Here is a 57,671-nt window from a genome sequence, read left to right on the forward strand (position 1 = left end):
ATCAGCTGCGGCCTTAGCCTGGTCAGCGGCAGCCTGAGCCTCTTCCGCGGTGGGCTGGCCCGTGGTCGTGCCACCTTCGGTAGCGCATGCGTTCGTAGCGGCGAGGGCGGAAGTGCCAACAACGCCGGAGGTGCCGAGGACGGCGCCGACGGCGAGGGCTGCAGCACCACGGCGCCACATGGGGGTAACTGAGGAATCCGCGCGGTGGCTGTTCCGCTTGCGGAAAGCATCGAAGACCATGAGTTCTCCAACTTTCGTCGTTTGGGGAGTAAACAGATTCGCCACACAACACCGTTGCGGACGTCCAAAGATGACGCTAGCCGGTTTTGAAACGTTTGTGAAGTGCGTAATTTTCCGCAGGTGAGGGACTGCCCTTCCGGGCGAGTTGGTCAGCGTGGCTGGTTCGCGTGACGCCGTGATGCTCGGAGGGCTGTTCGGGATGCGATGGTAGCTGCCTCCACCAGAAACGGCGCTATAGCAAATGTTACGACATTGTTACGGGTTAGCGGGCGGCGGCGTAGGGCTCGGCCATGACGCTGTCATGCAAAGGTGCAGATCGCAGTGTTGTAGAACGCCCATCATTAGTGTAACGAGAGGTCGGCAAAAATGGTGTGCGGGCTATTGAGTGCGAGAATAGAAAAGCCGAAAACTCATAAAAGAAAGATGGGCATTTACTGTATGTTAACCATTCTAAAAGTTACTTTGGCGTACAGTTGGACTAGCCGGCGCACCGCGGCATTGCCGCCGGCCAGCTTTGGTAACAAAATCGTTACTGTGACGATGCGCGAAAACGGGACCTTGGTCTGGTCCCGTCAGTCGAGCCACGCCTCGGCGAGCAGTCGCTGGCTTTCATACCTATCGGCGGGGTTATGGAAGTAGTTGGAGACGATGAACTCGTCGGCATGTGTCTCGTCAGCGATGCGCGTGAGGGTGCTCGCAACGGTGCTCGGGGAGCCCACCGCTCGCACCGCGAGAGCCCCATTCACGCGCTCGAGCACGGGTGCCGGCAGCAGCGCCGAAATCTCGGCGGGTGGCTGAATAAGCTGGCGCTTACCTCTCCCAAGCGCCGCAAAAGCCTGTTGGAGCGTCGAGAACTGTCGCTCGGCTTCCTGGTCGGTGGCCGCAACGTACACGTTCACACCCACCATCACCCGCGGCTGCGTCACTTGCGCCGTGGGCGCCTCGGCGTTGAATTCGCGGCGATACAGCGCGATTGCCTCTTTGTACTGGAACGGGGCGAAGTGACTCGCGACTGCGAACGGCAATCCGAGCCGTGCCGCGAGGCCAGCGCCGGCAAGCGAACTGCCAAGCACCCACATTGGTACATTCGTCCCCTGCGCAACGTAAGCTCCGATCCGGTAGCGCGAAAGTGTGTCATCGCTCGCCCACGCCTGCATGTCAGCAACAGCCCGCGCAAAATCCTCTGGTTCGGCGCTCGTGCGGCCAAGGAGCTGCGCCGTGAGCGGGTCGGTGCCCGGTGCGCGGCCGAGGCCCAGGTCGATGCGATCTCCGTGGAATTGGGTGAGGGTGCCAAACTGCTCGATGACCTGAAGGGGCGCGTGGTTCGGCAGCATAATCCCGCCGGAGCCCACCCGAATCCGTGACGTGCGGGACGCCGCGCGGTCAATGAGGAGTGACGTCGCGTTCGAGGCGAGATTCAGGGTGTTGTGGTGCTCGGCGAACCAATACCGTTTATACCCCTGCTCGTCGGCGAGCTCGACTGCCCTCATCGACGCTTCGATCGCTTCCGCAAAGGACTGCCCCTCGCTCACGCCCACAAGGTCAAGAATTGCCAGGTCGGGACGCTTAGACATAAGAAATCTCCTCATACGTGCGCACGATGGGTGCGCGGATCCGTCGGACACTCACAAAACGTCACGCACACGCGTCTCTATTCCGCGCGCACCCTGCCGCCGGTGTCTGTGAAAAAATATGGCCATGACGATCACCGCAGCAGCAGACGGCTCCGCACTCGGCAATCCGGGCCCCACCGGCTGGGCCTGGTACGTGAGCGAAGACTGCTGGAGCGCCGGCGGAAGCGCCCACGGCACGAACAATATTGGCGAGCTCACCGCCGTGCGTGAGCTGCTCAGCCAGAGCCGCGAGGCCGGCCTCGCGGGCGAAGACCTCGTGGTGCTGTGTGACTCGCAGTACGTCATCAACTCCGTCACGACATGGATGCCCGGGTGGAAGAAGAAGGGCTGGAAGAAAAAAGACGGTAAGCCCGTGCTGAACGTCGAGCTGATGCAGGCGATCGACCGCGAGATGCAGGGGCGCAGCGTCCGTTTTGAATGGGTCAAGGGTCACGCGGGCAACGAGATGAACGAGGCCGCCGACGAGCGCGCCCGATCCGCCGCGACCGCCTACCAAAAGGGTACGGCGCCGAACGAGGGGCCTGGCTTCACGGGCGCCACTAGCGGGGCAGGTGCGGGGCAGGGGGCTGCCCGGCCCGGTGCAGGGGAGGAGGTTCCGACGCCTGCCAGCCTCGAGCGTTCCCTGTGGCTCGACAGTGCCTCACCGCGTGCGAGCCTCGGCGAGGATCCCCATCTCATCGATACACGCGCGCGCACAATGAACGCCGAGGAGTGGGCGAAGGGCGTCGAGGCGCTGCGCGGCCGCGGCGTGAGCGTGAGCGGCGATGTCACCGCGCGTGAGATAGGCCCCCACCTCCACCTCGTTGACACCGTCCTCGAGGCCGCCGGTAGGAAGTTCCGCATCGTGACGGTGCGGGGCGGGAACGAGCTGCGCATCCTCCATCAGCAGTGGAGCGCACTCAGCTGAGCGTCGCTCCCGGCAGCTCCACGCGGAACGTCGCCCCGCCACCATCGGTCTGATGAATCGAGATCGTGCCGTTGTGATGCTGCATGATCGTCGCCGCGATCGAGAGGCCAAGGCCCGCGCCGCCGCCCTGCGTCTGCTGGCGTTGGCGCGACTCGTCGGTGCGGAAGAACCGTTCAAAAACCCTTTCGCGAATATCGGCGGGGATACCCTCTCCGTGATCGCGCACCTCAATAATGGCCTTCCCCTGGCGGTCCGTGCCGAGCGCCACCTCGACCGGTGACCCCTTCGGCGTGTGCCTGTTCGCGTTACCCACGAGGTTCACGATGACCTGTCGAAGCGCGGCCTCGTCGCCGAGCACTCCGAGCGGCGGCACCTCCTCGGGCGCGAGCACAGCCCCCGCGAGATCCACGATCGCAACTTCGCGCGTGGGATCAAGGGCCCGCAAGTCCTGCACGACATCCTTCACGATCCCCGACGCGTCGAGCGGCACGAGGTCGAAGGAGCGCTGCTCGTCGAGCCGCGCGAGCCTCAAGAGTGATTCGACGAGGGAGCCCATTCGTTTGGCTTCGTCCTCGATGCGCCGCATCGCTTGTGCAACATCCTCTTCGTGCGGCATCGCCCCCATGCGATACAGCTCGCCGTTGCCGCGAATCGCGGCGAGTGGCGTGCGAAGTTCGTGTGAGGCATCCGCGACGAAACGGCGCATGCGCGACTGGCTCGCGAGCGCCTCAGCCTGCGACTCGGCCTGCGCCTGAAAACCCTTCTCGAGACGGATCAGCATCTCATTGAGGGCGACGCTCAGTGAATGCACCTCTTGCGAGGAGTAACTCACGGGAATGCGGGTGCCGAGCGTGCCGGCCGCGACGTTCTTCGCGGCTTTCTCGACATCGCGCAACGGCTCGAGCGCATAGTGGAGCACGTACCCGCCGAGCCCCACTCCAACGAGCACAACCATCGTGCCCACGAGCACGATGATGAGCGCCATCTCGTTCATCGTCTTGTCGACGCTGCGAAGTGGAAGCGCCACGAAAACCGAGGGGCCATCCGGATCATTCGACGCTACCGCGCGCACGCGCCACGACTCGCGGTCGCCCGCGACAAGGGTGAAGGGCTTGCCCTGCAAGGAAATAACTTCCTCGCGGGTGAGCGGAGGAAACTCGAGAGACAGGTCGCCGTCGGAATCCTGCACCACGCGCTGCAGGACCTCACCCGACTGATCCTGCCACTCAACTACGTAGTCCACGGGCGTGTACTGCGCATTCGGCGAGCCCATCGTGATGAGCGAAATGTTGCGCCGAGGATTCGCGATGACGCTCGGGCTCACCGCTGCCGAGAGGTCAGCATCCACTCCTTCGATGAGTGTGCGCTTGAGCAGAAACAGCGAAAGCGCGCCCGTCACGATCGTTCCCGAAACGAGAACGAGCGCGATGAGCGCGACAATTCGAGTCCACAGAGAGACTGGGCGCTGGGCCCGCGAAGCGCGGGCCTTCGGAGCTTGAGCCAATGTCAGCGCGGATCGGCCGGACGCAGCACGTAGCCGATGCCCCTCTTCGTGTGGATCATGGGCTCACCAACGACGTCAATCTTGCGGCGCAGATACGAAATGTAGCTCTCGACGATGCCTACCTCGCCAGACCAGTCGTAATCCCACACGTGATCGAGGATCTGCGTTTTCGACACCACGCGGCCCGCATTGAGCATGAGGTAGCGCAGCAGCTTGAATTCGGTCGGGGAGAGGTCGATCGGCGAATCGGCACGCGTAACCTCGTGGGAGTCCTCGTCGAGGCGAAGGTCGCCCACGACGAGCGCGCTTTCGCTCGGCTCGGCCACACCGACGTGGGTGCGGCGCAGCACCGCGCGAATGCGAGCCACGACCTCCTCGAGGCTGAATGGCTTCGTCACGTAGTCATCGCCGCCAACCGTGAGGCCGGCGACCTTGTCCTTCGTTTCGTCACGTGCTGTGAGGAAGAGGATCGGGTAGTGGTGGCCCTTGTCGCGCAGGCGGCGCGTCACCGTGAAACCGTCGATGTCCGGAAGCATGACGTCCAGAACGATTAGATCGGGTTCGTTCTCGGTCGCCAGCTTGATGGCTTCGGCACCGTTGGAGGCCGCAAATACCTCGAAGCCCGCGAAGCGAAGGCTCGTGGCAAGAAGGTCGCGAATGTTCGGTTCATCGTCGACTACGAGAAGGCGTGCCTCGTAGTCCTGCTCCTGCTCCGTGTTCATGGGTCAATGGTGTAACCCGAAGGTGAATTTTTGCTGAATATTCCCTGTGACTTTGGAGCGGGTGTGGCGAACCGCTACTTCTGGTTGCGGCGGAGCTTGTGAAGCTCCCAGCGCATCTGAATCATCCGCACCGAACCCGCGAGCGCCATGATGAGCGCCCCCGCGATGGCCGCGAGCAACATCGCCACGCCGAGCGGAAGGTTGAAGTGCCACGTGAAGTACTCGAACTCGGTTGAGACGTTGTTCTGAATCACGAAGACCAGGAGGAGGATCAGCAAAATCGCGCCGACGATGAGCGCGGCCCACACGACAGCCATGCGCGACTTCGGGGCGGGCTGGGTCCCGTGCGGCTCGGCCTGCTGTTCTTGGGTGGCGGTTGACATCGGCTGTTGGTGCGCCTGCTGGGTGGGGCGAGGGGCCGGTTCAGCCTTTGCGCTGCGGGTGCCCGCAGCGGTGCGAGGTTCTGACGCCTGCCCGGCTCCATCGAGGCTGGAAGTCTTGGGTGCTGCCTGCGACGAGGGTGCAGCGCCCGCGTTATTCACGCCCGCGCCAGCGGGGTTCGCGCGCGTGACGCCCTCGGCCGTGCTATCGCGAAAAGAGTCGGAGAAACCGTCGTATTCCTTGGAGTTCATACGTGAAGCCTACCCGCCTCGAGCAAATATTCGGTGACAGGCAACTGACGGAAGGGCGCCGGATCGTGGGCGTGCAAGCGTCGGACTCTTCCCGGGCCGAAAATGGGGCAACGCCTAGACGCTCCCGCCTCTGAGCTCTCGCGCGTCAAGGATCGTGTAACCGTAGCCCTGCTCCGCGAGGAACCTTTGCCGGTTCTGTGCAAAGTCCTGATCCTGCGTATCGCGCGTCACGACCGTGTAGAAATGCGCCGCGCGCCCATCGCGCTTCGGCCGCACGATCCGGCCGAGCCGCTGCGCCTCCTCTTGACGCGAGCCGAAAGCACCGCTCACCTGGATGAGCACGCTCGCCTCTGGAAGATCGAGCGAGAAGTTCGCGACCTTTGAGACGACGAGAAGGTCGATCTCGCCTTCGCGGAACTGCGTAAAAAGTGATTCGCGCTCCTTGAGAGGAGTGTCGCCCGTGACGACTGGAGTCGCGAGGCGTTCGGCAAGCTCGTCGAGCTGATCGAGATACTGACCGATCACGAGCGTGCCCTCACCTCGGTGTCGCGCAACGAGCTGCTCGACGACGGGGACTTTCTCGGGGCTCGTTGCCGCGAGTCTCTGCCGATCCCTCGGCTCCGCCGAGGCGTACACCTTGCGCTCGGAGCTCGACATCGTGACGCGCACCTCCGTCATCTCTGCCGGGGCGATCCAGCCCTGCGCCTCGATGAGCTTCCACGGCGCGTCGTAACGCTTGGGGCCGATGAGCGAGAAGACCTCGCCCTCGCGGCCGTCCTCGCGCACGAGGGTCGCCGTGAGGCCGAGCCGTCGCCGGGCCTGGAGGTCGGCGGTCATACGAAACACGGGGGCCGGAAGGAGATGAACCTCGTCGTAAATGATGAGGCCCCAGTCGCGGGCGCTCACGAGTTCGAGATGGGGATGAATACCGCGGCGCTTTGACGTGAGCACCTGGTACGTCGCGATCGTGACCGGTCGGATCTCCTTCTTCGCGCCGCTGTACTCGCCGATTTCGCCCTCCGTGAGCGACGTGCGCTCGAGGAGCTCGCGGCGCCACTGCCGGGCGGAAACCGTGTTCGTCACGAGCACGAGGCACGTGCGCTCGAGCGCCGCCATCGCGCCCGCCCCCACGGTCGTCTTGCCCGACCCGCACGGGAGCACGACCACGCCGCTGCCGCCCTTCGTGAAGTGCTCAACCGCCTCGCGCTGATACGGGCGAAGCTGCCATGTGCTCGGGGAATTCGTGAGCGCAATCGGATGGCTCTCGCCGTCCACAAAACCCGCGAGATCCTCGACGGGCCAGCCCAGTTTGAGGAGCTGCTGCTTGAGCGCGCCGCGCTCACTGGGGTGAGCGATCACCGTCGTGTCATCGATGCGTTCGCCCACGAGCGGCGCGATGCGTTTTGAGCGCAGAACTTCCGTCAGGATCGCCTGATCCTTCGCGAGGAGCACAAGGCCGTGCGCGGGGGAGTTGTGGAGGCTCAGAACGCCGTAGCGATCCATCGTGTCGGCGACGTCCACGAGCAGCGCGTTGGGAACGGCAAAACGCGAATGCGTGAGGAGGGCATCGACGACCCATTCCGCATCGAAACCCGCAGCCTTCGCATTCCACAGCCCCAGGTTCGTGAGCCGGTAGGTGTGGATATGCTCGGGCGACTTCTCGAGCTCCGCGAACGGCGCAATCGCGGCGCGCGCCTGCTCGGCCGAAGGGTGAGCGACCTCGAGGAGGATCGATTTATCCGACTGAACGATGAGAGCGCCCGAGCCTGGGCCTCCTGCGCTAGACAACGGGTGCCGGGCGTGTGCCCTCGATACGCGCCACCATCGACATGTAAAAGAGCGCCGTAAACGGCAGTGCCACGGGGAGTAGGAGCAGCCCGATGCCCGTGATCGCGAGCGCGAACATCACCGCGAAGGACACGATCGCGGCGAGGATCACGTGTGCGGGCTTCGCAAGCGCTTTATTCGCTGCATCCTTGAATGCAGTGATGGCCCCCGCGTCGCGCCCCGCGGAAAGATACGGCGCGAGCGAGAAGAAAAACATGCAGGCCAGCGGGCCTATGAGGGGAATGATGATCGCGACGGTTGAGAGGACCCCGTAGAGAATGTAGGTGAGGAACGTCCTCCAGTGGAACATTCCGCTGCCGACCGTAGGCTGCTCGCCCCTCGCGGTGAGGCCGGCTGCTCTGTACGACCCGCTCATCCACGCGGCCAGCGGGAGTTGAATCAGGAACATGACGATGAAGACGACGATCACGAAAACGAACACCGCGACAGCCGCCGCGCTATCGTTATTGCCAGTTTTAGCGCTATTGGCGAGTGCGATGATCGACGCGAAATAGCCCACAAAGAAAATGGCCAGCAAGCCCGCGTACACGACTGCCCAGATGATGCCTGGAACAACGAGCGCGACAAAGTTCTTGGAGAGCGCCTGCCACGCCCACGAGAACGATTTCGAGATGTCGTTGCCGACGTCGGTACCGGGTGCGGGGCCATCGTACGCGCCGCCCGGGGCATATCCCACATTCGGCTGCTGCCCCTGAGGTGAGTACTGGGGTTGTTGGTACTGCTGCTGGTTCGTTGATGGGTTACTGAACGTCCCAGGAGATGGGGTGTACGGATCCGTCATGCTCTTGTTCCTCTGGTCGGCTTATGGCACCCCGATGCTAAGACCGGGACCGTCGGCCCCCATTATTGCGTATCGGGGCTGTACACAGCACAGGCTTTTAGACTGTTCGTGAACGAGCGCCACCTTGCGCCACAGTCCCATAACACCGAAGGAGCCGCACGAGCATGGCCAACTTTGATCCCGCCCCCCATTCTGTCGCCGACATCGGCGTGACCGGCATGGCGGTCATGGGCTCGAACCTCGCCCGTAACCTTGCCCGCAACGGATTCAAAGTGGCGATTCACAACCGTTCCGTGGAAAAGACCGAGCGTGTGATTGCTGAGCACGGTCAGGACGGCGAGTTCGTGCCCGCGGAAACCATGGACGAATTCGTCGCCTCGCTTCAGAGGCCCCGCGTCGCGATCATCATGGTCAAGGCTGGCAAAGCTACCGATGCCGTGATCGAAGAACTCGCGACCCGCATGGACGAGGGCGACATCATCGTGGACTGCGGCAACGCGCTGTTCACCGACACTGTACGCCGCGAGCAGGAGCTTCGTGCGCGCGGCCTCCACTTCGTCGGCTCGGGTGTCTCCGGCGGTGAAGAGGGCGCCCTCAACGGCCCCTCGATCATGCCCGGCGGGTCGAAGGCAAGCTACGACCGCCTCGGCCCCATGTTCGAAAAGATCTCCGCCCATGTGGACGGAGTCCCGTGCTGCACCCACGTTGGTGAGAACGGCGCCGGCCACTTCGTGAAGATGGTCCACAACGGCATCGAATACGCCGACATGCAGGTCATCGCCGAAGCTTACGACCTCATGAGCAAGGCGCTCGGCATGAATGCCCCCGAGATCGGCAAGGTTTTCGAGAAGTGGAACGAGGGCAACCTCAACTCCTTCCTCATCGAGATCACTGCGGCCGTCCTCACCCACACCGACAACGTGACCGGCAAGCCGTTCGTCGACATCATTCTCGACCAGGCCGGCCAGAAGGGCACCGGCGCATGGACGTCGAAGACGGCCCTCGACCTCGGCATCCCCGTCACCGGCATTGCCGAAGCGACCTTCGCGCGCTCGACCTCGGGCGGCACGGAGCAGCGGGAGGCCGGACGTGCCGTCCTCAAGGGCGAGACGCAGACGATCAGGATCGACGACGCCGAGCAGTTCATCAGCGACCTCCAGCAGGCGCTGTATGCCGCGAAACTCGTGAGCTACTCCCAGGGCTTCGACGAGATCAAGGCCGGCGCCAAGGAGTACGAATGGGACATCAAGCTCGGTGACATGGCGCGCATCTGGCGCGGCGGCTGCATCATTCGCGCGGGCTTCCTCAACCGCATCACCGAGGCCTACGAGCGTAACCCCGAGCTTCCGCTGCTCCTTGCCGATGAGTACTTCACCGCCGAAATTACGAAGTGCATCCCCGCGTGGCGTCGCATCGTCGCGTTTGCGGCAGCCGTCGGAATTCCGGCGCCCGTTTTTTCCTCGACCCTTGCGTACTACGACGCGGTGCGGGCCGAGCGTCTCCCCGCGGCCCTCGTGCAGGCGCAGCGCGACTATTTCGGCGCGCACACCTACCGGCGCGTGGATGCGGAGGGCTCGTACCACGTGGAGTGGACGGGTGACCGCACGGAGACCCGTCAGGACTGACTCTTTCCCCTGAATTGCATAGGGGTTGCGGGGGTTTCGTTGCGGCGAATAACCCCCACAACCCCTATGCAATTCACGAAGTAGGGGAGGGTTAGGGCAGGAGCACCCGGTGGATCAGCACCGTGAACTCCTTGCCCGATTCCCCATCGCGCGCACGCAGCCTCCCGCCCTCGAGCGCGAGCGGCTCGACCCGCAGCACGCGCGTGCCGCCGCGGCCGTCAACAATGCCGATCTGCACCTCGCGCTCCTCGGCAATCGCCGCGAGTAAACGCTGAGGAACGCTCACCTCCTCCAGGCGCCCCGAATCGGCAGCGCGAATGCGCGCGACCGCCTCGGAAGGGTCGACATCGAGGACCTGCTCGCGACCGTCGGCCTCCAGCTCAAGCCCCACGGGCCCACCGCGCACCGAACCGAGTGTGCGCTCATCCACCGCCGCGCCACGACCGCCCGCGGCAAGAGGAGCGAGGCCAGCGGCGCGCGCCGCCCCCATCACGAAACCGGGATCCCCACTCGAGATCACGACGGTCGGGGCGAGCCGCTTGAGGCCGAGCCGGAGCGCCTCGCTCGAATCTATGAGTCGATCCAGGTGTTCCTCCTCGCCCGTGATGAACGAGGTCGCGGGGCCGACGGTGACCTGGCCACGCTTGCGTGCCTCATCCCGCACGAGGTAGGCGAGCACGTCCGGAACCCCCGTGAGCGAAAGTGCCGCGAGCTCTTCCATGAGGGCATCGGCGGAGCCGCCGGCGCTCAGTGCCCGCGCGATCGACTCGCTGGTCACGCGCGCCACAACCCCGGCGCCGCGCGACGTGACCTCGGCCCATTCGAGTACCGCCGCAACCCGCGCAGAGGGCAGGCCGGTCACGGTCACGGTGAGATCCGCGTCAAGCAAGATATGGTCGACGGGTTCGGGAAGCTTCTCGTCGAGCGCAGCTTCGAGAACGTCGAGTCCCGCCACTTCCTCGAGCGAGAGCGATTCGAGGGCCGCGGGAGCGAGCACGCTTGGAACACCGTCCACGATGAGCCCGAATGCCTCGGCCTCGCGCGTGAACGCATACGCCTCCTCGATCAGGGCTGCGCGCTGCACCGTGGGGAACGCCCACGCAAGCGACTCCGCGAGACTCGCCGCGCTCGCTTTCCGCTCGGGGTAGTCCGCGAGGTGGCGCAGCATGTGGCGCCGGCGCACTTTCACGCCTTTTCTTCCGACGCTTGCCGAGAGCGCAGCGCGCGGAGTTTCGCCGGCGCGAGGCTCCCCTTGGGTGAGGCCGTCGAGGCTGACTTCTCCGAAGCGCGTTCCGGCGAGTGCGCCGAGGTAGTTGGAGCGCACGTACGCCGAGCAGAGGTCGGCCCAGCGGCGTGCGGGGGAAGCGTCGGAAAACTCCCCGTACTCGCGCGTGACCTGCCACGTTTCGCCGTCGTTGCCGATGAGCCCGCCGACCCATGCGGCGTGGATGACGCTCGTCCACGTCTCGTGGCTCGTGCCTGCGGCAGCGGCGAGACGGCGCGCGTCGCGTAGGGGAATACCGCCGCGTTTGAGGACCGACGGTGGATCCGCGTGCCACGTGCTGATCGTGTGCGCGATGCGGCTCGCCTCGAGTGCCGCCTCGATGGCCTGGGCGTCGCGGGCGCTCACGAAGCGCTCGGGTGCGGCTTCGGGACCCGGGGTGGGGGCGTGGGCGAAAGTGCGATGGACGATGCCGTCGCGAAGGGCGAGATGGACGGTGCGTGGGATGAGCAGGCGAGGGCCGTCGGCTCCATTGACGTTCGTGATGAGGCGTGCCGATGAGAGCTGCTTCGCGAGTGACGAGGTCGGCGAGCCCGTGAGACGCGCCGGGGCGAAGGCGAGCGAGCGGGCGACTTCGCGAAGTGAATCAGGGAGATCCTCGACGATCGTGCGGGCTTCATCCGGCGACGGGTCGCTCGAGAGGCGAGGGGCGAGGCCAGCAGGGTGGGGGAGGGCCTCGGCGAGGGCGCGCACGGGAACAAGCGAGCGCCCGCTCTCATCCGTAAACACGAGGCCGAGCGTCGCGAGCCGGTACACGTGCGGCGCGATCTGCTCGGTCGACGTGCTGACGGCACGCGCGAGCTGTTCCGGGCTCACGGGCCCCGCGTAGGCGGCAAAGACCTCGGCGAGTTGTAGCTCGGGCAGAACGAGACTGCCCAGTGCCCTGTGGACGCTGCCGGGCTGTGTGGCGCGCGCGGCGAGCGGGGCGATGCCAAGCGGGATGGGAGAGGTGAGATCGCGGCGCGCGTTTAACAGCTCGATGAGTCGTGCGTCATCGAACTCTCTCAAGGCGTCGGCAAGAGTGCGGGCCATGCCTTCAGCCTATCCCCTAGGATGGAGGGGCCCTTCGGGCAATGCCCCCATAGCCCAACGGCAGAGGCAGAAGACTTAAAATCTTTTCAGTGTGGGTTCGAGTCCCACTGGGGGTGCGACGTATCCAGGTCCCGTCTTTCGCGCACGCCGCCGTGATATGACGGTTATATGAGGCCACCAGAGTCGATGGCCCGTGCATGGAGCGAAGGCGAAAGGGACGCGAAAAGACATGATGAGCGAAAAGATCGACGAACTTCTACCTCGGATTGAAGCGGCGCTTGCGCGCGGCGGGCGGTCGATGGATGACCTCCTGATTCTGCTCGCGACCAAGACGCGCACCGCTCAAGAGATTCGCGAGGCCGTGGAGCTCTTCGAGAAGCGAGGCGTCAAGGTGGACGTGGGCGAGAACCGCCAGCAGGAGTTCGCCAAGCATGCCGAGCTCGAGGATCTGCACGAGGCCGGCGTCATGCGCCACTACATCGGCACGATCCAGTCCAATAAGGCACGCGACATTTCGCGCTTTGCGGATCTCGTCCACTCGATCGATCGCGAAAGTGCGCTGACGAGCATTGAGAAGCGCGCGGCGAACGACGGGAAAGTACAGCGAGTCCTCATCCAGGTGAACACCTCGGGCGAGGAATCGAAGGGTGGCTACGAGCCGGATCTCGGTCTTCTCAGGGAGATCGCCGAGCGCTGCGCCGAAAGTGACTCGCTCGCCCTCGAGGGCCTCATGACAATCGGCACGAACACGGACGACGAGGTGGAGATTCGTCGCTCGCTTCGCCAGTTGAGGGAGCTTCGCGACGGTCTCGGCATCGAGGCTGTCAAGGAGCTGTCGATGGGCATGAGCAACGATCTTGAGATCGCGATCGAGGAAGGCGCCACTATTGTTCGCGTCGGCTCGGCAGTGTTCGGCCCGAGGGACTATTCTCACTAGTGCATCCGGGCCCGAGGGCGCGCAGCGGATCGGCCCACCCGTCATCTCCCGCGAAGGACTCTCGTGCGCCCCACTTCCTACGACACCCTGACGCCATTTCAGCGTGCATTCGCCCTGTTTGCGATCGCGATCGGCGGGTTCGGCATCGGCTCGAGCGAGTTTGTGTCGATGGGCATCCTGCCTGACATCGCTCATTCGCTGCTTCCCGAGCAAATGGCGGTGAATCCCGAGCATGCCATCGCACAGGCCGGATGGGCGGTGAGCGCGTACGCCTTCGGCGTTGTCGTGGGTGCCCCCACGGTGTCGCTCCTCGGCGTGAAGATCGCGCGGCCAAAACTCATCATGCTGCTCGCGCTCGGGCTGCTTGTGGGTTCGGTGCTGTCGGCGTCGATGCCCGTCTTCGGCCTGCTCATTCCGGCGCGGTTCCTTGCGGGCCTTCCGCACGGCGCCTTCTTTGGTGTAGCGGCGCTTCTCGCTGCCGACGTCATGGGACCGGGTAACCAGGGCAAGGGCATCGCGCTTGCCCTGATGGGGCTCACGGTTGCCAACCTGCTTGGGGTCCCGCTGCTCACGGCCTTCGGCCAGCAGCTCGGGTGGCGAACCGCGTACTGGAGTGTGGCGGGCGTATTTGCCCTGTCGATCCTCTTGCTGTTCCTCGCGATCCCGCCGCAGGAGGCTCCAAAGGGGCGCAGCGTCAAAGACGAACTCGGGGCGTTTAAGCAGCCGCGCATGTGGATGGTCATCGTGATCGAATGCGTGGGATTCACGAGCTTCTTCGCGATGTACGGATACATCGCCGACGTCACGGTGAGCGTTGCCGGCATCGACAAGCTGCTCATCCCCGTGATCCTCGCGCTCGCGGGCGCCGGTATGACGCTCGGCAATTGGATCGCGGGGCACCTCACGGACTGGTCCTACCGCGCGAGCCTGTTCATCGTGTTCCCGATTTTTATTCTGATGTTCATACTGCTCATAGCGCTGCGAGAAAACCCGGTGGGCTTCGGCGCGGGTGTGTTCCTCGTGAGTGCGACGAGCTCGATCACGAGCCCGCTCATGCAAGCGTGGCTCATGACGAACGCCGGCAAATCCGTCACCCTCGCGGCCGCCTCACACCACGGCGCATTCAATGTTGCGAACTCCCTTGGCGTCATGTTCGGTGGATTCATTCTGAGCGCCGGCTTCGGGTTTTCCGCAGTGCTCTACCTCGCGGGCGGCCTCGCCCTGTTCGGCATGGTCGTGACGTTCGCGGGTCTGTGGATCGATCGCGATGGCGTGCATGACATCAACGCCCTCAACGATGAGAGCGAAGATACGACGTTCGGCGTGAGCATTCTGCGGACGCAAACGGGAGAGATGGTCGCGATTGCGGCAGGTGCGGCGGGTGAGAGCGTCGCGCTCGAGGCCGACGATGCCTATCTCGAATCGCATCACCGCGAGGAATAGCGCGTCCCTGAAAGTCGTTGGAATAACCGTAACTAGACTGTGGGCACGTAGCGATGCCCTCGAGAAAAGGACACCCTGTGGCGCGAAACAACGCAATCTTGAACAATAGCCCCGCTTTCCGTAATTCCGGCGGCTATGCTCCCGCTCCGGAGTACAACCAGGCCCCGGCCACCCAGCAGCAGTGGGGTCAGCCCCAGCAGCAGTGGGGTCAGCCCCAGCAGCAGTGGGGTCAGCCCCAGCAGCAGGCGCCGGGCTACCAGGCTCCCCAACCCCAGCAGGCGGGCTACAGCCCGGCCGATCTTGAAGCCATGTATAACCGCCCGGCCGCAACCGGCTTTGACACGGGCCGCATGACATGGCGCAACACCATGAACGCGATTACCGCGACCTTCGGCGTGATCATTGCCGTCGCGTTCGTGATCATGATGCTCCCGACCGTCACAGCGCTCGTGATGGGAACGGAAGAAGGCCGCCAGATCGGCTTCGCTTTCGCGTCGATCGCCGCGATCGTTGGCGCGATCGGAAGCTTCGTGACCGTCCTCGTGAACGCGTTCAAGAAGACGCCGAGCATGTGGGTCACCCTCGCCTACGCCGTGTTTGAGGGCCTGCTTCTCGGTGGCATCAGCCTGTTCTTCGAGACGGTCTACCCGGGCATCGTGCTCCAGGCCGTGATCGGCACTCTCGCCGTCGCCGGCTCGATCACCGTTCTTTTCCGCATGGGGAAGCTGCGTACAAGCCCGAAGCTCACGAAGATGTTCCTCATCGCCTTCGGTGCCTACTTCGTGTTCACGCTCGTGAACCTCGTGCTCGTCCTCCTCGGCGTGACGAACCTCCGCACGGGCATGCTCGGCGTCGTGATCGGCTTGGTGGCCGTGGCGCTCGCGAGCTACAGCCTCGTGATGGATCTCGAGGTGATCCGCAACGGTGTCGATAGCGGCGCCCCCAAGGCCTATGCCTGGACGGCGGCCCTTGGCCTCGCCGTGACCGTGGTGTGGATGTACACGGAGATCCTCCGCATCCTCGCGATCTTGCGCGACAGCTAACCGCACATAGCAAGAAACGGCCCGGGCCCCGCGAGGGGCTCGGGCCGAACTCATTCTTGGGGAGTCGAGGATCCGACGCCTACTCGGTGACCTTGAGGGTCGCGATAGCTTCCTCGAGTCCCTTCACGTGTTCGGGGTGGTCGGCGGCAACGTCGGAGACGAGGGCACTTGGTCCCTTAGGGGTCTCGACGACGATCGCGGTGACGATCGAGGCGTTTGTGGTGCGCAGCCGTATCCCCTTCGACTTCGGGTCGAAACCGTAGGTTGCCTGGACGATCCACGCGGGCCTTCCGTCGACGGTCGTCGATTTGCTCGTGTAGTTCGTGATCTTCGGGTTGTCGCCGAACTGCTCGACAACGTTGAAGTGCGTGGCGTAGCACTGGAACATGGCGATGGCCATCTGCTCGGTGCCGGGGTAGGGGCCCTCGACATCTTCTTGCCACTCGATGCGGCCCACGGTGACGACGCTGTACCAAAACGACTCGACCTGCTTCGAATAGGCGCCCGTGTCGTAGAGGTACGGCACGTTTTCGTTCTGGTACCACTCCGAGTCCCAGTTCTCGGGGATCGTGTATTCGAGCCCTCCGCCCTTGACGGTGTTCCCGCTCTGGGTGCGAGACACCGTTGGCTTTGTGGACATGAGGCACTGCGTTGTGGGGGCCTGCGTGAAGATCTCGGGTGGCGGCTCGTTCGGGGCGGCCGGCGTGGGCTGCTCTTCTTTGTTGTTGGGGTCGCCCTGGGTGTTGACGCCGACGGTCGAGCCTTCTTTGGCGATGGGTTCTTTCTCGATGCTTCGCATCGCGACTTGCGAGACGAAAAGGCCCAGGGCGGCAATGAGCGCGATACCACCGATGACGATGCCGATGACGACTTTGCGTGAGCTGTTGTCCTCATTGCTGTCATGGAGCTGGGCGTTGAGGGCTCCGCTCGGATCATTTCCCCACCCGGAAGCGCCGCTTGCCCCGGAGCCGTCGGACCTCCCACTGCCCGTACCAGCCGAGCCCGCAGAGAAATCGGGCAGGCCAGACTCGTGCGGGCTCTCCTGGCCCGGGTCGCTCTGATCGGGTGTGCTCACGCGCGTCCCTTTCCCTTTCGCCAACGTCTCAGTTGTCGCCCTTATTCTCACACTCCTTGACTGCGGCGGCTTTCAGAAGGTGTCGACCCAGGTAGCGATAGGGTTATACGACGTGACTCGGGGTGTCCCGGGGCTCGATTGCGGGTCCCGAGGGCTGAGATCAAACCCGTCGAACCTGCTCTGGAAACCTACCTGCGAAGGGATGTCACTCGTGACACAGTCATACACCGCCGGCATCGACAAAGCCGTGAACGCCATGCGCGAGGCCACACCGCTCGTGCATTGCTTGACGAATACAGTCGTTCAAAACGTCACCGCGAACGTGTTGCTCGCCGCGGGCCAGGCTCCCGCGATGGTCGATCACCCGGGTGAGGCTGCCACGTTCGCTCAGATTGCGAGCGGCGTGCTGATTAACACGGGCACGGTCGCGCCGCACCAGGTTGAGTCGATGCCGCTCGCGGCAGAGGCAGCTGTGAAGGCGGGCGTGCCGTGGGTCCTCGATCCCGTGGCGATCGGTGCGCTCGAGGTCCGAACGTCGCTCGCGCACCGTCTGCTTGAGCTCGCGCCGACGGCGATCCGCGGCAATGCGTCGGAGATTTCCGCGCTCGCGGGCCTCGGCGCGGGTGGTCGTGGCGTGGATGCGACCGATTCGGTGGACGACGCCTTGCCTGCCGCCGCGTCCCTCGCGGAGCGTACAGGCGCGGTCGTTGCCGTCTCCGGCAAGCGCGATCTGATCGTGTGGGACCGCGATGGCGAGATCCGCGCGCTCTGGCTCGAATCGGGCCACGACCTCATGCCGCGCGTGATCGGTACGGGCTGCGCGCTCGGCGCGACGATGGCCGGCTACGTGAGCATCGCGCCCGCGCTCGAGTCTCTTTTTTCCGACGCCACCTTCGCCCCCGTCGATGCGAAGGCCCTCGCGGTGCTCACGGCCCACGCGCACTTCGGTGCCGCTGGCCAGCTCGCTGGTGAGCGCGCCGAGCATCCCGGTTCGTTCGCGGTTGCGTGGATCGATGCGCTCGATGAACTGAGCGGCGCCGACATTGCCGCACGCGTGCGCGTGACCGAGGCGTCGGCATGAACACCTCCGCTTCGCGCGAGCGCGCGGCGAAAGCCGATTGGGCGCTCTACTTCGTGACCGATTCCGCGATGGCGGGAGGTGCCGATAAGGTTCCCGCCCAGGTTGCCGAGGCAATCGAGGGCGGCGCCCACGTAATCCAGGTGCGAGATAAGGACCTTGATGACGACGCCTTTGTCGAGCTTGCGCGCCAGGTGCGCGACGTGGCCCGCGAGGTGGGGGAGCAGCACGGCCGGGAGATTACGGTCATCGTCAATGACCGAGTGGAGGCCGCTCGCGAGCTGGGCCTCGACGTCCACGTGGGTCAGGGCGACATGCCGGCATCCCAGGTGCGTGAACTCCTCGGCGCCGAGGCGATCATCGGCGTGAGCGTGTCGAATGCCGAACAGCTCGAGGGTGTGATCGCCGAGGGCTCCGCCGACGTCGTTGGCATCGGCCCGATCTGGAACACCGCGACGAAGACGGACACGGACCCCGCCGTGGGTCTTGAGCAGCTCGCCTCTCTCACTACGCGTGCACACGAGGCCGGTATCGTGGCGGTGGCGATCGGAGGTATTTCGATTCGCAACGCGAGCGAGGTTGCAGCCACGGGCTGTGACGGTATCTGCGTGGTTTCGGCGATCGCCGGATCCGAGGACCCCGCGACCTCCGCGACGTTTTTGCGCCGGGAGTTCGTGATGAACCAGCCGCTCTAAATTCTTCAGCTCGATTCATACGCGAGCTGTTTTCAAGGAGGACAACACCATGCGCCCACCCATTGCACTGACGATCGCCGGAAGCGACCCGAGCGGCGGCGCCGGCATCCAGGCGGACCTTAAAACGTTCACGGCGCTCGGCACATACGGCTGCGCCGTTCTCACCTCTCTCACCGCCCAGAACACGCAGGGCGTGGATGCCGTGTTTACGCCCCCCGCCTCCTTCGTGCGCGAGCAACTCACGACTTTGCTCGACGACGTTTACGTCGATGCCACGAAGATCGGCATGATTCCTAACGCCGAAGTTGCCGAGGTCATCGCCGACGTCATCGAGGAGCGCCGCAGCGATTTCGGCAAGATCGTGCTGGACCCCGTGATGGTGGCGACCTCGGGCGACATGCTGATGGAGGAGGACGCCATGGAGATTCTCCGCGATCGCCTCCTCCCGCTCGCCGACGTTCTCACGCCCAACATCCCCGAGGCCGCGCTCTTGCTCGGCGAAGACCCGGCGACCGACGAAGAAGAAATGAAAGAGCAGGGCCTCAAACTCATCAATCGCGGCCCGAAGTCAGTTCTCGTCAAGGGCGGTCATCTTCGCGGATCCGCGCTCGTCGACGTGTTCGTGCAGCTCGGCAACGTCGTGGACGTTCTCACGGGCGAGATGATCAATACGCGCAATACGCACGGCACCGGCTGTACCCTCTCGTCGGCCATCGCCGCGCAGTACGCGCGTGTGGCGGGCGGTGCCGACGCGACCGACATCGGCGTCGTGGCAAGCGCACGCGAATTCCTCCAGAGCGCGATCCTTCACGCGAAGGAGTGGGAGATCTCGAAGTCGCCCGAAAGTGGCCACGGCCCCACCAACCACCTCATTACTGTTCAGGGGGTGTGAGAGCGTGACACTCATTGAGCCCGCGGGCCCGCACACGGCCCGGATGTGGGAGGAAACCAAAGACATCCGTGCGCGCATCGACGCCCTGCCGTTTCTCGCCGAACTCGGCGCCGGCACGCTCGATCCGGAAAAATTTACGTTCTACATCCAGCAGGATGCCCAGTACCTCGTCGCGTACCAAAAGACGATGACCGCTATCGCTCGCCAGGCGCCAGGGGCAGATGAGCTTCGCTTCTGGGCGAAGTCAGCCGTCGGCGCCATCGCCGAAGAAAAGGCGATGCAGGAAGAGCTCTTCTCGAACGACATCCTCGCCGCCCACCGCGTCCAAGGACTCGGGATGAGCCTGCACACCGCGGCCTACAGCAACTTCCTGCTTGCGAGCGCCACCTACGACACGTACGCGGTTGCCGCCGCGGCCGTGCTCCCGTGCTACTGGATCTATGCCGAATCGGGCGTTGCCGTTCTTGACGCAAGCAAGGGCACGCTCGAGGGGCACCCCTACGGCACGTGGGTAGAGGCATACGCCGACGAAACGTTTACACGGATTTCTCGAGAGGCCGTGCAACTCGTCGAAGAAGCGTGCGATGCCGCAGGAGAAGCCGAACGCGAACGCGCGATCGAAGCGTTCCGACAGGCCACTCGTTTCGAGGAACTGTTCTGGACTCAGCCCATGGACGAACCTGAGGCGCGCATCCTTATTTGAGCTGGCGCGGCTAGGCTTGCTCCAGAACACATCACCGCAGTGGGAAAGAGGAGACACCATGAGCGATCCGCATCTGTGGCTCGAGGACATCACCGGTGAGAAGCAGCTTGCCTGGGTGCGCGAGCGCAACGCCCGCACTGAAAAAGACCTCGACGGCGATCCGCTCACCGCTGAACTCGAAGCGGAAATCCTCGAGATCCTCAACGCGAGTGATCGGATTCCCGGCGTCACTAAGCGGGGCGACTTCCTCTACAATTTCTGGACCGACGCCGAGCATGAGCGCGGTGTGTGGCGCCGCACGACCCTCGACTCCTACCGCACCGAGAACCCCGAGTGGGAAACCCTCATCGATGTCGACGCCCTCAACGTCGCCGAAGGCGAGGACTGGGTGTGGCACGGCGCCCACGCACTGCGTCCCGCCGAAGGCGCGCCCTATCGCCGCTTCCTCGTGAGCCTCTCGCACGGGGGAAGCGATGCCGACGTCACGCGCGAATGGGACCTCGAAACCCGCAGCTTCGTGCCGGAAAGCGAAGGCGGCTTCGTGCGGCCCGAAGCGCGCGGCTTCGTCGCGTGGATCGACGAAGACACCGTGTGGGTCGGCACCGACTTCGGCGAGGGGACGCGAAGCAATTCTGGGTACCCGCTCCAGGCGCGCGTGTGGAAACGCGGCACGGCTCTTTCCGACGCCACCCTTGTTTTCGAGGGCGACGCGCAGGACATGCTCGTCTACCCAAGCCACGACCAGACCCCCGGCTTCGAGCGCGACTGGGTCACGGTCATGCACACCTTCTACACCTCGACCACGTATGCCGTGGCTCGCGAAGGCGACGAGTTTCAGCTCCTCAAGGTTGACGTCCCAAGCGACATCGACGTGAGCTTTCACCGCGACCTCGCGATTCTGAGGCCCCGCTCCGAATGGTCGACGGGAGACCGTACGTACGCCGCTGGCAGCCTGCTCGCGTGCGACTTCGACGCCTTCATGGCGGGAAACCGCGACTTTGACGTCCTGTTCGACCCCACCCCCACGACTTCGCTCGACGGTCTTACGATCACGAGGGACTACCTGGTCGTGACCGTCCTCGACGACGTCAAGCATCGCTTGGTCGCCCACTATCAAAACGGCGATGGCAGCTGGGAGCGCGAGGACCTCTACCCCGGACTCACGGGATCGCTCTACGTGGCCGCCGTCGATTCCGACGAGAACAACGACGTGTGGATCACCCGCAACGACTTCCACGTGCCCGCAACCCTCTGCCTCGCAAACCTCGACGGGATCCGCGAGGGCAGCGGCGCGGGCGAAATCGAGACGATCAAGACGACGCCCGAACGCTTCGACGCGAGCGACGTCACCGTTACCCAGCATTTCGTTGACAGTGCAGACGGCACGCGCATCCCATACTTCGAGATCGCGAAGGCCCAGTCCACCGTCGGACCCCGCCCCACCCTGCTGTATGGCTACGGGGGTTTCGAAGTGTCGCTCACCCCGGTCTACCTCGGCGCGACCGGTAAGGCGTGGATCGAACGCGGCGGCGTGTACGTGCTCGCGAACATTCGAGGTGGCGGCGAATACGGGCCTGCATGGCACCAAGCGGGACTCAAAGAAAACCGCCACAGGGTCTACGAAGACTTTTCGAGCGTGGCGCGCGACCTCATCGATCGCGGTGTGACCGATGCGAAGCACCTCGCCGTGCGCGGCGGCTCCAACGGCGGCCTGCTCACCGGCAACATGCTCACGCAGTACCCCGAGCTGTTCGGCGCCGTCGTGATCCAGGTGCCGCTTTTGGACATGAAGCGCTACTCGCACCTTCTCGCTGGAGCGAGCTGGATGGCCGAATACGGCGACCCCGACACCGACGACTGGGACTTCATCAAGACCTTCAGCCCGTACCACCTGCTGCGCGATGACGTCGAGTACCCGCCTACCTTCGTGCTCACCTCGACCCGCGACGACCGCGTTCACCCCGGCCACGCCCGCAAATTCACGGCCGCGCTCGAGGAGCTTGGCGCCCCCGTCAAGTATTGGGAAAACGTCGAAGGCGGGCATGGCGGCGCCGCGTCCAATGCGCAAGCGGCACGCATGAACGCACTGGTCCACGCCTTTTTGTGGGCAACCGTCGGAAAGAAATAAACCGAGCGCATGGACCTATACGACCGCCCTGCCGCGAACGAGCTTCTCGCCTCCCGCAATGACGTGATGACCGTCTACCGGGAGTTCGAGAACTCCGAAGGGCGCCTCTTCCCGCTCAGGTATGTGCGGGCCGGCTATCAGTCCGAGCTTCCCACGATCATGGTCCTTCCCGACGGGCCGGGCGTTGCGAGCGTGTTCCCGTACGAGATTCTGCGGCGGGACATGGTTAAAAAGGGACTCGACGTCATCATGATGGAGCATCGAGGCGTAGGCATGAGCCGCGCGGATGCCCAGGGTAATGACCTTCCGGTCAACGTCATGCGGGTCGAAAACGTGCTCGACGACGTCCGTGCAGTGCTCGACCATGCCCAAGTGCCAAAGGTCGTGCTCTACGGGACGGGCTACGGCGCCTACATCGCGCAACGGTTCGCCCTGCGCCACCCGGAGCGCGTGTTCTCGATGGTTCTTGACTCGCCCTTCACGGGCGTGCGCGACGGGCGCGCCCTGCGCGAGCTTATGCGAGATTTGTATTGGCGCGGCACATTCGACGCTACCGAATCGATCGCCCGCGCCGTGCGGATGCTCGTCGAGCAGCGAATCGTGCCCGCCGAAGAAACCGGTGCGGTACTGGCCGCCGTCCACGAATACGGCGGCGTGAACTCCGTGCGGGACCTCGTGGATCTTCTCGTTCAGGGGCGCGGGCAGCTCGCGTGGGCGTCGATCCACCAAATCATCGCGGGCCGCGAGTGGTTCAACACCACGCCCTACGTATATGAGAACGATCTGGCTGGCCGCATTTCCGCGACCGAACTCGGATTTGCCGAGGCCAGCGACGGCAAGCCGCTCGACCCGCTCACCGTATACGCGCGTCGCGCTGCACAGTTCCCGCCGTTCACGGGGGAGAGCTTTGACCTGGAAACGGCGAGGCGCTCAATCACGACTCCCACGCTCGTCGTGGGCGGGGCGCGCGATGTGATCGTGCCGCTGTGGCGCTCGCGCCTCGCAGCCGACGAAATTCCCGGCGCCCACGTCGGATCCGATCCGTCGAATCCAAGGCTGCGATTCATCTCCGCACACAACGTCGGCCACGCCCTCATCGACTCGCATATCGAGCTTTCTGTCGTCGCGATGCGCTGGGCCGCCGCGGGTGCGATTGATGCCCTCCTCGATCGCGACATCAGTTCGCTCAATCGCAGCGTGCGTAACGAGGCCTACGGCCGGGGAATCCGCACGGCGCTTCTCGCCGAGCAGTATTCACCGCTCAAACTCTGGTCGGTTCGCTCGCTCGCCGCGGGGCCGCTCGCCTCCGCCGATGCCCGCGGACCTCGAGGGCTCACTCGCCGCTAGGAATCACTCGCTTTTGGGGCCGCCTTGGCATGCGACCTGCACGTAAGCATTCGCAAACACGAGTTCGTACGGCTTGCGCGCGCTCGTGATGACGGATGCGCCGTTGAGGTGTTCAGGTTTTGCGCTCGCATTCGCAGGCCACTTCGCATTTGCCCACGCGGCCCAACCGCCGGGGAACTGCTCCTGCTCGCGCGCTCCGTACACGCCCGCAACGCATTCGGGTGCCCGCTTCGTCTCGCCGTGCATCCACTGCACGTCGTTCGTCGCCACGAGCGGGGCCATCAAGCGAATGTCGCTCGCGACCGTCACGCCCTTGGGCACATGCGCCTGCCCCTCTCGAGCGGCATTGGCGAACGCCGAATTCGGGTTGAGCGCCCCGGTTGCGATCCACGTGAGGGGAAGCGAGGTTGCGAGATACGCGGTCGACAGGATCGAGAGGGCAACGCCGAGGCGTTTCGTCCACAGCTGTGCTTTTTGCGGCGCGAGCGGGCGTTCGCGCAGCTCAGCCAGATGCGTGAGCGCAGCTCCCCGCACGTGCGGGAGGGTCGCAAGGAGCGCCGCGAACGCGATCGGCATGAGGAACGAGTTGTAGTGCCACTGCCAGGTCCAATAGTGCTCGACGGAACCGAGGAACCGCCAGGCAAGCGTCGGAAGAAGACCGAGCGCAAGTGGACTCGTGACCCCCACGACGCCCATGAACGCCACGAACATGAGCACCGTTTGCCACTTCACGAGCGGCGTGAAGGCCTGCGTGAGCGGCGCAAAATTCTCCGTGTACACGTACGCGCTCGCGGGGCTCAGCGCCGGCAAAATCACCCAGGTGGCGAGGACAAACCACACGAGGCCCCACGCGGCAAGCAGCAGCGCGTAGCGGGGTTTCTTTTCCGACGTTAGCCTCGCAACCGTCGCGCGGCGCCTCTGCGAGGGGCTTCCCGCTTCGAGCCCCGGAGTACGCCACATCCACGCCATCGCGAAGCCGAGCATCATCACGGTGAGACCCAGATCTTCCTTGACGAACACAAGCGCGCCGATCCACAGGAGCGCTGCCTTCGATCGGTTCTCGAGGAAGGCGGCGAGACCGAATGCCACGAAGAGAACGGCGAACGCATACTCGTGAAATTGGACGTTCTGGCTACCTTGGAGCCCGAAGGAGAACGCGTAGCCGGCGCCGGCAAGCATGCCGAGTCGCGGACCGAGTTTCGCCATTGCGACGCGTGTGAGTGGGTACACGCTTGCCCCAAACAGCGCGGCCTGCGCCCACAGCAGCACGGCTGGTGACGGCCACAACCACCACAGGGGCGCGAGCAGTACGAGGACTGGGTGGAAGTGGTCGCCGAGTAGGTTGAAGTTGTCGCCCTTGATCGGAACGATCGGGGCATTGACGTGCGCATACTCCTTGACGGCTTCGGCGAAGATACCCAGATCCCAGCTCGGGAAGAAGTACGAATCCCACTGGAGCATCGAGAGCCACCCGTAGAGCGTGGTCGCAGCGAGCGCCAGGCCGAGCGGGGCGAGGCGCATGGGGTCCAGGACCGCGTCGAGGAAGGAGTCGGTGCGAGACCGCGGGTGACTGTCGCGGCCACCGTGTTCGGGTGCTGCGCTGGGAATGCTGCCTTCGCGTGCGCCTGCACTTGCACTAGAAGACTCGTTCTCGCTCGTGCATGAGCTGACGATGGCTGCGCGTGCGCGTCGGCGTGTGGTGCCTGTCGTGGTGCTGTTCGCGCTCGAGTTTGCGTCTGTATGCTCAGGGTGCGAAGTTGTCACGCGCCCCATTGTGCCAGGCATGCGCTTCGACGGGACCGTTTTCACGATGCGCATGCAACTAGACCCGGCTCGTGGTGGTCGGTTCTTAGCGTTGGGAGCGCCCTCGTTTCTTTTCCGCCCCCCTTGCCCCGCTTCTTGCGCTAGTTCAAGCGGCGATTTTCGCTCTAAGGTGGGGACAGCCCCGCAACCCCCCAATCAAAGCTGCCCTGCCGGCAGACCAGGGCGGCTGTGTGAGTATCGGACAATAGTGCGTAGTCCTCCAAGGGTCTGGACACAGGAGTTTTCCCCTTTCCTCAGTGGTGCGACCAGAGGGAGAAGAAACATCCACCCCGGTGCACCCGCTGCGGTGACAACGACCCATCGCCCGCAGCAGATGGCAATCGTTACGGTTATCCCTCTTTTTCAGATTCCTGTCCTCGGGATCAGAAAAAGACGGGGGCCTGTCATAGGTCAGTGAGCATGGCGTTCATCCGGTCAATCTCCGGTCCCTGGGCGTGAATAACCTCCTGGGCAAACATGAGGTCCGCGTCGTTGTGATCGGCGGAGATCTCCCCGTCCGCCTCAGTCGTCGCCGTGGTGGTCTCGGTCGTCTCAGCGGTAGTCGTCGCAGTGCTGGTGGCCGAGGTGGTGGCGTCGGTGTTGCCTGATTCGGTGGCCTCAGCGCAGGCGGCCAGCGCCAGGGTGAAGGCCGCGGCGAGAGCGGAAAGAACAAGGGGGGGCGCTTCATGGTGGAGCCTTTCAGGGTCATATGAGGGCAGTGGAGAGAAGCGGTGGATCAGTGGACGGCGGTGGATGCCGGAGTAGGCGTGGTGTGTTCCTCCTTCGACTCGGTCGGAGCCAGGTGAGCCGGATCCAGATCAATGCGGCGCAACAGCTGGGCGTTCAGGGCCACCACGATGGTCGAGGCAGACATCAAGATCGCGCCCACGGCCGGGGACAGCACGAACCCGATCGAGGCGAGCACTCCGGCGGCCAGCGGCACGGCGAGGATGTTGTAGCCAGAGGCCCAGATCAGGTTCTGGATCATCTTGCGGTAGCTGGCCCGGGACAGCTCAATCATCGACAGCACTGCCCGCGGATCATCACTAGCGAGGACCACCCCGGCAGATTCCATGGCCACATCCGTGCCGGCACCGATGGCGATACCGACCTCCGCTCGGGTCAGAGCGGGGGCGTCATTGACACCGTCACCGACCATGGCCACGCTCAAACCCCGGTCCTGCAGCTGCGTGACCTTGGCGTCTTTGTCCTGGGGCAGGACCTCGGCGAAGACCTCATCAATGCCTAAGTCCTGACCGACAGCGTGGGCCACCTGCTGGGCGTCGCCGGTGATCATCGCGACCTTCACCCCGCGGTCCTGCAGGGCTTTCACGGCGGCGCGGGATTCGGGGCGGATCTTGTCCTCGACGGCCACCGCACCGATGATCTGACCGTCGCGGACAATATGGAGCACACCGGCCCCACGCCCGGTCCAGGCGCTGGTGGTGTTGGTGAGCTCGGCCGGGGTGGTGAGGTTGAACTCGCGCAGCATGTTCGGCCCGCCTACGAGGATCTCAGCACCATCGACAGTGGCCCGGACCCCCCGGCCGGAGGCAGCGCTGAAACCAGTTGCACGGATGTGCCGACGGGAGGCCTCGGGATGGGCGGCCGCGGCCGCCACGATGGCGCGGGCCACGGGGTGCTCGCTGTCGGCCTCCGCGGCGGCGGCCAGGGCCAGCAGCTCGCCCTCGGTGACGCCGACAGCTGCCACGACACCGGTGACCGCGTGCGCCCCCTCGGTCAGGGTGCCGGTTTTGTCGAAGAGCACCACGTCGATGGTGCGCATCCGCTCGAGCGCCATCCGGTCCTTGATGAGCACCCCGGATTTCGCGGCGCGCTCGCTGGAGATCGCAATGACCAGCGGAATCGCCAGGCCCAGGGCGTGCGGGCAGGCGATGACCAGCACCGTGACCGTGCGCACCACGGCATCGTCCGGGCTGCCGATGATGGTCCACACCACCGCGGTGATTAGAGCGGAGATTAGCGCGAACCAGAACAACAACGCCGCCGCCCGATCCGCCAGGGCCTGGGCCCGGGAGGAGGACTCCTGAGCGTCGGCAACCATGCGTTGGATCCCGGCCAGGGCGGTGTCCCCGCCGGTAGCCTCCACCCGGATGCGGACGGTGTTGTCGGTGGCCACGGTACCGGCGACCACCTTGTCACCGGTGTCGCGGAAGACGGGACGGGATTCGCCGGTGATCATCGCCTCATCGAATTCGGCGGCTCCGTCGAGGATGGTTCCGTCGGCCGGCACCCGGGCACCGGCCCTCACCAGCACGACGTCGTCGACGACCAGCTCGGAGATGGCCACGGTGCGGGTGGTCCCGTCGATGACTTTCTCGGCCTCATCCGGCAGCAGGGCAGCCAGCGCGTCAAGCGCGGAGGACGCGGCCCCGAGAGCGCGCATCTCCAGCCAGTGGCCCAGCAGCATGATGGTCACCAGCAGGGCCAGCTCCCACCAGAAGTCCAGGTCAAAACCGCCCAGCCCCAGAGTGGTGCCCCAGGAGGCGACAAACGCCACGGTGATGGCCATGGCGATCAGGAGCATCATCCCGGGTTGGCGGGATTTCAGTTCTTTCCATCCGCCCTTGAGGAAAGGCGTTCCGCCGTAGACGAAGATGATCGTGCCCAACACCGGGGGGATCCAGGTGGATCCGGGGAATGCCGGGAGGTGGTAGCCGAGCAGGTGGGCGACCATGGGGCTGAAAATAACGACGGGAATGGACAGAATCAGCGACCACCAGAAGCGGTCCCGAAACATTGCGGTGCTGTGTCCGGCATGTTCACCGTGGCCATGAACGTGGTGGTCTTCGTCCGGGGCGGAGTGCCGGTGATCGTGGGGCATCGCCTGGCCGTGGGTGTCGGCATCTGCGTGGTGTTCGTGGCTGGCATGATCCGGGTGGTAGGTGTGGTCTGTTTCCGGAGCGGGGTGATCGCCGGAATGGTGGGGAGTGCTCATGACGTTCCTTCTGCTCAACCCGGTCGGGGTCGAGGTGATGGGTAAAACTGATCAGGATAAGACGGTGTAGCCGGCCTCCTCGATGGCCCGGCGAACCATCTCCGGAGGTACGACACCGGTGACCGTGACGGTGGAAACACCACCAGCAGCGAGATTAATCTGGACGTCGTCGACCTGGGGGAGGGCCTGAAGGGCCTGGGTCACGCTTTTCGCGCAGTGCCCGCAGGTCAGGCCGGTGACCTGGTAGCTAGGGGAGGACCCTCCTGCTGACGAGTCGCTGGCGGCAGGGATGGAGGCGGTGTCGGCACGTGAGGCAGGTCCGCAACAGCTGCAGCCGTGGGAGGCCATCGGCAAGAGGCGGGGCGGGGAGGTGATCATGGGAAAGCTCTTTCGGGTCGGTGGGATGCGGCGATGCTGCTCTCGAGCGTATACCCCCCGGGGGTATATTTTCAAGAGGTGGAGGGCACGGCCCTCACGCGGGGCAGGGTGTGGTCACCGCGCAGCCTCCTCGCTGTCGGGAGGGGACAGCGGGAGGCGGAGGGCAAACACCGCTCCGCGACCCGGTCCGGGGGAGGTGGCGGTGAGAGTGCCGCCGTGGGCCTCGATCAATGCCTTGGAGATAGTCAGACCGATGCCGGCCCCGCCGTCGTCCCGGCTACGGGCGGCATCCCCCCGGTAGAAGCGTTCGAAGATGTGTCCGAGCTGGTCAGGTGGGATGCCCTCGCCGTCATCGGCGACGTGGATGAGCGCGGTGGACGCCCCCTGTCGGTGGACGCTGATCCGGACCTGCCCGCCGGCCGGGGTGTGCCGTAGCGCATTCGACAGTAGATTGCTCATCACCTGGCCGAAGCGTTGCCGGTCCACGAGCACCCGGGCGGTGTCCGTAATGGTCTCGACCTGTAAATCGACACCTTTGTCAGCGTAAGCTTCCCCCGCGGCAGCAGCGGCGGTATGGAGCAGATCCCCGAGCCCTTCCTCCGCCAGGTCCAAATCGATCCGGTGTTCCTGGGCCCGGGAGACATCGTCGATGTCTTCCATCAACCGGGTCAGGCGGGTGAGTTGGTCAGCCATGATCGTGTGGGTGGCATTATTCCAGTCCACGACCCCGTCCTGGAGACCATCGAGGTAGACCGTGAGCACCGATAAGGGGGTGCCCATTTCGTGGGCCAGATCAGAGAGCATCTGGCGGCGGACCTGTTCGGTGTGTTCCAGCCGGTCGGCCATGGTGTTGAAGGCATGCGCCAGGGTGGTGACCTCGGGGCCTGCTTCTCCGGCGGGCACGTGGATACGGGAGTTGCCGGCCGTCAGGCTGGTAGCGGCGCGGGTGAGATCCTGCAGGGAGGTGCGCAGGCGACGCGATAACCACTGGCTAGCCAGCAGGGCGCTGATAAAGGCGGTGGGCAGGGCGACGGCCAGGGTGATCAAGTTGGCGTCCCGGTAGGCCTGCTCGGCATGGAACAGCTCCAGCGAGGGGTCCTCCGGGCCGGTCATCAACATATGATCATGGAACAGGGTCGGGCCCACCATCGTGGCCACGACCGCGGCCACCAGCAGGCCAATCACCATGACCAACACCTGGGCGGCCAGGAAGCGGAAGGTCAGGCCGGGTCCGTGATTCATGGCTGCCCCACCCGGTAGCCCACGCCACGCACGGTGTCGATAAACCCCCGGCCCCGGGCGTCGGTGCCGAGCTTGCGACGCAAGTTGCCGATATGGACATCGACGATGCGTTCATCACCGACCCACGTGGTGTCCCAGACCTCGGTGACCAGGTCGCGGCGGGTCAGCACCTGGCCGGGGCGCAGGGCCAGGGCAACCAGCAGCTCGAACTCCGTGCGGGTGAGCTCCACGGTCGTCTCCCCCACCTGCACCCGATGGGCGACGGGGTCAAGGAAGAGGTCACCAACGATCAAGGGGGTGGTCACCTGCGGTGGGGTGGTGCTGGTGCGCGGGCGGCGCAGCACCGCATGCACCCGGGTCACCAGTTCCCGGATGCTAAAAGGTTTGGTGATGTAGTCATCCGCCCCCAGGGTCAAACCGCTGATCTTGTCGTCCTCGCTGCCACGCGCGGTGAGCATGAGGATGTAGCAGTCCGAGAAGGTGCGGATCCGTCGACACACCTCCAGACCGTCGAGTTCGGGCAGCCCCAGATCCAGCACCACAACATCGGGGGAAAAGCGACGGGCCTCGTCCACCGCCTGGGTGCCGGTGTGTGCCTGGCGGGTATCGAAACCGGCCCGGATGAGGTAGGAGGCCACCATCTGAGCCAGGGGTTGTTCATCATCGACGACCAGCACCCGCCTCGAGGGCGTGGCGGTGGTCGGTGTGCGGTCAGCCATAGACCCCAGCATCGCTCCGGCCAGGAGGGAATGCCACCCTCGCTCAGTGCCCGGCGGGGAATCTTCATCGAATCTTCAAACATCACCCTTCGACCGCCGTCACCCCTGTGCCCCACCCCGGGCCGGCGGCATCGCCTCCCCTGGTCGGTTCAGCAGGCGCCACCAGGGATTTCACTGCCTGCATCGCATACCCGGGGTGGGTAGAAGGACATCGCTCACGGCTGTGGGGTGGTGTCTCGGTGGTGACCCAGCCCACCGAATTCACCCCCTTTTCGCCCTGTTATAAGGCTGTGAACAGGGTTTTTGATTTCTAGTTCGTCAGGCATCCGTGCAAGATGAAGGTATGGCATCGGCCTTGAGGCGGTGTCTTATCACGGTCTTACCACGATCCAAGGAGATTGACGTGAAAAAACGAGCAGCGGTCGCAACCGTCGCCCTTGCCCTCGTCCTCGCGGGGTGTTCGGCCGCCGACCCGGAACCCACCGCCAACGAGACGGTGTCCCAGGATACATTCCTGACTACCCATGGCCTGGCCGACATGGACGCGGTGGAGATCATTGATCACCTCGACCGGCAGAAGGTCAATGAGCGTCCCACGGATCTGATCGCCTCGGTGCGTGCCGATGAACTGCTGCTCTCGAGCGATGACCAGGAGGTCGTGGTCGATCTTCCCGACAATCAGACGTATGTCTCGATCGCGCCCTATCTCACCTCCACCCACGACTGCTTCTACCACAGCCTCACGACCTGCCAGGGGGAACTCGCCAATGAGGATATCCAGGTCACGATCACCGATGAGGCGACCGGTGAGGTGCTGGTGGACGAGACGACAACCACCTTCGACAACGGGTTTATTGGCTTCTGGCTTCCCGATGATGTCACCGGCCTGATTGAGGTCAACTACCAGGGGCGTACCGGCACCGCGGAGTTTTCCACCACCGACGACGGTGCCACCTGTGTCACAGACCTGCGCCTGACGTGATGGCTCAGCAGGGTCCTCACCTGCGCTTGTCTCCGATGTCACTGAAATCTTGTACCAAGGACGGTTAAATTATGACGAACGCGTTTTCCCGACGACAGGTTCTGCTCGGCGGGCTCGTCCTCGCCGGCACCGGGACCGTGACCGCCTGCACCAGCGACCCTGGACCCGCCGCCTCGGCACCAGGTCCCTCCCTTCGCCCCACTCCCACCCCCACTGCGCTCGGTGAGCCGACGGTGCGCCGGACACTGACCGCCCGGCCCCTCTCCCTGGATATCGGCGGCATCGAAGCCAAGACGTGGGGATACGTCTCTGACACTGGGGATGCGGCCATTGAGGCCACCACCGGCGACGTCCTCCAGGTCGATATCACCAATGAGCTGCCTGAGAGCACCTCCATCCACTGGCATGGCATCGCGCTCCACAACGCAGCCGACGGTGTGCCCGGCATGACCCAGGACCCCATTGAACCTGGCGAGTCTTTCTCCTATGTTTTTGAAGTCCCTCACGGTGGCACCTACTTCTACCATTCCCACACAGGCCTGCAGCTTGATCGCGGCCTCCACGCCCCGCTGATCATCCGTGACCCGCAAGACGCTGAGGACCAGGACGTCGAGTGGACCATCGTGCTCGATGACTGGGTCGATGGCATTCAGGGCACTCCCGACGATGAACTCGACAAGCTCACCGGAATGGGTTCGGGCGACCATAACGGGAGGATGGGAATGGGAGGTCACGGCCAGATGATGCACGGTACCCCGGACCGGGTACTGGGCGGGGATGTCGGCGATGTGATGTATCCGCACTACCTCATCAACGGACGTATCCCCCGTGCTCACCGGACCTTCGAGGCTCGCCCGGGCGACAAGGCCCGCCTGCGGTTTATCAACTCCGGCGGTGACACCATCTTCAAGGTGGCCCTCGGTGGTCACCGCATGACCGTCACCCACACCGACGGCTTCCCTGTCCAGCCCTGGGAGACCGAATCGATCTACCTGTCGATGGGCGAGCGTGTCGACGTCGAGGTCATCCTCGGCGACGGCATCTTCCCGCTCACGGCTTTGGCGGTGGGTAAGGACGACCGCGCCTTCGCCGTCATCCGCACCGCCGGCGGCCAGGCCCCCCGCCCGGATGTCGATTTCCCCGAGTTGTCGTCCACCGGACTGCTTCTGTCCTCCCTGAAGCCAGCAGACCGTGCACTCCTGCCCGAGGGCACACCAGACCGAGAAGTCAGTATCGACCTGGGCGGGCAGATGATGCCGTATGAATGGAGTATTCTCACCGACGGCCAATCCTCCCCCGCGACCGTGCAGGAGGGCCAGCGCCTGCGGATGGTCATGCGCAACAGGACCATGATGCCCCATCCCATGCACATCCACGGCCACACGTGGGCGCTGCCCGGCAACGGCGGGCTACGGAAGGACACCGTCCTTCTTCGCCACGGTGAAACCATGATCGCCGACCTGATCGCTGACAACTCCGGTGAGTGGGCATTTCACTGCCATAACGCCTATCACATGGAAACCGGGATGTTCAGCTCGCTTCGCTACGAGTAACCCCCACAGCAGGGTTGAATGCCGAGGTGGGCAGAGTCGCTACAGACCACCCGCCTGGTAGCACGATGACTTTCCTCGGTGTTGTGGTCTTCCGGGACGACCAGAACACCGTCTTCTTCCCCACCGCCCCGGAATAAGGAGATCTAATCCATACCGAGCACCCCCCCGCAGAGCCGCCATCGCGGTGACCTATCCCTCGATCTACGATCCGCCGTTTCGTATCGCTGCGGCCCTGGGTGGGGTGTCGACCTCGGTCATCCCGACCACCATTGTCCTGGACCGAAGCCACCGCCCGGCTGCGGTGTTCCTGAGGGAGGTCGCCGTCGATGACATCCTTGATGTCGCCCTGCCGCTGGCCGAGGAGGCACCAGCATCATGACCGTTGATGTGATGGTGCAGTTAGCGATCGGCCAGCAGTTCGCCGACGCCGCGGCCACCCCTGGCGCGTCATGAGCGCATCCGGCTCCGACGCTACCCAGGCAACCGTCGGACCGTGCACGTGTACGCATGTGCGCAACCGAAGGTGAAGAAAACCGCAAAGACGCCACCGAATCAGGCTGGATAACGTGGTTGTCTACACCTTGAGGGTGGGGGAGAAGGGCAAGAGCGGGCGCACACGGCCACCAGTGCCTATTGTGGGAAATATGATCGACCTGCTCGTGAGCTCCCCGCTGCTGACCCTCATCGTGACGATGGCACTCGGCACCCTGGTCGGCGCAATCCCTTTCGGCCCCCTTAAATTTGGGCCGGCTGGCGCACTGTTTGTCGGGCTCGCGATCGGTGCCCTCGACCCGCGTCTCGGTAGCGACCTCGACCTCGTGGAGTCGCTCGGCTTGGCTCTCTTCGTGTACACGATCGGTATCGCCTCAGGCGCATCGTTCTTCAGGCAGCTCAGGGCACAAGGGTCACTGCTCGTGGGTGGGGTGCTGCTCCTCGGGGTTCAAGCGGCACTGTCGATTGCGGCGGGTTACCTTTTCGGTTTTGGCGGCCCGATGGCAGCCGGTATGTTCGCCGGCTCAGGAGCGGCGACGCCGGCGCTCAGTAGCGCGAGTGCGATCGTGCCCGGGGAGACTGCCCCTGCGGTGGGCTTTGCGATCGCGTATCCGCTAGCCGTCGTTCTCGGCATGCTCATCATTCCGCCGATCACGCGCTCGAAAATGAGCGGGAAAAACGATCCGTCGTCAGTGTCCGCAACGGACCTTCTCGACATCACCGTCGAGGTCGAGCGCACGATGAAGATCAGCAAGATCCCCGGAATTGCCTCATTGCCGGGCAAGGCCGGCGGCGACCTCCGGATTTCTTACCTGCAACGCGGCGACGAGATTCGCGTTGCTCACCCTTCGGAATCTCTGCACGCGGGGGACAGGGTCCTCATGGTCGGCGTGCCCGCCGCGGTCCACGAGGCCGCAAAGCTCCTCGGGCGCGAAAGCGATACCCACCTCGCGAACGACCGTACGAAGGTCAACTTCCGCCGGTTCATCGTCTCGAACCCGCAGCTCGCTGGCCGCACGGTTGCCGATCTTCACGTGCCCACGCGTTTCGACTCGATCATCACGCGCGTGCGCCGCGGTGATACGGATATGCTCGCCCACGCCGAAATGACCCTTCAGCTGGGCGACCGCGTGCGCGTTGTCATGCCCCACGATCGGCGCAAAGAACTCACGGAGTTTTTCGGTGACTCCGAAACTCGCATCACCGAGGTTGATTTCTTGAGCCTCGGGCTCGGAGTCGCCCTCGGCATCATCGTGGGCTTCGTGTCGCTCTCCATCGGCGGGGCAAAGCTTGCGCTTGGGAGTGCGGCGGGCCCGCTCGTCGTAGGGCTCGTTCTCGGATATATGGGGCGCACAGGCCCGATCGTGTGGACTCTGCCCACGAGTGCAAACCTCACCATTAGGCAATTTGGTCTCTTTATGTTCCTGGCATCCGTCGGACTCAAAAGCGGCCATGCCTTCGCCGGGACTGCGTTCTCCGTGACGGGTGTCCTCGTGGGGATCGCGACCTTGCTGACCCTCGGCATCGCACTGCTCGCCCTGTGGGGAGTGGGGGCCGCACTCGGCCTCAGCGCGGCACGAACCGCGGGTGCCGTCGCCGGTTACGTGGGCCAACCGGTGTTGCTCAATCACGTGAAATCGTTCGTGAACGACGAGCGAACCGACCCTGGCTATTCGGCAATGTTCGCCGCCGGGATGATCGCCAAAATTCTGTTCGCTCAAGTGATCGTGCTCCTCTAAGGCATTTTTGCGCCTTCGCACACCGCCCCTCCAGCCCCGGCGCGTAGGTTCATCCCATGATTCCATTTCTCGAGATCATGAACTCGCACAAAAAGATCATGGTGAAGCCCGAGGACGCGCTCGCAGGTCGCGACGACTATCCCTATCCGCTCTCGCGCGATCACCTCGTACTTGGCACCGACATGCTTGGTGAGGGAGCGCCGGAAGGATCTGGCGAATTGTTCCTCGCCGGCGGCTGCTTCTGGGGTATCGAACGCATCATGTGGCAGATCCCGGGCGTATGGACGACCGCGGCCGTGTATGCCGGTGGATACACGCCCCACCCCACCTACGAAGAGGTGTGTTCGGCAAAGACCGGTCACGCCGAAGCCGTGAAGGTGATCTACGAGGATGAGCATGCGCTCCTGCGTGTGCTCACCGAGTTCTGGCAACAACACGACCCGACGACCGAAAACCGCCAGGGCAACGACATCGGAACGCAATCCCGAAGCGCGATCTTCTGGACTGATCCGGCGCAAGAGCGCATCGTTCGCTCCTCCCTCGATGCGTACCAGGAAGCACTCACCGCCGCCGATCGCGGCACCATCTCCACCGTGGTAGCGCCGCTGAGCGAGGCGGGTGCCGGCACCTACTACTACGCCGAGCCTGAGCACCAGCAGTACCTCGCGAAAAACCCAGCCGGCTACTGCAATCACGGCTTTAACGGCGTCGCGTGTTCCCTCGAGGGCGCCGTTTAAGAGTCGATGGCCTCCCGGGCGCGCCGCAACGCTTCACGCTCGGTGACGCCAAGTTGGCGGGCGAGGGCCTGCACATCACGAAATTCAGGTCCGACGGTGGCCACGGAACCGTCGGACCGCACCGACACTTTGACGGCCACTTCCACGCCCTCAATTTCGACTTTCTCAAATCTGCGCGTAAGAATGCGCCGCTCGAGCGGGGCGTATCGCACGCCGAGTGAGCCGGTGAGGTCGAGGAGGAGGTCGGCGAGGCGAATCTCCTCTCCCTCGCGGGAAAGCGCGTGAACGGTTACGGCGGGGCGGCCGTGCTTCATGATGATGGGCGTGAGCCAGCAGTCGAGCGCGCCGGCCTCGAGCATCGAGTCGATGATGCCGGGCCACAGGCGAGGATCGGCGTCGTCGACGTTGGCGTCGAGCTGGATGACTCGCGCGGGCGTCTCGTGGGCGTCACGCATGTGGATAGCTTTCCCCGATGAACACGCGCACGACGTTGGGGCGTCCCGGCGTGTCTTTTGTTCCGGCGCCGATGCCGACGGCGCGCGTCACCATGCCCGGCATGGGGCCGTAGCTCGTCGCGAGGCCGCGGATGAGGGCAACGCCCGTGGGGGTTGCGAGTTCGCCGATGCCTGGGGCGACGCCCGACGGGGGCGCGGCCGCCACGTGCGGGCCGCCCGCGGCGTGCTCGGGCAGCGGGTGTTCGTGATCGTGCTGGTGACCGTGCTCGTGATCGTGTACATGAGCGTGCGAGTGGGCATGGTCGTGGTCGTGGGAGTGACCGTGCGGGCGGGGAGGCAAAAGGTCGCCGGCGACCGTCGGCCAGCCCTCGGTGAGGTAAGCCGTTGCGGGAACCGGCACCGGAATATCACCGTGAGCGGCGCGGATGCGGCCCGAGCCGACGGCGATAGTGCTGCCCGTTGCCTCACCGATCCCGAGTTGGCGCCACGCCTCGCATGCGCCGATGACGTCGGCGATCGAATCGAGTGCGCCGACCTCGTGGAAGTGGACATCCTCGGGATCGATGCCGTGCGCGCGGCCCTCCGCCTTGGCGAGCATGCCAAAGACGCGCAGACCGAGGTCGATCGTGCGTTCGGGGACTGCCCCTCGCGCACTCTCGAGCATGTCGCGGATCGAGGTCCACGTGCGGTGCGGCGGGTTCTCGACGAGCAGTTCGACGTCAACCTTGAGGCTTCGCTGCCCGCAGCGGTCAACGGTGCGTTTCGTGAGCTTTACGGAGCCGGGGATGACGGTATCGAGCACGGATTGGACGCGCTCGAGGTCCGCTCCCGCGTCGATGAGGGCTCCAAGCAGCATGTCGCCCGCGATCCCTGCGGTTGCGTCGATCCATGCGATCGAGCCGGAGGGGGAATCAATGTGGAGGTCGTCGCTATGTCCCATGGCAACCGATTGTAATCCGCGCGATAATGGGCAATATGAGCGAACGAGTTGATCACGTGAAGCCCATTCCCGCATCTTTGGTGAGCGCCGCCGCTCGCATCGGCGGCCCCGACGAGACGCTCACCGACGAGCAGATTTCGAGATTTGTCGCCGAGCAACTCGCGACAGCGGATCTCGACGGCAAGCGCGTGTGCGTGATCATTCCCGACGGCACCCGCTCCGTGCCGCTTCCTCGCGTGATGCCCGCCGTTCACGACGCACTCAAAAACCGCGCTTCGCACATCACGGTGCTCATTGCGCTCGGCACGCACGCCGCGATGAGCGAAGAGAGCATCGAGCGGATGCTCGGCGCCGAGCCCGGAAAGCTCAAAGACGCGTACCCCGCGTTCGAGATCCGCAACCACGAATGGGACAACGACGAGGAGATCGCCGACCTCGGCGAGATCGGTGCCGACACGATCGCCGAGCTCACGGGCGGGTTGCTCACGGATGTTCCCATGCGCGTGAACATCAATCGCCACGTCGTCGAAGCGGACGTCAACCTTATCGTCGGCCCCGTGTTCCCCCACGAAGTCGTGGGATTCTCAGGCGGCAATAAATACTTCTTCCCCGGCTGCTCCGTGCACGACGTCATCGACATCTCGCACTGGGTGGGGGCGCTCATCACGGCGAGCCGCATCATCGGTGCGCTTGGCATCACGCCCGTGCGCGAGCTCATCGACGCGGCAAGTGCACGCATCGAGACGACCAAATACTGCCTCGCGATGGTCGTGCGCTCCGCGAGCAGCGACCTCCACGCGATGAGCTTCGGCAGCCCCGAGAGCGCCTGGGCCGCGTGCGCGCAGATCTCGGCTCACACGCACATCCGCTACGTTGAGGCGCCCTACAAGCGGATCGTCGCGATCATGCCGGAGATGTACGAGGACATCTGGACGGGGGCAAAGGGCTTTTACAAGCTCGAGCCGGTATGTGCCGACGGTGGCCAGGTCATCATCTATGCCCCGCACATCACCGAGGTTGCCGCCATGCATCCGGGCCTTCGCGACATCGGCTACCACAACATCGAGTACTTCACGAAGCAATGGGATCGCTTCAAGAACCACCCGTGGGGCGAACTCGCCCACTCGACGCACGTCACGGGCCTTGGCACGTACGACCCCGAGACCGGCGAAGAACACAACCGCGTGCGCCGCGCGTTTGCGACGCAGATCCCGCCCGAGGTGTGCGAGGAGTACAACGTTGAGTACGTGGATCCCGCCTCTCTCGACCTCGAGGCACTCCGAGACGATCCCGACACTCTCGTGGTTGACCACGCGGGCGAGGTTCTGCATCGCCTCGCGAGCGAGCGGCAGCCGCTGTGAGCGCACCGCTCACGACGGTTCCTGGGCTCACCGGAGGTCTTGCTGCTCGAGCCGAGGCCGCGATGCGCGAGCTCGCAGGCCACGAGCGCGTGGGAATTGCCTATTCGGGTGGGGTGGATTCGGCGACCCTCGCCGCCCTCGCGCTGCGGGCGCTCGGCGCCGATCGCGTTGTCGCCCTCCTCGGTGTGTCACCCTCGCTTGCCCGGCGCGAACGAAGAACCGCCCACGAGGTTGCAAAGACGATCGGTGTGCGTGTTCAGGAAGTCGAGACCCACGAGGGCGAGCGTCCCGAATACATCGCGAACGATGTGGACCGCTGTTTCTTCTGCAAGGACGAGCTTTTTACGCGCATCGAGGATGAGGTGCTCGATGAGCTTGGCCTCGATGCCGTCGCTTACGGCGAAAATGCCGACGATGCGAAGCGCCCCGACCGTCCCGGCGCGGGCGCCGCGACGAACCACGCGGTGCTCCGCCCCCTCGCGAGCGCTGGCCTCACAAAGAATGACGTGCGCGAGGTCGCGCGTGCCCTCGGCGTTCCCGTAGCGAACAAACCCGCCGCGCCATGCCTCGCCTCGCGTATTCCCCACGGCGAGGACGTCACGCCCGAAAAGCTCCGCCAGGTCGAAGATCTCGAGGATGCCGTGTTTGAGCTGGGCTTTAGTGACTGCCGCGTGCGCCATCACGGCCGCATCGCGCGCATCGAAGTACCTCAGGGCGAACTTCCGCGCGCCGTCGAACCCGAGACCCGCGCGGCCCTCGTGAGCGCGGGCACGAAGGCGGGGTTCCGCAACGTCACTCTCGACCTTGCCGGCCTGCAATCGGGTGCGTTTACGCTCAGCATCATGAACGCGAAGGGAACATTGTGAACGCCGGGCGCACTGTGGGCACGGGTCACGGCGCGGGCGCCTGTTCCGGGAACGGTTCCGACGCTTCCCTCGCCGACATCGCAAACCTTGACTTCGACCGTGCCGCAAGGCGCGGAGCCCCCGAGGCGATTCTGTGCGACGCGAAGAGCACGGAACAAGTCGTGAGGATTGCCCGCGCGATCCGGCAGCGTTCACGCGACACCGGTTCGGCGCCCGCGCTTGCCACCCTGTTCACCCGCCTCGACACCGACAAAGCCGCTGCACTTGGCGAAGAATTGCCAGGTTTCTTCTTTGACGAAGAAGCGTCGATAGGGGCGTGGCCGGCGTCGGAACCGACCCCCACCGGCGGGCTTGTGACCATCGCATGTGCCGGCACGAGTGACCTTCCCGTCGCGCGCGAGGCGGAGCTCACCGCGCGCTACCTGGGCCGGCCCACGCGGCTTATTCCCGATATTGGGATCGCGGGCCTACACCGGCTGCTTGAACGCTTGCCTGAGCTGCGTGAATCGGCGTGCATCATCGCCGTTGCAGGCATGGACGGAGCACTTCCCACCGTGATCGCCGGCCAGGTCGCGTGCCCCGTCGTCGCGCTCCCCACGTCCGTGGGCTACGGCGTTGCCGCCGGAGGCATCAGTGCAGCCCTCACGATGCTCTCGGCGTGTGCGCCCGGCATCGGGGTCGTCAACATCGACAACGGATACGGCGCGGGGCACCTCGCCGCGCAAATTGCACGGTGGGCGCCCCGCGATACCGAGTCGGGCTAGCTAGCAGCCTATAGAAGCCCCATCGCGCCCGGCAGCCACAGGGACAGCGTGGGCACGAAGGTGACGACGAGCAGCATGAGGAACAGTGCCGCGAGGTACGGCAGGAGCCTCGGGATGACCTTCTCGATCGTCGTGCCCGCAAGGCTCGTGCCGATGAAGAGCACCGAGCCGACGGGCGGCGTCATCGTGCCGATGCACATGTTGAACACGAGCACCACGCCGAAGTGGACCGGATCCATGCCGATGCCCTCCGCGATGGGCAGGAAGATCGGCGTGAAAATAAGGATCGCGGGCGTGATGTCCATGAACGTGCCAACGACGATGAGGACGATGTTGATCAGCAGGAGGATCACGATCGGGTTATCGGAAACGCCGAGCAGAAGCTCGCTGATCGCTTGCGGCATGCCCGTGTAGGCCATGACCCAACTCATTGCGGAGCTCGCGGCGATTAGCAGGAGGATCACGCCGGTCGTGCCGATCGTGCGGGCCATGATCGCCTTGATGTCGCTCCACGTGAGGCTGCGGTACAGGAGCGAGAGGACGAGGCAGTACGCGACGGCGATGCCCGCCCCTTCGGTCGCGGTGAAGATACCAGCGACGATGCCACCGACGACGATGACGATGAGCAGCAGCGCCGGAATTGCTTCGAGGATGGTCTTACCGGCCTGGGCGGCGCTCACGTGTCCCGAGGTCGGGTACTTCTTGCGGACCGCATACACGAGCGCAACCGCGATCACGGTCAGGCCCATGAGGATGCCCGGCACCGCGCCGGCCATGAACAGCGCCGCGATGGAGGTGCCGCCCGCGATCATCGAGTACACGATGAAGGCCGTGGTCGGGGGAATGAGAAGGCCCGAGGGGGCCGACGCGATGTTCGCTGCTGCGGTGAACGCGGGGTCGTAGCCGCGCTCGCGCTGCTGCTTGCTCATGGTGCCGCCGATTGCGGCTGCCGCGGCGACCGCCGAACCGGAAAGGGCGCCGAACAGCATGTTGCCCACGATGTTCGTGTGCACGAGCGAGCCGGGAACACGGCCCGTGACGAGTTCTGCGAGCGCGATGAGGCGCTTGGCGATACCGCCGTTGTTCATGATGTTGCCCGCAAGAATGAACAGTGGGATTGCGAGCAGCGTGAACGACTCGAGGCCCGTGTTCATCTTCTGCATGACGACGAAGATGGCCTGGTCGGGCGGCAGAATCATGAGGATGCTCGCGAACGCGGCAACGGATATGCCAATGGCGATGGGCACGCCAACCGCGAGCAGGAGGAAGAAGGTGCCAAACAGGAGCAGGGTTACCGTCATGGTGCTCATGCGCGGGCCTCCTTAGTCTCGGTGGGGATATCTGCGGCGGCTTCGGCCACGAGCGTCTCGTCGTCGGCGCCAAGGTCGGTGTCGGGCAGGGTTTCACCCGTGACGTCCTCCCAGAGGTTGATGATCTGGGCAAGCACCATGAAGACGCCGCCGACGGGGGCCGCGCCATAGGAGAGGCCGCGGGGGATCTGGAGGATCGCGGATGGCGCATCGAGGGAGATGAGCGTGAGCTGCGTACCGCCCCACACGATCACGATCGCCGCAAAGGCCAGCGCGAGTGCGTCGACGAGGATCATGACGATGCGCTTTCCAGCCTCGGGAAGGCGGTCGCGGAAGAACACGAGAGCCATGTGCTTGCGGTTGACGAACGCGTATGCGCCGCACAGGAAGCACGCCCACATGAGCGAAACGGTGACGAGTTCCTCGGTCCAATCGGCAGGATCCGAGAGAACGTAGCGCGTGAACACCTGGATGATCACGAGGAGTGCCATGGCGGCGAGTAGAACGCCGGCGATCACGAACAGGGCGAGAGTGATGCCCTTCTTGAGCTTGAGCATGGTGTCGTACATGGCCTTTACGCCCCCTTGCGTGCGTGCTCAATGGCGTCGAGCACGGTGCTCACGCCGTCGTACTTGTCAACAAATTCGGGAACGATGCCCGAGGTAAGCTCGCGGAACGGCTCGCGGTCCACGTCCTTCACGAATGTGACTCCCATGGCCTCAGCGTCCGTGATGGCCTTGGTGATCGCCTCACTCCAAATGGTCTTGTGCTGCTCGGTGGAGGCAACCGCGGCTTCGCTAAGGACTTTTTGGTGGTCCGCATCGAGGAGCTTCCACGTTGCCTCACTGAACGAGAGGACGTCGGGAATCATGGTGTGTTCGGTGTAGGTAAAGACCTTCGCGACCTCGCCGTGCGCGGAGTCGGTAAGGGCGGTCTCATTCGATTCGGCGCCGTCCACGAGGCCCGTTTGGAGGCCCGTGTAGATTTCGCCGAACGGCAGGATGAGCGGTGTGCCACCGAGCTTGCTGATGAGTTCGGTTTGGGAACGGAAGTTCTGCACGCGGATCTTGAAGCCGCGCAGGTCGTCTGGCGTTTCGATCGCCTTGTCGACCGTGTAGAAGGACCGCGCCCCCGATGTGTAATAGGTGAGCGTGCGAAAGCCGTCCTCCGTGCTCGAATCGAAGAAGGTACGCATATCGCCCGAGTCCATCGCGCGGTAGTAGTGCTCTTCGTCATCAAAGAGGAACGGCAAGCCAAAGGCGTTGTATCCGGAGGAGTACGGGGCGATCGACGGCGCCGCGCAGCGCACAATGTCAACAACACCGCGGCTGAGCTGCTCGATCGACTCGGTCTCGCTTCCGAGTACGCCGTTACCGAACACCTCGATGCGGATGTCTCCGTTCGAGCGCTGATTGACCTCGTCGACGAAGATTTCGAGGGCCTTCGAGGTGGGGTGTTTGTCGCCCAACGTGTGGGCCATGCGCAGTTTGACCTTGCCGTCCTTCGTGAACTTTCCGGATGAGCATCCGGCGAGCGCAGCGGCGGACAGCGCGGCGGCCCCGAGGCCGAGCGCCGATCGTCGTGTCATGCGACGAGTCATGTTGCCTCCTTGCAACGGTCGAGGGGAGGGGATTTACATGCCGATCATGTCGAATTGTTCGAACGAGACCACGATCGTGTGTTCGCTCGAATCCCATGGGGTTTTAATGCGGACGGTGGACGTTTCGAGATCGTAGAGCCACACGGTGGCCTGCGAGTCGAAGTCGCTCGGGTGCAGGGCGTGCGGGATCTGCTCGCCGTCGATGCTTACCCAGAAGGGTGCCTGGCCGTGGGAAATGGCCTGGAGTTCGAGCGTCGTGATGCGGGTGTCGAGGTCTCCTTCGTGGGTGAAGGTATAGACGGCTCGGTCACCGGCGGTCATGGTCACTGTTGTCGAAGAATAACGTCCGCGCGTGTAATCCATGCTCACGCCGTCGTCTTCGTAGAGCGTGAACTGGCCGTCGCGTCCCGGCGCGGTGACGAGTGTGAGGGCGTCGACCGTTTCGGTCGACACGCTCATGTGGTCCTCGCTTGCGAGCGGGACGATGCCGCCTTCGCGCACGAACGTGGGGATCGAGGCGAGCGTGACGGGGATGTCGTAGCTGCGCCCACCTTCGTAGCGTTCGCGGGTGGCAAGGTCGTAGAACGTTTCGTTCGCAGGGAACGTGACGGTTTTCGTGTCGGCGCCCTTGTCGACGACGTTCGCGATGAACAGCGAGTCGCCGAGCATGTAGTTCACGCTCTCGTCCCACACAGCGGGATCGTGCTGGAAGGCGCTCATGAGCGGTTCCGCGATTGGAAGTCCCGTGCGGTGCGCGCGCTCCATGAGCGAGTACAGGTACGGGAACAGGCGGTAGCGCAGTTGGATTGCCTCTCGCACGAGAGGCGTGAGACTCGGGTACATCCACGGCTCAGTCACCGTGTTGTCGCTGTTGACGGAGTGGATCGAGAAGCGTGGCTGGAAGATGCCGTTTTGGACCCACCGCACGAACAGTTCCCCTTCGGGCGCGGGGCCGTGGAAGCCACCGATGTCGCCGCCCTGGTTCGCAACGCCCGACAGGCTCATGCCGAGCATTGTCGCGATGTTGCCCTTGAGAGTTTCCCAGCACGTGTGGTTATCGCCCGACCACGTTTGCGCGAATCGCTGGATTCCCGCGTAGCCCGCGCGACACACGATGAAAGGACGCGCGTTCGGGTGGGCTTTTCCGATCGCGTCGGCGGTCAGCGAGCACATAATGTTTGCCATTACCGAGCGTGCCTCGGCGAGGGGAGCACCGTAGCCGTCGAAATCGCAGCGGGCATCCTCGTCAACGATTGAGTCGTACTCGCAGTTATCGTTCCAAATCGACGCCGTGCCGAAGTCGAGCATGTTTTCGGTGAGGTCTTTTTCCCAGCGCTCGCGGGCCTTGGGGTTCGTGAAGTCAACGAGGTGGCCGGGGCCGCCCCACCAGCGAGCGGGTGCCGGCTCATCCGACTCGGAGGCGCGTACGAACACGCCATCCTCGATCAACTCGGGCATGCGCGGGTGGACGTTGAGTACGCCGGGCTTGACATTCGGGGATACGACAATGCCGCGCCGCTTCGACTCGGCGAAAAACGCGGCAGGGTCCTTGAAGCGTTCCGTGTTCCACGTGAGTACGCAGCGCTTGAGGCCCTCCTCGGTCTCCTGCTGGCAATAGCCCGAGGAGAGCTGGAAGCCGTCCATCGGGATGTTTTCACGCCGCGCGTGATCGTAGAAGTTGAGGATCGCGTCGTCTGCATCCTTGGGCAGCTCGGGGTAGTACATCGAGCTGCCGAGGTAGCCGAGGGCGGCGGCGGGAAGCATCGCCGAGGTTCCCGTGAGGAGCGTGTAGCGAGTCACGACCTCGCGGACGCTCGGGCCGGCAATGAGGAAAAGATCAATATCTCCGCCGTCGGTCCGGTAGGTCGAATGGGCGGGCCAGTAGTTGGAGTGGGAGCGGCCCATGTCAAAATCGCACGCGAACGTGTTGTGGTAAAAGTATCCGACGGCTGCCCCGCTCACCTCGTTCGCCTTGATGTAGAACGGGATGTGCTTATAGAGGGAATCGGCCCTCTCAGCGTCGTAGCCGAGGCAGTCCTGGGCGCGCATCGTCATGAACGATTTCGCCTTGTTGAACTCGCCGGTTTTTTCGCCGAATCCGTAGAAGTGGTCGCCCGCGGCAATTTCGCTCGTGTGGATGCGCCGCTGATTGCGATCGAGCCGGTACCCGCGATCGATGAGATCGGCGTGGAGGAGGGAACCGTCGGAATCGTAAACCCGGAGGCGGAAGGGCTCCCGGTCTATCTCGATCCTCAAGCGCTCCCCTCGCACGGTCACGGTGGGGGAGTCGGGGTCGTTCTCGAGGGAGAGGGGGGAGGGTTCGAGTCGGGTGCGTTTGGCGCCCATGTAGTCGTCGAGTTCATCGCGCCAGGCCGTGGTGACGAGGCTGTAGGACGCCTCGCGGAATGCGCCGTCATCGGTAAAGCCCGCGCGGATGCGAAGAATCTCGGGTGTGACGGCAAGCAGACGGATGGGGGTGGCATCCGTATGGAGGGTGACGGTGGCTCCTTCCTGTGTGCTGGAAAGGAGAGTGGTGGCGTATCGCATCTTTGAGATTCCTCGTCGCGGCAGCATCGTTGATTCCTGACTCGATCAGGTTTGCACATATCGCGGCCTTGTGCAACCGGTTGCCGTCGCGCTGGCCTCGGGGGTAGTCTCGACGTGACTGCACAGGACAACGACGTCGCCGAGAGCTCAAAATGCCCAACGAACACCCCGTACCACCGCCCCGCACATTCGCGCGTCGCGTCACGATCTACGACATCGCGAAGCACGTGGGAGTGAGCGCCTCTACCGCTTCGCGGGCCCTTCACAAACCCGGCCGCGTCAGCAAAGCCACCGAAGAGCGCGTCAAGAAGGCAGCGGCAACGCTCGGCTACCGCGCAAACCCCGCCGCTCGTGCTCTTCCCACGGGCCGCACCGGAACCATCGCACTGCTCGTTGCCGACATCACGAATTCCGTGTCATTCGAGATCGTTCGCGGCGCCGAGCGCGAGGCAGAAAAGCACGGCTACGTACTCGTCACGTCCGAGTTCCGCGAGGACCACGTGAAGGAAGCCTCGCGCGCCCGCTACCTCGCGCCTTCGGTTGACGGTTTCGTTCTCGCCAGCTCCCGTCTGGACGACGAGGCGATTGCGACCATCGCGGCTCTCAATCCCGTGGTCACCATCAATCGCGAGTCACCGTCGGCCTTTTCGGTGCTTGCCGATCACGAGCCGGCCCTGCGACAACTCGTGCGAATCCTCGCCGCAGAGGGGCACGACCGCCTCTGCTACCTTGGGGGCCCCGCGAGCTCGTGGACAAACGCGAAGCGGTGGGAGGTCATCGAAGCCGTTGCCCGCGACGAGCATGTCGACGCCCTCACGATCGGCCCGAACCATCCCACCCGCGAAGCGGGGCAGCGCGCTCTCGACGCGGTGCGGGATACGGGTGCGAGCGCCGTGATCGCCTACAACGACGTCATGGCGATAGGCCTGCTCACCGCCGCACGAGACGCTGATCTTCGCATTCCCGAGGACTTCTCGATCGCCGGCATCGACGACATTTTCGGCTCCGACTTCACCTGCCCACCGCTCACCACAATCGCCGCGCCGCTCGAAGAGATGGGCGCCGCCGCCATCCGCCACGTTCACGCCGCGCTCAGCGGCGAACGCGAGAGTGGAACCGATAGGTACCCCACGCAGCTACTCATGCGAGGCTCCGTCGGCCCCGCACCCCAACCGAAAGGGAGAAAGTGACAGTGACGCTCGACCTCAACCCTGACCGGCTCTTTCCCGCAGACCCCGAAACGCGCGCCCTCGCACGCGAAATCTATGCCGAGGTGAAGGACCTTCCTATCCTTTCCCCGCACGGACACGTGGACCCGCGTCTCCTTCTCGACAACGAGCCATTCGCGGACCCTACCAATCTTTTCCTCACCTTCGACCACTACGTATTCCGCATGCTCCACGCGAACGGCGTCAACCTCCGCGACGTAGGCGTGGGCACCGCCGATCCCGTCGATCCGCGCGAGGCCTGGCGGATTCTCTGCGCCAACTGGCACGTCCTCGAGGGAACCGCGAGCGGCTACTGGCTCACAGACGAATTCGTGTCGCTCTTCGGCATTGACGAGGAACCGAGCGAGGAAAGCGCCGATAGGCTCTACGACCAGATCGCCGAGAAACTGGCGACCGAAGAGTTCCGCCCGCGTGCCCTTTTCGCGCGCTTCAAGATCGCCTTCCTCGCGACGACCGACGACCCGCTCGACGACCTCGAGGCCCACGCAGAACTCGCACGCCTTCACGAAGCGGGCGAGCTTTACGGGCGAGTGGTGCCGACCTGGCGCCCCGACCGCTTCCTCGACCCGAACAAGCCGGGCTTTACCGAGGCCGCAACAGCGCTCGCGGACAGCGTGGGAGGCGATCCGCGCTCGCTCGCGGACTACTTGCGCGCCCTCAAGGCCTCGCGCGAACGCTTCATCAAGGCCGGTGCGATTTCGGCCGACCACGGAGTGCCGACCCCGTACACGATCGACCTCGGCGACGACGCGCTGGAAGCGCTCCTCGTGAAAGCGGTCGATGGGACGGCGAGCGAGGCCGAGAAGCGCGACTTTACGGGCGCGATGCTCGTGCGCTGCGCCCAGATGAGTGTCGAGGACGGCCTCGTCATGACGCTGCACCCAAGCGTGTTCCGCAACCATTCGACGGCGACGTTCGAGCGGTTCGGTCCCGACACGGGCCACGACATTCCCGAGCAGGTCGAATACACGCGCAACATTCGCCCGCTTCTCGAAAAGGTGGGGCTTGAGGAGGGCTTCCACCTCGTGCTTTTCGGCATCGACGAAACGATGTATTCACGCGAAGTTGCCCCGCTCGCAGGCTTCTATCCGAGCGTGTTCATCGGTGCCCCCTGGTGGTTCATCGATGCGCCCGACGCGATTCTCCGCTTCCGTTCCGCGATCACCGAAACCGCGGGATTCACGCGCGGCTCGGGCTTCATTGACGATACGCGCGCGTTCCTCTCCATTCCTACCCGCCACGACATGGCGCGCCGCTGCGACGCGGCGTTCCTCGCGCGCTACGTCATGGAGGGGCGCCTTCCGAAGTCGAGCGCGTTGCGGATCATCCGCGAGCTCACGGTTGACCAGCCCGCGCGAGTCTTCAAACTTGAGTCGATGCTTTCGAAGGGAGAGAAGTGATGACTGTTCTCAGCCGCGACGCCGATCTCACCGCCAAGGGCGGCCTCGAGCCGCGCCCCGTGCGCATTGTTCACTTGGGCCTCGGCGCGTTCTTCCGCGCCCATCAGGCGTGGTACACGAGCGAGGTAGATGACGGCGGCGAATGGGGATTCTCCGCCTACACGGGCCGTAGCCCCCGCGCCGCAGAGGAACTCTCGGCCCAGGACTGCCTGTACACGCTCATCGTGCGCGGGGCTGAAGGCGATGATGCGCGGGTCATGTCGGTCATTTCCGAGGCGCACCCGGCGAGCGACCTCGAAGCTCTGTGCGCAGACCTACGCTCGCCTGACGTCTCGCTCGTGACCCTCACCGTGACCGAAGCCGGGTACGGCACCGACGCGAAGGGAGCGCTCGACCGCGCCAACGACGCGGTCAAGGCGGATCTGAAAGCGCTTGAGGAGTATGCCGCGGGCACGGCCGGCGAAGGGGAGTCCGACGCCCGCCTGCCCCAGCTCGAGACGGCCCTCGCGCGTCTCGTGCTTGGGCTCGACGAGCGTCGCCGCTCGGGAGCCGGCGCGATCACAATCGTGCCGTGCGACAACCTCCCGGGCAACGGTCCGCTCACTCGCGGCGTGATCGATGAATACGCGGCGTGCCTCGGCACTGAAGCTGCGACGTGGATCAAGGACAACGTCTCGGTGACCTCGACATCGATCGACCGGATCACCCCGAAGGCGACGGACGCCGATCGGGCAACGGCGAAGGAGCTCACGGGCTTCGAGGACGCCTCGCCGGTCGTCACCGAGCCTTTTGCCTCGTGGATTATCGAAGGCGAGTTCGTGGGTGACCGGCCCGCCTGGGAAAAGGCCGGTGCGATTTTCACGGATGACCTTGAGCCATACGAAAACCGCAAGCTGTGGCTCCTCAACGGTGCGCACACGCTGCTCGCGAATGCCGCCGTGAATCGCGGCTACGAGACCGTCGCCGAGGCTATCGGCGATCGCGAGGTCCGCGCCGAGGTTGAGACGCTGTGGGACGAGGCCTCGCGGTATCTCCCGGGCGAGGTCGAGGCCCCCGCCTACCGAGAGGCGCTCCTCGAGCGGTTCGAGAACCCCAACATCAAGCATCTGCTGTCGCAGATCGGCAACGACTCGCTCGCGAAGCTGCGCATCCGCATCCTCCCCATCACTCTCAAGGAGCTCGCGGCGGGGCGTGAAGCCGCAGGGGCCGTGCCCGCAATCGCCGGGTGGATTCGCCGCCAGCGCGATGGCGTAGCCTCGCCCGATGCGCAGCAAAGCGCGATCGATCAGGCCGTGGCGAATGCGGGGGAGGGCGGCATCGAGCGTGCTCTCATCGCACTGCTCGAGCCGGAGCTACTCGAGTACCCGAACTTTGTGGAGCGCGTGCTGGCGGCAGTCTAGGCTCTGCGCACTAGCAGGCCTCGGCGATGATCGCGACGCGGCTGCCACCGGCCCGCGTGGCGATGAGCGTCGCCGCGCGCGGTGCGCGACGATCAAGCTTGAGTTCGCTCCTGAACTTAGCCGGATCGATATCCATGCCGCGCTTTTTCACCTCGAGCGTGCCCACCTCGAGTTCGCGCAGCCTCGCCGCGATTTTCTTGGTCGTGAACGGCATGACCTCGCGCACGCGAAACGCCCGCGCGAGAGGCGAATCGAGAGCCGCTTGCGAGGCATCATCGCTGCTCAGGTAGGCAATCGAGTCGTCAATCGTGTGTGCGCCAAGCTTTCGCGCGAGCGTCCCCAGAAGGCCCGCGCGAATCACCGCGCCATCGGGCTCCCATAGGTACGCGCCAATCGAGCCCACGGGAGGGTTGCGCAGCTCGGCGTCATCGTTCGAATCGGGCACGAGTTGGGCCGAGCGAGCGTCGGAACCGAGCACGAGGGCTGAGCGCGCGATTACGGCGCCCTCGGCGAGGGCGCCGACGGGTCCGACGGTTGCCTCGCTCGGCACCGCGAGCCCACCCTCGCCGACGCGCCTCGCGAGCGGGCCGAAATACATGCACGCCTCGAGAACTTGGCCGCGCCAACTGACCCACTGCGTCTCCGTGCCCGGCACGAGGTGCTCGTGATCGATCGCGGGGGCAAGCTTTGCACCCACCGCGCCAACCTCATCGGCGACCGCGCGAACGAAGGAGAGCGGCGGCGTGGCCTCCTCGGGGTCGTGAATGCGCGCCGTGCGGCCGCGGCGGCTCTCGCGGCGTGCGGGGTCGAACCACGCGCCGCCGAGGTGTGAAAAATCGACGTCCTCGGCCCGACCAAGCGTGATGCGCGCATTCGGGAAGGGACGCACGTTCACCGTTGCGAGTGCCGCCGTTTCCTCATCGCAGTCCACGCCCAGAACCTCGAGGCCGAGGGCCGCCTTTGCGATCGTGTCGCCTCCGAGTCCGCAGCCAAGATCGGCAACGCGCCGAACCTGGGCGTCGCGAAACCGCGCGGCGTGATGAGCCGCCACCTCGAGCCGCGTGGCCTGCTCGAGCCCGTGCACAGTGAACAGCATGCTCGAGGCGAAATCGCCAAACTTGTCGCGCGCCTTGCTGCGCAGACGTGACTGGGTGAGGGCCGCCGCGATGAGTTCGGGGGAGTGGCCTTCGCCGCGCAATCGCTGCGAGAGCGCAAGAGAGCCCTCCTCGGAATACTCGGGAAGCGAGTCGAGGAGGGCCATGCCCTCGGGCGTGAGGAGCTGCGAAAGACCGGAAGAACTCATGCCCTCAAGGCTACGCGACGGGCTACTTGAGCGAGCCCGCGCTCAAACCACCAACGATGCGGCGCTGGAACACGAGCACCATGATGATGAGAGGAACCGTCACGATCACGCCCGCCGCCATCTTCGTGCCGTAGGGAGTGTCGAACTGCGAAATCCCCGTGAACTTCGAGATTGCGACGTTCGCGGTCTGCATCGCGGGGTCGTTGACCATCGTGAGAGCGATGAGGAACTCGTTCCACGCGGCGATGAAGGTGATGATCGCCGTCGTGAAGATGCCCGGTGTCGCGAGCGGGAGGATAACCCTCACGAACGCGCCGATGCGGGTGGTGCCATCGACCATCGCCGCCTGTTCGAGCTCCACGGGAAGCTGCCGGAAGAATGCATTGAGGTTCCACACGGCAAGGGGGAGCGCGAAACTGATCGTTGGCAGGATCATTGCCTGGTAGGTGTTGATCCAGTTGATCGGCGCCCAATCGTAACCGCCGCTGAACAGCTTCAAGAGGGGAACAACGAGCGTGATCACGGGGAACATCGACGTCGCGACGATCGCGAACATCACGAGGACCTTCCCCCAGAAGTTGAGGCGCGCAAGCGCGTACGCGCCCGCGGTCCCGAGCAACAGCACGAGGAGGGTGGTACCGCCCGCGACAACAAGCGAGTTGAGAAGTGCCCGTGCGAAGTTGTTGGAGGGATCGAATACGGCCTTGTAGTTCTCGATCGAGATCGGATTCGGGATCAGATCGGTCGAGCGGCCCATGCTCGGCGGTCGCAGGGAGCTCACGAGCATCCAGTAGAACGGCGCGAGGCAGTACACGAGGATGAACGCGACGCCGAGACCGACGATGATCTTCGCACCAGTGTTGCCCTTGTGCTTCTTGGGCGTTACGGGCGTGCGCGGCGACTCGTTTTCGGATGCTGTGTGGGTGGCGGCAGTGCTCACGGCATGCTCCCCTCGGTCACGGTGGTGTTTTTACTGGCAAGCAGGCTCGGCCGCTTCGTGTTCTTCTTCGGCTTTTTCTTGGCGCTATCGCCAAGCACATCGGCCCCAAGCAGCTTGATGAAGACGAAGGCTACGAGGCAGATGTAGCAGAACAGCACAATCGAATACGACGACGCCATGCCGTAGTTGGTCTTGGTTGCGGCATCTTGCGCAAGCATCGAGAGGGTCTGGCCAGACTTAAGCCGGCCGAGGAGCACATACGGCAGATCGAACATGCGCATCGCGTCGAGCATGCGGAACAAAACGGCCACGACGAGCACGGGGCGGATCATGGGAAGCGTAATGCGCCAGAAGGTTTGCCAGCGATTCGCGCCATCGACCTTCGCCGCCTCGTAAATCTGCTCGTCGATCGTCTGGAGCCCCGCGAGGGTCAACAGGCCAATGTACGGGGCTGTCTTCCAAATATCGGCGATGAGCACCGCGGCCTTCGCTTGCCACCCCTCGGTGGTCCACAGCACCTGGTGCTGGATCAGCTTGTTCGCGATGCCGTTCGCGTCAAAAATGAGCTGCCACATGAGGGCCGAGACAACCGTCGGAATGGCCCACGGGACGAGAATCGACGCGCGGATGAGGCCCGTGGCACGCATCGCACGGGCCATGATGAGCGCCATGGCAACGCCGAGAACGGTCTCGATACTGACGCCAATAATCGTGAAGAGCGTGGTGTTCCAAAAGGCATTCCAGAACCCGGCGCCCGCGCCAACTGACGTGAAGGCGTCCATGTAGTTCTTGAAGCCCACGAAGGTATCGCCCTGCTGGATGAAGCCTGTCTCGGGGTCGATCCCACCGTTGGCGACGAAGAAGGACTGCCACACGGAGAGCACGAGAGGGAAGCCCACGACGATCGCCAAAAGGATAAGCGTGGGCAAGAGGAGTAGATAGGCGAGGCGACCTTCGCCTTTCGAGATGTCGGAGCGAGACATGCAGCGTTCCCTTCAAAGGGTTGAAAGCGGATCGGGCCCGCGGCACTGTGATGAGCGCCGCGGGCCCGATTCATAGCGTTTAGGCCTGAAGTTCCTCGAGGGTCTTCTGGAGTTCGTCGAGCGAAGCGTCGACTTCCTTTTCGCCCGAGAGGGCGCTGTAGGTGGCCTCTTGGATCGCCTGCGTTACATCGCCGTACTTGACGGCTTGCGGACGCGACGTGCCCTTGTCAATCGCTTCCTTAAGCGTCGTGAAGAACGGGTACTTCTTGAGAACGTCGGCATCCTCGTACACCGCGGCGTTGGCGGGAGCCTGCGCGGTCGCGAGAGTCCACTCCTTTTGCTGAGCTTCCTCGACCATGAACGCGATGAAGTCGACTGCGGTGCCCATATTCTTGCCGAACGCCGAAATCGCGTAGTTCAAACCACCGAGTGCCGGTGAGCCCTCTGCGCTGCCGATCCCCGGGATCGGGCAAACGTCGAACTTGCCGTTAACCTTCGACGAGCCATCTTCAGCATTCGCGAGATCCCACACGTACGGCCAGTTCTGGAGGAAGGCGAGGCGACCGTCCTGGAAGGCCTGTCGGCTTTCCTCTTCCTTGTAGGTGAGGGCCTCTTCGGGGATGAACTTCTTGTCGAAGCCGTCCTTGACCGCCTTGAGGCCAGCCTTTACCTCATCGGAGTTTGCCTGGGGCTTGCCTTCCTTGTCGAACAGGTCTTTGCCCGCGGACTTCGCGAGGCCCGTGAGCTGCACCGTGATGCCTTCGTACTTCGAGTACTGCGAGCCGAAACCGAGGGTGTCTTTGCCTTCTTCGGTTCCGCGAATTACTTCGATCATCTGGTACATCTCCTCGAAACTCTTGGGCGGCTCGTTCGAGCCAGCCGCCTGGAGGAGGTCCTTGCGGTAGAAGAGAAGCTCGGCGTTCGTCGTGTAGGGCACGGCGTAGAGCTTGTCGAAATACTTAGCCGTGTCCACGGTCGAGGGAATGAGCTTATCGAGCTTGAACTTATCTTCGGGAAGCTCGACCACCCACTGCTGGGCAGCGAACTCGGCCGTCCACACGACGTCGAGGCCGAGCACGGTGTAGGCATCTGACTTCGCCTGCGCGTTATTGATGAACTGCGAGCGCTGCTCATCAGCCGATTCGGGAAGCTCGACGAGCGTCACCTTTTCATCGGCGTGGTCCTTGTTCCACTTCTCGAGGAATTCCTTGAGCTTGCCGGAGGTGTCTTTACCGGTCGCGAAGGTGATCGGACCGCGCTCGTCAAAGTTGCCCTTGGCGCCGCCCGCGCCGCCGGCTTTCGAATTGTCATTGGAACACGCAGCGAGGCCAGCAACAGCAGCGCCGGCTGCGGTGGCCGCGAGGACTGAACGACGGGTGGGGTTAAACATTGGGGATCCTTCCACTCATATCCGAAAGCAGCGTTGCGTTCGGGCCCGGGCAACGTCACTCCGGGGTCGGTCTCATTGTAGGGCACGTGAGGCTTGCGTCACGCATCGGTCCACCACCACCGGCGCGTTCGCGAGCGTGTACGTTGGTGAGCAATGATTCCGCTGCCACGAAAGATGTCGATATGCACGTGAGCCTCGACGAATGGCGCGCGCGAGTGATCGCACTCGCCGCACTCGCCCCCGACCACACCGAAGACGCCCCGCTCGCGGGGGCGCTTGGCAGGAGGCTCGCCGAACCCCTAACCGCCCGCATCCCCGCCCCGCAGTTTCGCATGAGCGCGATGGATGGGTTCGCCGTGAGTACGCGTGAACTCGGGCTGGGAGAGGGAGCGTCCGACGTTTGCCCCGCTCAACTCGAGGTCACGTGTGATATCTCTGCTGGCAGGGCAGCCGTCGGAAAACGCCGCCCGGGAACTGCCGCGCGCATCATGACGGGAGGCCTGCTGCCCGATGACCTCGATGTCGTGATCCCGGTCGAGTTCACGGATGCCGACCCCACGGCGGATCACGCCCCCGCGCGCATCGCCCTCGCGATTGAAGAGGCCGAACGCGCCAAGGCGCTCGCGCCGGGTCGCCACGTGCGCGAGGTCGGCGAGGAGATTCCCGAGGGCGATATGCTCGCGCGCTCCGGCGACATCGTGACCCCTGAGCTGATCGGGATCGCGCTCTCGGTGGGGGTGACGTATGCGCGACTGACGCGGCCGCGCCGAGTCGCGATCGTCATGACGGGCGACGAGCTCGTGACCGATCTGCACCCGGATGCGGGAGCGCGATGCGGCGCCGTGCTCGAATCAAACGGGCCGATGCTCGAGGCGGCATGCGCGCGCTTCGGCGCTGACGCAAGCATCCATCACGTCGGTGATGATCCCGCAGAGCTCATAGGACTCGCGCGTTCCATCGCACCGCGGCACGACCTCATCGTGACGACGGGTGGTGTTGGCTCTGGCGCGCGCGACGTCGTGAAAGCGGCGTTCGGCGAGGGCTTCGGCGCCACGCCAGGCCTCAACTGTTCCATCTTCGAACACCTCGCGATGCGCCCCGGGGGACCGCAAGGCGTGGGGCGACTGCCCATCGACCATGCCGAAGGCGGCGCCACGATCCCCATGGTGCACCTTCCCGGAACCCCCGTCGGCGCCTTCACGGCGTTCCACGTCTTCGTCGCGCCACTGCTTGGCGCGCCCTCGCGGCCCATCACCCTCCCGCTCGAGAACGTGCGCCGCAACGATCGTCCCCTCAAGGCCGGCGCAACCGTGAAACCCGCCCACCTTTCCGTCGAGCACGGGCGCCTGATCGCAACCCAGTGCGAGGGGCCGCGCCTTCGCCCGTTCGCTGAAGCGAACGCCCTTCTCATTCTCGAACGCGACCGCGCGCGCGTCCTCTCGCTCGGCGGAAGCCTCGGTGCTCGATAGGCGATAATGGGCACGACCCCAAGTGAAGGAGACACACTCATGAGCCCCAAGGCTGACGACCCGGCAATGATCGAAGCCCTTCAGCGTTTTATCGACGCCTCCGCAGAGGATGCCGGCTTCACCCCGACCTTCACCGAGGACGACCGCGACCTCATCCTCTCGCTTACGGGCGTTGCCGCCCACACCGTCGTGCGCCCCGCGGGGCCCTTCGCCGCGATGGCGGTCGGCTACCTCGTGGGCAGCGGCCGCGCGAAAACGTGGGCCGACGCTCACGAACAGGTGAAACGCTTCGTACGCACCTACATCGGCGATCCCGTCGAAGGCGACCAGTGACGCCCAACTTCGATACCGAAGGCGAAAAACCCATCTCCTTGCGCCCCGCGAGCGCACTGTGGATTCCCGCTCTCACGTGGGCGATCATCGCGTTCCTCCTCGCCGATGCCATCCTCAAAAACCGCTGGGACACCGTCCTCCAGTTCGGCCCGTGGCTCGCGCTCGCCGCCTCTCTCGTGTGGCTCGTCCTGTTCTCACCCGCGACCCTCGTCTACCAACGTGGCGTGGTCATCCGCAACGTTTTTCACGAGTACAGCGCCCCCTACGGCGCAATCGACCACATCGGCCTTGGCGCCATGGTCTCGATCCGTGCCCGTACAGAGAGCGGCACGACCCGTACCATTACCGCCTGGAACGCTCCGGGAATTGGGCGCGATAAACCTGCCGACGCCCACGTGCGAATCTCCGGCCGCGACCGGCGCGGGGGCCGCCAGCATATCGGCCCCGCCGAACGCCTGCGCAACGATCAGGAACGCTCACCCTCGCGTGTTCTCGTGAGTGCGTGGGAGGCATGGCAGATCGCACACCACAAGGATTCCGACGCCACTTCGGCAACCGCGACTGTCCAGTCCCACGTGAGGATCATCCCCCTCGCGATCCCGGTTGCGTTCCTCATCCTCGGGGTGCTGACCTGGGCCCTCTAGCGTCGGTCCCTCGACTGCGCGCATACGAAACGGGCCGGGCCTCACCCTCCTCGAAAACCCGTGGAGAGCGAAACCCGGCCCGTAGCCGGAAAACCGATCAGGCCTTCTTGCCCACGGCCGTCCAGTCCGTCGTCTCGAACTGCGCAGCGCCAACGTTCACGAAGCCCTCGGTGAGGCCGATGATCGTCGGGGTCGCGTAGAACGGAAGCACCGTAAAGGCGCCAAACTGCTCCTTCGAGAACTTGTTGGCGATCTCTACGCGCTTGCTCGGGTCAAGCTCCGAGTGAAGCTCCTTGTTGAGCCCCTCGAGGCTCTCCGGCGCGAAGCCCGTGAAGTTCTGCCCCGAATCCTTGAGGAACTGGTTCGTGCCCGACTGCTCCGCAAAGAGCGTGCCGCGCCACCCGAACGAGACCGCAGCGAAGCTGCCCGGGACCACGTAATCATCAAAGTACTTGTCGGCCGGAACGGTCTTAAGGTCAACCTTGAAGCCTACGGCGTTGAGGTTCGTCATGATCTGGCGTGCACGATCCTCGCTCGACTTCGTCTCCGCCGGAATGATGAGCGAGAACGCGAGCGGCTTGCCGT

At 64.4% G+C, this 57,671-nt stretch carries 50 protein-coding genes and 1 tRNA gene (1 of these 51 running past the window's edge); 26 read left to right on the forward strand and 25 right to left on the reverse strand.

Features of this window, described 5'->3' with window-relative positions:
- Both DEHOM01_RS00005 and DEHOM01_RS00010 read right to left on the reverse strand, forming a co-directional pair.
- Nucleotides 1-285, reverse strand: a 285-nt coding sequence (locus DEHOM01_RS00005; RefSeq protein WP_156468258.1) for a hypothetical protein, incomplete at its 3' end; no start/stop codon positions are given.
- Nucleotides 286-812: 527 nt separating this feature from the next.
- Nucleotides 813-1,814 (reverse strand): LLM class flavin-dependent oxidoreductase, encoded by a 1,002-nt coding sequence (locus DEHOM01_RS00010; RefSeq protein WP_061210956.1) that lies wholly within the window; start codon nt 1,812-1,814, stop codon nt 813-815.
- Nucleotides 1,815-1,938: 124 nt separating this feature from the next.
- On the opposite strand from DEHOM01_RS00010, the gene DEHOM01_RS00015 reads away from it, so the two are divergent.
- Complete coding sequence (locus DEHOM01_RS00015) at nt 1,939-2,781, forward strand: RNase H family protein (protein WP_061210957.1); 843 nt, start codon at nt 1,939-1,941, stop codon at nt 2,779-2,781.
- On the opposite strand, the gene DEHOM01_RS00020 is transcribed toward DEHOM01_RS00015, so the two are convergent.
- The 5 genes from DEHOM01_RS00020 to DEHOM01_RS00040 form a co-directional block, all read right to left on the reverse strand.
- Nucleotides 2,774-4,285, reverse strand: a complete 1,512-nt coding sequence (locus DEHOM01_RS00020) for a HAMP domain-containing sensor histidine kinase (RefSeq protein WP_245630624.1) — start codon at nt 4,283-4,285, stop codon at nt 2,774-2,776. The genes DEHOM01_RS00015 and DEHOM01_RS00020 overlap by 8 nt on opposite strands.
- A 2-nt stretch (nt 4,286-4,287) precedes the next feature.
- Nucleotides 4,288-5,007, reverse strand: coding sequence for a response regulator transcription factor (locus DEHOM01_RS00025; RefSeq protein WP_016663830.1), 720 nt, complete (start codon nt 5,005-5,007; stop codon nt 4,288-4,290).
- Between the two features lie 74 nt (nt 5,008-5,081).
- Nucleotides 5,082-5,639, reverse strand: a complete 558-nt coding sequence (locus tag DEHOM01_RS10160; protein WP_061210958.1) for a LapA family protein — start codon at nt 5,637-5,639, stop codon at nt 5,082-5,084.
- 114 nt (nt 5,640-5,753) lie between these two features.
- The gene (locus DEHOM01_RS00035; RefSeq protein WP_061210959.1) at nt 5,754-7,427 is read right to left on the reverse strand and encodes a DNA repair helicase XPB; all 1,674 of its coding nucleotides are present in this window, start codon (nt 7,425-7,427) and stop codon (nt 5,754-5,756) included.
- A complete protein-coding gene (locus DEHOM01_RS00040) occupies nt 7,420-8,268 on the reverse strand; it encodes a hypothetical protein (RefSeq protein ID WP_156468259.1) in 849 nt (282 codons plus the stop codon). Before DEHOM01_RS00040 ends, DEHOM01_RS00035 begins: the two co-directional genes overlap by 8 nt.
- 164 nt (nt 8,269-8,432) lie before the next feature.
- On the opposite strand from DEHOM01_RS00040, the gene gnd reads away from it, so the two are divergent.
- Nucleotides 8,433-9,893, forward strand: coding sequence for an NADP-dependent phosphogluconate dehydrogenase (gene gnd / locus DEHOM01_RS00045; RefSeq protein WP_034371871.1), 1,461 nt, complete (start codon nt 8,433-8,435; stop codon nt 9,891-9,893).
- A gap of 91 nt (nt 9,894-9,984) precedes the next feature.
- On the opposite strand, the gene DEHOM01_RS00050 is transcribed toward gnd, so the two are convergent.
- The gene (locus tag DEHOM01_RS00050; RefSeq protein ID WP_061210961.1) at nt 9,985-12,207 is read right to left on the reverse strand and encodes a helicase-associated domain-containing protein; all 2,223 of its coding nucleotides are present in this window, start codon (nt 12,205-12,207) and stop codon (nt 9,985-9,987) included.
- A gap of 43 nt (nt 12,208-12,250) precedes the next feature.
- Here DEHOM01_RS00050 and DEHOM01_RS00055 point away from each other — a divergent pair.
- The 4 genes from DEHOM01_RS00055 (at nt 12,251) to DEHOM01_RS00070 (ending at nt 15,630) form a co-directional block, all read left to right on the forward strand.
- Nucleotides 12,251-12,323 (forward strand) — tRNA-Leu (locus DEHOM01_RS00055).
- Nucleotides 12,324-12,436: 113 nt separating this feature from the next.
- Nucleotides 12,437-13,144, forward strand: coding sequence for a YggS family pyridoxal phosphate-dependent enzyme (locus tag DEHOM01_RS00060; protein ID WP_061210962.1), 708 nt, complete (start codon nt 12,437-12,439; stop codon nt 13,142-13,144).
- Between the two features lie 63 nt (nt 13,145-13,207).
- Nucleotides 13,208-14,587, forward strand: coding sequence for an MFS transporter (locus DEHOM01_RS00065; RefSeq protein WP_061210963.1), 1,380 nt, complete (start codon nt 13,208-13,210; stop codon nt 14,585-14,587).
- 77 nt (nt 14,588-14,664) lie between these two features.
- Nucleotides 14,665-15,630 carry a Bax inhibitor-1/YccA family protein gene (locus DEHOM01_RS00070; RefSeq protein ID WP_174519420.1) on the forward strand — a complete coding sequence of 322 codons (966 nt, stop codon included), beginning with the start codon at nt 14,665-14,667 and terminating at the stop codon, nt 15,628-15,630.
- A gap of 79 nt (nt 15,631-15,709) precedes the next feature.
- On the opposite strand, the gene DEHOM01_RS00075 is transcribed toward DEHOM01_RS00070, so the two are convergent.
- Entirely contained in the window at nt 15,710-16,705 is a 996-nt protein-coding gene (locus tag DEHOM01_RS00075; RefSeq protein ID WP_156468260.1) for a hypothetical protein, read from the reverse strand.
- 202 nt (nt 16,706-16,907) lie between these two features.
- Between DEHOM01_RS00075 and thiM the strand changes: the two genes are divergently transcribed.
- From thiM to DEHOM01_RS00105, 6 genes are read left to right on the forward strand one after another with little or no spacing between them, the layout of a single operon-like run.
- Nucleotides 16,908-17,786: a hydroxyethylthiazole kinase gene (thiM, locus tag DEHOM01_RS00080; protein ID WP_167346622.1), complete on the forward strand. Its 879-nt coding sequence runs from the start codon at nt 16,908-16,910 to the stop codon at nt 17,784-17,786.
- The gene (thiE, locus tag DEHOM01_RS00085) at nt 17,783-18,478 is read left to right on the forward strand and encodes a thiamine phosphate synthase (protein WP_061210965.1); all 696 of its coding nucleotides are present in this window, start codon (nt 17,783-17,785) and stop codon (nt 18,476-18,478) included. Before thiM ends, thiE begins: the two co-directional genes overlap by 4 nt.
- Before the next feature lie 49 nt (nt 18,479-18,527).
- A complete protein-coding gene (gene thiD, locus DEHOM01_RS00090; protein WP_061210966.1) occupies nt 18,528-19,370 on the forward strand; it encodes a bifunctional hydroxymethylpyrimidine kinase/phosphomethylpyrimidine kinase in 843 nt (280 codons plus the stop codon).
- A 4-nt stretch (nt 19,371-19,374) separates the two neighbouring features.
- Nucleotides 19,375-20,073 (forward strand): TenA family protein, encoded by a 699-nt coding sequence (locus DEHOM01_RS00095; protein ID WP_061210967.1) that lies wholly within the window; start codon nt 19,375-19,377, stop codon nt 20,071-20,073.
- Between the two features lie 58 nt (nt 20,074-20,131).
- Nucleotides 20,132-22,201: a prolyl oligopeptidase family serine peptidase gene (locus tag DEHOM01_RS00100; RefSeq protein ID WP_061210968.1), complete on the forward strand. Its 2,070-nt coding sequence runs from the start codon at nt 20,132-20,134 to the stop codon at nt 22,199-22,201.
- A 9-nt stretch (nt 22,202-22,210) separates the two neighbouring features.
- On the forward strand, nt 22,211-23,548 hold the full coding sequence (locus DEHOM01_RS00105; protein WP_061210969.1) for an alpha/beta fold hydrolase: 1,338 nt from the start codon (nt 22,211-22,213) through the stop codon (nt 23,546-23,548).
- Nucleotides 23,549-23,551: 3 nt separating this feature from the next.
- Here DEHOM01_RS00105 and DEHOM01_RS00110 read toward each other — a convergent pair whose 3' ends face one another.
- From DEHOM01_RS00110 to copR, 5 genes are all read right to left on the reverse strand, one after another.
- The gene (locus DEHOM01_RS00110; protein ID WP_167346623.1) at nt 23,552-25,312 is read right to left on the reverse strand and encodes a DUF2079 domain-containing protein; all 1,761 of its coding nucleotides are present in this window, start codon (nt 25,310-25,312) and stop codon (nt 23,552-23,554) included.
- A 775-nt stretch (nt 25,313-26,087) separates the two neighbouring features.
- Nucleotides 26,088-28,310 carry a heavy metal translocating P-type ATPase gene (locus DEHOM01_RS00115; protein ID WP_061210971.1) on the reverse strand — a complete coding sequence of 741 codons (2,223 nt, stop codon included), beginning with the start codon at nt 28,308-28,310 and terminating at the stop codon, nt 26,088-26,090.
- Nucleotides 28,311-28,361: 51 nt separating this feature from the next.
- On the reverse strand, nt 28,362-28,688 hold the full coding sequence (locus tag DEHOM01_RS00120; RefSeq protein ID WP_061210972.1) for a heavy-metal-associated domain-containing protein: 327 nt from the start codon (nt 28,686-28,688) through the stop codon (nt 28,362-28,364).
- Between the two features lie 114 nt (nt 28,689-28,802).
- Nucleotides 28,803-29,930 carry a two-component system sensor histidine kinase CopS gene (gene copS, locus DEHOM01_RS00125; RefSeq protein ID WP_061210973.1) on the reverse strand — a complete coding sequence of 376 codons (1,128 nt, stop codon included), beginning with the start codon at nt 29,928-29,930 and terminating at the stop codon, nt 28,803-28,805.
- On the reverse strand, nt 29,927-30,649 hold the full coding sequence (gene copR, locus DEHOM01_RS00130; RefSeq protein ID WP_156468261.1) for a two-component system response regulator CopR: 723 nt from the start codon (nt 30,647-30,649) through the stop codon (nt 29,927-29,929). Before copR ends, copS begins: the two co-directional genes overlap by 4 nt.
- Nucleotides 30,650-31,052: 403 nt before the next feature.
- Between copR and DEHOM01_RS00135 the strand changes: the two genes are divergently transcribed.
- The 5 genes from DEHOM01_RS00135 to msrA all read left to right on the forward strand — a co-directional run bounded on the left by DEHOM01_RS00135 (nt 31,053) and on the right by msrA (nt 36,152).
- A complete protein-coding gene (locus tag DEHOM01_RS00135) occupies nt 31,053-31,631 on the forward strand; it encodes a CueP family metal-binding protein (protein WP_061210975.1) in 579 nt (192 codons plus the stop codon).
- A 71-nt stretch (nt 31,632-31,702) separates the two neighbouring features.
- Nucleotides 31,703-33,184 carry a multicopper oxidase family protein gene (locus DEHOM01_RS00140; RefSeq protein WP_061210976.1) on the forward strand — a complete coding sequence of 494 codons (1,482 nt, stop codon included), beginning with the start codon at nt 31,703-31,705 and terminating at the stop codon, nt 33,182-33,184.
- Between the two features lie 184 nt (nt 33,185-33,368).
- Nucleotides 33,369-33,563 (forward strand): TlpA family protein disulfide reductase, encoded by a 195-nt coding sequence (locus tag DEHOM01_RS00145; protein WP_217997987.1) that lies wholly within the window; start codon nt 33,369-33,371, stop codon nt 33,561-33,563.
- Nucleotides 33,564-33,828: 265 nt separating this feature from the next.
- Nucleotides 33,829-35,415, forward strand: a complete 1,587-nt coding sequence (locus DEHOM01_RS00150; RefSeq protein WP_061210977.1) for an aspartate:alanine exchanger family transporter — start codon at nt 33,829-33,831, stop codon at nt 35,413-35,415.
- 56 nt (nt 35,416-35,471) lie between these two features.
- Nucleotides 35,472-36,152, forward strand: coding sequence for a peptide-methionine (S)-S-oxide reductase MsrA (gene msrA / locus DEHOM01_RS00155; RefSeq protein WP_061210978.1), 681 nt, complete (start codon nt 35,472-35,474; stop codon nt 36,150-36,152).
- On the opposite strand, the gene larC2 is transcribed toward msrA, so the two are convergent.
- A complete protein-coding gene (larC2, locus tag DEHOM01_RS10280) occupies nt 36,149-36,607 on the reverse strand; it encodes a nickel pincer cofactor biosynthesis protein LarC2 (protein ID WP_082738603.1) in 459 nt (152 codons plus the stop codon). The two genes, msrA and larC2, sit on opposite strands and share 4 nt — an antisense overlap.
- Complete coding sequence (gene larC / locus DEHOM01_RS10285; protein WP_082738604.1) at nt 36,600-37,547, reverse strand: nickel pincer cofactor biosynthesis protein LarC; 948 nt, start codon at nt 37,545-37,547, stop codon at nt 36,600-36,602. Before larC ends, larC2 begins: the two co-directional genes overlap by 8 nt.
- A 26-nt stretch (nt 37,548-37,573) precedes the next feature.
- Here larC and DEHOM01_RS00165 point away from each other — a divergent pair, with 26 nt between their 5' ends.
- From DEHOM01_RS00165 to larB, 3 genes are read left to right on the forward strand one after another with little or no spacing between them, the layout of a single operon-like run.
- Nucleotides 37,574-38,908: a lactate racemase domain-containing protein gene (locus DEHOM01_RS00165; RefSeq protein WP_217997988.1), complete on the forward strand. Its 1,335-nt coding sequence runs from the start codon at nt 37,574-37,576 to the stop codon at nt 38,906-38,908.
- Nucleotides 38,905-39,774, forward strand: coding sequence for an ATP-dependent sacrificial sulfur transferase LarE (gene larE, locus DEHOM01_RS00170; protein ID WP_061210980.1), 870 nt, complete (start codon nt 38,905-38,907; stop codon nt 39,772-39,774). The genes DEHOM01_RS00165 and larE overlap by 4 nt, the downstream gene beginning before the upstream one ends.
- Nucleotides 39,771-40,538 (forward strand): nickel pincer cofactor biosynthesis protein LarB, encoded by a 768-nt coding sequence (larB, locus tag DEHOM01_RS00175; RefSeq protein WP_439645374.1) that lies wholly within the window; start codon nt 39,771-39,773, stop codon nt 40,536-40,538. Before larE ends, larB begins: the two co-directional genes overlap by 4 nt.
- An 8-nt stretch (nt 40,539-40,546) precedes the next feature.
- On the opposite strand, the gene DEHOM01_RS00180 is transcribed toward larB, so the two are convergent.
- The 4 genes from DEHOM01_RS00180 to DEHOM01_RS00195 are packed head-to-tail and all read right to left on the reverse strand — an operon-like array spanning nt 40,547 to nt 45,995.
- Complete coding sequence (locus DEHOM01_RS00180; RefSeq protein WP_061210981.1) at nt 40,547-41,848, reverse strand: TRAP transporter large permease; 1,302 nt, start codon at nt 41,846-41,848, stop codon at nt 40,547-40,549.
- Nucleotides 41,845-42,417, reverse strand: coding sequence for a TRAP transporter small permease (locus DEHOM01_RS00185; protein ID WP_061210982.1), 573 nt, complete (start codon nt 42,415-42,417; stop codon nt 41,845-41,847). Before DEHOM01_RS00185 ends, DEHOM01_RS00180 begins: the two co-directional genes overlap by 4 nt.
- 5 nt (nt 42,418-42,422) lie before the next feature.
- A complete protein-coding gene (locus DEHOM01_RS00190) occupies nt 42,423-43,448 on the reverse strand; it encodes a TRAP transporter substrate-binding protein (protein ID WP_061210983.1) in 1,026 nt (341 codons plus the stop codon).
- 33 nt (nt 43,449-43,481) lie between these two features.
- Nucleotides 43,482-45,995, reverse strand: a complete 2,514-nt coding sequence (locus DEHOM01_RS00195) for a glycoside hydrolase family 31 protein (protein WP_061210984.1) — start codon at nt 45,993-45,995, stop codon at nt 43,482-43,484.
- A gap of 152 nt (nt 45,996-46,147) precedes the next feature.
- Here DEHOM01_RS00195 and DEHOM01_RS00200 point away from each other — a divergent pair, with 152 nt between their 5' ends.
- The 3 genes from DEHOM01_RS00200 to DEHOM01_RS00210 are packed head-to-tail and all read left to right on the forward strand — an operon-like array spanning nt 46,148 to nt 50,024.
- Nucleotides 46,148-47,185, forward strand: a complete 1,038-nt coding sequence (locus tag DEHOM01_RS00200; RefSeq protein ID WP_061210985.1) for a LacI family DNA-binding transcriptional regulator — start codon at nt 46,148-46,150, stop codon at nt 47,183-47,185.
- A gap of 2 nt (nt 47,186-47,187) precedes the next feature.
- Entirely contained in the window at nt 47,188-48,624 is a 1,437-nt protein-coding gene (uxaC, locus tag DEHOM01_RS00205) for a glucuronate isomerase (RefSeq protein ID WP_061210986.1), read from the forward strand.
- Nucleotides 48,624-50,024: a mannitol dehydrogenase family protein gene (locus tag DEHOM01_RS00210; RefSeq protein ID WP_061210987.1), complete on the forward strand. Its 1,401-nt coding sequence runs from the start codon at nt 48,624-48,626 to the stop codon at nt 50,022-50,024. Before uxaC ends, DEHOM01_RS00210 begins: the two co-directional genes overlap by 1 nt.
- A 10-nt stretch (nt 50,025-50,034) precedes the next feature.
- Here the strand turns inward: DEHOM01_RS00210 and DEHOM01_RS00215 are convergent, their stop codons facing one another.
- The 4 genes from DEHOM01_RS00215 to DEHOM01_RS00230 all read right to left on the reverse strand — a co-directional run bounded on the left by DEHOM01_RS00215 (nt 50,035) and on the right by DEHOM01_RS00230 (nt 54,640).
- The gene (locus tag DEHOM01_RS00215) at nt 50,035-51,327 is read right to left on the reverse strand and encodes a THUMP-like domain-containing protein (RefSeq protein ID WP_061210988.1); all 1,293 of its coding nucleotides are present in this window, start codon (nt 51,325-51,327) and stop codon (nt 50,035-50,037) included.
- A gap of 22 nt (nt 51,328-51,349) precedes the next feature.
- A complete protein-coding gene (locus DEHOM01_RS00220) occupies nt 51,350-52,267 on the reverse strand; it encodes a carbohydrate ABC transporter permease (protein ID WP_061210989.1) in 918 nt (305 codons plus the stop codon).
- Nucleotides 52,264-53,250, reverse strand: coding sequence for a carbohydrate ABC transporter permease (locus DEHOM01_RS00225; protein ID WP_061210990.1), 987 nt, complete (start codon nt 53,248-53,250; stop codon nt 52,264-52,266). Before DEHOM01_RS00225 ends, DEHOM01_RS00220 begins: the two co-directional genes overlap by 4 nt.
- Before the next feature lie 79 nt (nt 53,251-53,329).
- Nucleotides 53,330-54,640 carry an ABC transporter substrate-binding protein gene (locus DEHOM01_RS00230; protein WP_061210991.1) on the reverse strand — a complete coding sequence of 437 codons (1,311 nt, stop codon included), beginning with the start codon at nt 54,638-54,640 and terminating at the stop codon, nt 53,330-53,332.
- A 146-nt stretch (nt 54,641-54,786) separates the two neighbouring features.
- Here DEHOM01_RS00230 and DEHOM01_RS00235 point away from each other — a divergent pair, with 146 nt between their 5' ends.
- From DEHOM01_RS00235 to DEHOM01_RS00245, 3 genes are read left to right on the forward strand one after another with little or no spacing between them, the layout of a single operon-like run.
- Nucleotides 54,787-56,109, forward strand: a complete 1,323-nt coding sequence (locus tag DEHOM01_RS00235; RefSeq protein ID WP_156468263.1) for a molybdopterin molybdotransferase MoeA — start codon at nt 54,787-54,789, stop codon at nt 56,107-56,109.
- Nucleotides 56,110-56,148: 39 nt separating this feature from the next.
- Nucleotides 56,149-56,442, forward strand: coding sequence for a DUF6457 domain-containing protein (locus DEHOM01_RS00240; RefSeq protein WP_061210993.1), 294 nt, complete (start codon nt 56,149-56,151; stop codon nt 56,440-56,442).
- Nucleotides 56,439-57,086 (forward strand): hypothetical protein, encoded by a 648-nt coding sequence (locus DEHOM01_RS00245; RefSeq protein WP_061210994.1) that lies wholly within the window; start codon nt 56,439-56,441, stop codon nt 57,084-57,086. The genes DEHOM01_RS00240 and DEHOM01_RS00245 overlap by 4 nt, the downstream gene beginning before the upstream one ends.
- A 97-nt stretch (nt 57,087-57,183) precedes the next feature.
- Here DEHOM01_RS00245 and DEHOM01_RS00250 read toward each other — a convergent pair whose 3' ends face one another.
- Nucleotides 57,184-57,671, reverse strand: partial view of an ABC transporter family substrate-binding protein gene (locus DEHOM01_RS00250; RefSeq protein ID WP_061210995.1) — the 3' portion only. The gene runs 1,219 nt beyond the window's last position; the window shows 488 of its 1,707 coding nt (coding positions 1,220-1,707); the start codon falls outside the window, past its right edge — the gene reads right to left on this strand; the stop codon is at nt 57,184-57,186.

Source organism: Dermabacter hominis NBRC 106157 (genome assembly GCF_001570785.1).
GTDB classification, from domain to species: domain Bacteria; phylum Actinomycetota; class Actinomycetes; order Actinomycetales; family Dermabacteraceae; genus Dermabacter; species Dermabacter hominis.

What these genes read in the sequence shown, in the direction of transcription:
- DEHOM01_RS00010 (WP_061210956.1), bottom strand. Translation starts at nt 1,814, where the DNA reads ATGTCTAAGCGTCCCGACCTGGCAATTCTTGACCTTGTGGGCGTGAGC.
- DEHOM01_RS00015 (WP_061210957.1), top strand. Translation starts at nt 1,939, where the DNA reads ATGACGATCACCGCAGCAGCAGACGGCTCCGCACTCGGCAATCCGGGC.
- DEHOM01_RS00025 (WP_016663830.1), bottom strand. Translation starts at nt 5,007, where the DNA reads ATGAACACGGAGCAGGAGCAGGACTACGAGGCACGCCTTCTCGTAGTC.
- DEHOM01_RS10160 (WP_061210958.1), bottom strand. Translation starts at nt 5,639, where the DNA reads ATGAACTCCAAGGAATACGACGGTTTCTCCGACTCTTTTCGCGATAGC.
- DEHOM01_RS00040 (WP_156468259.1), bottom strand. Translation starts at nt 8,268, where the DNA reads ATGACGGATCCGTACACCCCATCTCCTGGGACGTTCAGTAACCCATCA.
- gnd (WP_034371871.1), top strand. Translation starts at nt 8,433, where the DNA reads ATGGCCAACTTTGATCCCGCCCCCCATTCTGTCGCCGACATCGGCGTG.
- DEHOM01_RS00050 (WP_061210961.1), bottom strand. Translation starts at nt 12,207, where the DNA reads ATGGCCCGCACTCTTGCCGACGCCTTGAGAGAGTTCGATGACGCACGA.
- DEHOM01_RS00060 (WP_061210962.1), top strand. Translation starts at nt 12,437, where the DNA reads ATGATGAGCGAAAAGATCGACGAACTTCTACCTCGGATTGAAGCGGCG.
- thiM (WP_167346622.1), top strand. Translation starts at nt 16,908, where the DNA reads ATGTCACTCGTGACACAGTCATACACCGCCGGCATCGACAAAGCCGTG.
- thiE (WP_061210965.1), top strand. Translation starts at nt 17,783, where the DNA reads ATGAACACCTCCGCTTCGCGCGAGCGCGCGGCGAAAGCCGATTGGGCG.
- thiD (WP_061210966.1), top strand. Translation starts at nt 18,528, where the DNA reads ATGCGCCCACCCATTGCACTGACGATCGCCGGAAGCGACCCGAGCGGC.
- DEHOM01_RS00100 (WP_061210968.1), top strand. Translation starts at nt 20,132, where the DNA reads ATGAGCGATCCGCATCTGTGGCTCGAGGACATCACCGGTGAGAAGCAG.
- DEHOM01_RS00105 (WP_061210969.1), top strand. Translation starts at nt 22,211, where the DNA reads ATGGACCTATACGACCGCCCTGCCGCGAACGAGCTTCTCGCCTCCCGC.
- DEHOM01_RS00115 (WP_061210971.1), bottom strand. Translation starts at nt 28,310, where the DNA reads ATGAGCACTCCCCACCATTCCGGCGATCACCCCGCTCCGGAAACAGAC.
- DEHOM01_RS00120 (WP_061210972.1), bottom strand. Translation starts at nt 28,688, where the DNA reads ATGATCACCTCCCCGCCCCGCCTCTTGCCGATGGCCTCCCACGGCTGC.
- copS (WP_061210973.1), bottom strand. Translation starts at nt 29,930, where the DNA reads ATGAATCACGGACCCGGCCTGACCTTCCGCTTCCTGGCCGCCCAGGTG.
- copR (WP_156468261.1), bottom strand. Translation starts at nt 30,649, where the DNA reads ATGGCTGACCGCACACCGACCACCGCCACGCCCTCGAGGCGGGTGCTG.
- DEHOM01_RS00140 (WP_061210976.1), top strand. Translation starts at nt 31,703, where the DNA reads ATGACGAACGCGTTTTCCCGACGACAGGTTCTGCTCGGCGGGCTCGTC.
- DEHOM01_RS00150 (WP_061210977.1), top strand. Translation starts at nt 33,829, where the DNA reads ATGATCGACCTGCTCGTGAGCTCCCCGCTGCTGACCCTCATCGTGACG.
- msrA (WP_061210978.1), top strand. Translation starts at nt 35,472, where the DNA reads ATGATTCCATTTCTCGAGATCATGAACTCGCACAAAAAGATCATGGTG.
- larC2 (WP_082738603.1), bottom strand. Translation starts at nt 36,607, where the DNA reads ATGCGTGACGCCCACGAGACGCCCGCGCGAGTCATCCAGCTCGACGCC.
- larC (WP_082738604.1), bottom strand. Translation starts at nt 37,547, where the DNA reads ATGGGACATAGCGACGACCTCCACATTGATTCCCCCTCCGGCTCGATC.
- DEHOM01_RS00165 (WP_217997988.1), top strand. Translation starts at nt 37,574, where the DNA reads ATGGGCAATATGAGCGAACGAGTTGATCACGTGAAGCCCATTCCCGCA.
- DEHOM01_RS00180 (WP_061210981.1), bottom strand. Translation starts at nt 41,848, where the DNA reads ATGAGCACCATGACGGTAACCCTGCTCCTGTTTGGCACCTTCTTCCTC.
- DEHOM01_RS00185 (WP_061210982.1), bottom strand. Translation starts at nt 42,417, where the DNA reads ATGTACGACACCATGCTCAAGCTCAAGAAGGGCATCACTCTCGCCCTG.
- DEHOM01_RS00190 (WP_061210983.1), bottom strand. Translation starts at nt 43,448, where the DNA reads ATGACTCGTCGCATGACACGACGATCGGCGCTCGGCCTCGGGGCCGCC.
- DEHOM01_RS00195 (WP_061210984.1), bottom strand. Translation starts at nt 45,995, where the DNA reads ATGCGATACGCCACCACTCTCCTTTCCAGCACACAGGAAGGAGCCACC.
- DEHOM01_RS00200 (WP_061210985.1), top strand. Translation starts at nt 46,148, where the DNA reads ATGCCCAACGAACACCCCGTACCACCGCCCCGCACATTCGCGCGTCGC.
- DEHOM01_RS00210 (WP_061210987.1), top strand. Translation starts at nt 48,624, where the DNA reads ATGACTGTTCTCAGCCGCGACGCCGATCTCACCGCCAAGGGCGGCCTC.
- DEHOM01_RS00215 (WP_061210988.1), bottom strand. Translation starts at nt 51,327, where the DNA reads ATGAGTTCTTCCGGTCTTTCGCAGCTCCTCACGCCCGAGGGCATGGCC.
- DEHOM01_RS00225 (WP_061210990.1), bottom strand. Translation starts at nt 53,250, where the DNA reads ATGTCTCGCTCCGACATCTCGAAAGGCGAAGGTCGCCTCGCCTATCTA.
- DEHOM01_RS00230 (WP_061210991.1), bottom strand. Translation starts at nt 54,640, where the DNA reads ATGTTTAACCCCACCCGTCGTTCAGTCCTCGCGGCCACCGCAGCCGGC.
- DEHOM01_RS00240 (WP_061210993.1), top strand. Translation starts at nt 56,149, where the DNA reads ATGAGCCCCAAGGCTGACGACCCGGCAATGATCGAAGCCCTTCAGCGT.